Raw genomic sequence first — 47,908 nt, forward strand, 5'->3', positions numbered from 1 at the left:
AAAGAACAAAACATTTCGGATACTTGAAGCACCACAAACCTTACGGTTTTCAGTGGTACTCCGTATCCGACCTCACTTTCATCCCACACCTGAAGGAATGGGCTTTCCCGTTCGGAAAATCTGTAAAGCTTATCACAATGGTTGCCGGGAGAATAAAAGCCAGTACCGGACTGTACGATGCGTGCCACCTTTTCAATTACTTTAAGTGAATCGGGCCCCCTATCAGTTAAATCACCCACAAAGGATAGTTTTCTTCCATTGGGGTGAACGGGAACACCCTCCTTCTCTATATATCCCAGCTTCTTTATAAGCTCATTTAATTCTCTAAAGCAGCCGTGCACATCTCCGATTACATCGATTTTTACCATCTTCTTCACTCCCGATTAATTTCCAGCGATTATCACAAACTATACCCAAAAGAAGTCCAACTATTCAATAGAGGAGAGTCAGAAAGGTTATGGGTGGAAGAAAAAAAGGGAATGCGGTATTCTAATCACTATGTGATTATGCTATTTTCAAAGTGATTGGAATTAAGAAGGGAGGGAGCTGCGGATGGCTGAACTGAAAAAAATGGACGAGCTTGAAGAAAAGCTTCTGCTGACAGCACTAAGAGAGGATCAGATGGATTCTTTCAGGGATTTGTTTTTTAACCGTCATTCCTATGATCAGGGAAAATGGTTTGTGAAACTTGAACCTGAAGACCGGGCTCTCCTGTACCGATATCTCTCGCCTGAAGAAATGGCTGCGATATTTGAGAACCTGGATGCAGATGAGGAAGAAGTTGAGACGTATCTTTCTGAAATGGATTCCACTTATGCAGCCCACATGCTTGCTCAAATGTATGCCGATGATGCTGTTGATGTTTTAAATGAATTGGATCAGGGCCAGGTAGCGGGATATTTGACACTTATGGAGGAGGAAGCCGCAAAAGAAATACGCGAATTGCTTCACTATAAGGAATTTACCGCCGGAAGCATCATGACGACTGAATTCGTTGCGATCCATGCCCATCAAACCGTGAAATCCGCTATGCAAATATTGAAAACGGAAGCTCCTAATGCTGAAACAATCTATTATACCTTTGTAATAGATGAAGACCGGCGCTTAGCTGGTGTCGTCTCACTTCGGGATTTGATTATTGCTGATGATGACACGATGATTTCTGAAATTATGAATGAACGGGTTTATTCGGTTTTAGTTTCGGTGGATCAGGAGGAAGCGGCCAGAAAGATCAGAGATTATAATTTTCTGGCGCTGCCCGTTGTGGATATTCATGATCGGCTGCTTGGTATCATTACGATTGACGATATTGTTGATGTAATCGATGAAGAAGCTTCGGATGATTACTCGAAGCTTGCCGGGATTTCCGATGCAGATTCTTCTGATAAAGGCCCATTCTCAGCTGCCAAAAAGAGACTTCCATGGCTCATCATCTTGCTGTTTCTCGGCATGCTGACAGCAAGCCTTATTGGCAGGTTTGAAAAGACTCTGGATCAGGTTGCCATATTGTCCGTTTTCATTCCTCTCATTGCTGGGATGGCGGGAAATACGGGTACTCAGGCTCTGGCAGTCGCCATCAGACGGATTGCTATTGGGGAAGATGATAAGGAGACATCCTTGAAAATTTTAAGCAGGGAGGCAGGCACCGGGCTGATCGCAGGGACGATTTGCGGAATCTTAGTTACAGGCATTGTATTTGCATGGAAAGGGGACCTCCTGTTAGGGTTGCTTGTCGGGACCGCCATTCTTTGCTCGCTCATTGTAGCAGCAGTCGCCGGGGCTATGGTGCCTCTTATCATGCACCGTTTTAAAATTGATCCGGCCGTGGCGTCAGGCCCATTTATTACAACGATTAACGATATTATCAGTATTCTTATCTATCTTGGGCTGGCTTCCCTATTTATTCAAAATCTTCATTCTTAGACAGGAGGGCGAACATGGAACACGGAGCTTCCGTAACATCATTGGTTATTGTCGTAATTGTTGCCTTTATGACCCCAATTCTCATGCACCGCTTCAAATTGAATTTTTTGCCGGTAGTGGTAGCAGAAATTCTGATGGGTCTCGTCATTGGTAAAAGCGGCTTTGACATTGTAGAACAGGACACATGGCTTCAGACACTTTCTACCCTGGGGTTCATTTTCCTGATGTTCCTCAGCGGACTCGAAATAGACTTTAGCGCGTTTACAAGTGGAAAGAGGAAGGAAAAGCTTCCAAACGGAAAGCCGGTTCCAAATACGTTCCTGGCTTCAAGTATTGTTTTTGCCGGGATATTTATCTTGTCTATCGCGATGTCCCTAGTTTTTGCCTGGACAGGATTAATCAAAAACGCCTTTTTAATGACATTAATTATATCGACCATCTCCTTAGGGGTCGTGGTCCCTGTATTAAAGGAAGCCAATATCATGAAAAGCAACATCGGCCAGATTATCCTGCTCGTTGCCGTCATAGCGGATTTAGTCACCATGATTCTGCTTGCCGTATTTGCCTCTATTTACGGAGAAGGAGGGGGAAGCATCTGGCTGCTGCTCATTCTGTTTGCAGCAGGAGTCGTTCTTTACTTTGTCGGAAACCGGTTCAAAAACCGCACGTTTATTGAATCGATGTCAAAAGGAACCGTTCAAATCGGGACGAGAGCCATTTTTGCGCTGATCATCATATTGGTAGGAATTTCCGAAACGATCGGTGCAGAAAACATTTTAGGAGCGTTCCTTGCCGGAGTGCTCGTTTCCCTTCTTTCACCCAACAAAGAAATGGTACAGAAGCTTGATTCGTTTGGGTACGGCTTTTTAATTCCTATCTTTTTTGTCATGATCGGGGTTGAGCTGGACATTTGGAAACTTTTTGGGGATCCTAAAATCTTTGCGCTGATTCCTCTATTGCTCATTGCTTTGTTTGCATCAAAGCTGATTCCGATTTTATACTTGCGGAAATGGTATGATATGAGAACGGTCCTTTCAGGAGGATTCCTCTTAACAGCTACTCTGTCACTGGTTATTGCCGCAACTACCATTGGGCAAAAGGCTAATGTGATCGATGAACAGATGTCAGGGGCATTGATTCTGGTGGCGGTCATTTCAAGCATCATATCGCCTATCGGTTTCAAAAAGCTTTTTCCTAAGCAAAAACTAAAAGAGCAAAAGCTGAAAGTAGCTCTTATCGGGGCCAACCAAATGACCCTGCCGGTTACAAGGGAGCTTAATCCTGATTATTATCAGACGGTCGTTTATCATACGGTGCAGGATAAAATGGACGAACAGATGGCCAAATCCCTGTTTGAGATTAAAGATTTGAATGATTATTCTCTGGATACTCTGATGAAGTGTGATGTTTTTGATGCTGATATTCTGGTTGTTGCCACAGGAGACGAGGAAAGAAACGCCGATATCGCCATTGCTGCAAAAGGGCAGGAAGTTCCGCGGGTCATTGCAAGCATTGCTTCCGCAGAACTGGGAGAGAAGCTCAAAGAACATGGAGTGGATATTTTTTCTGTGCTGCTGTCTACAAAAGTACTGCTTCAGGCTTTGATTGAATCTCCTGACATTGTAAGAATTCTTGCTAACAAAGAAACAGGACTGTATCAGATTACAATGAACAATATCAAGTATTCTGGAGTTACCCTCAGAGCGTTTCCTTTTACAGGAGATATCATCTTTGTCCGGATTTTCAGGGGGAAAGATTCAATTGTGCCGCATGGAGACACCCAGCTTCAGGAAGGGGACCGGCTGCTCGTCACAGGGTCGTTTGAGTACGTAAGAGAATTAAGAAGAGAGCTGCAATAGCAGTTTTTAAGACAGGCATCAATGGCGCCTGTCTTTTTTTCTTGGCAGGTGCTATACTTGTAACCAGGTACTAATAACATGTATAAAACAGGAGGCACACTCAATGAACTTTTCTTTAAAAGGCCGGAATATTGTAGTGATGGGAGTTGCCAATAAACGAAGCATCGCCTGGGGAATCGCGCGCTCTCTTCATAATGCAGGCGCAAGGATTATTTTTACATATGCAGGAGAGCGCTTTGAAAAACCTGTAAAGGACCTTGCTGAGACACTGGAACGCGATGACTCTCTTTTTTATCCATGTGATATTACAAATGATGAGCAAATTAAACAATGCTTTACGGAGATTAAGCAGGAAGTCAGTGTCCTTCACGGAATTGCCCACTGTATTGCGTTTGCCAATAAAGAAGACCTTGCAGGCGATTATATGGCGACAACACGGGAAGGCTTCCTTCTTGCGCATAACATCAGCTCTTATTCCCTAACGGCGGTAGCCAAAGAAGCAAAAGGTTTAATGACTGAAGGCGGAAGTATCGTAACACTTACCTACCTTGGCGGAGAGCGCGTTGTTAAGAACTACAATGTGATGGGTGTAGCGAAAGCTTCCCTGGATGCAAGCGTTAAATATCTTGCTGAAGATCTCGGGAAAGACAACATTCGTGTGAATTCCATTTCAGCTGGTCCAATACGGACTCTTTCTGCAAAAGGAATCAGCGACTTCAACTCCATTCTTAAGGAAATTGAAGAAAAAGCACCCCTTCGCCGTACTACAACTCCAGAAGAAGTCGGCGACACAGCTCTGTTCCTTTTCAGTGACCTGTCCCGGGGAATGACTGGAGAGAATCTGCACGTAGATTCAGGGTATCATATTATCGGCGGATAAAATGAAAAGCTTGAGGCTTCTGTCCTCAAGCTTTTTCTTTATACCCGGCTGGAATAATAGGCAGCAGATATCCCATAGCTTATCAAATGAAGCACGCAGAGGGCAGTAAAAATAAAGAAAGGGAGGGAAATGCCTTCAAATAAGATAATCAATGTCCAGCCAGCAATGATAACAGTAAGCGTTACATTCCAGGAAAAGGCTTTGGCGCTTATACAAGAAATGGATACCGTTCATCATTGCCGCGATGCTTATTTCTCATCTTTATCCCGAATACATAGCCAGCCCTTCCGCAAAGCAATCCAAAAAACAGTCCTGCCAATGCCACCCAATTTTCCGCAAATGCTTCAGCCAATATTCTCATCCCCTTCAAAAATAAATAAATCCTCTATCCTGCATGCAAAGACCTGAGCTAGCTTATGTGCAAGAACTAAGGATGGTTTATACTTGCCTTTTTCCAGCGAAATAACGGTTTGCCTTGAGACATTTACCAGGACTGAGAGCTCCTCCTGCGTCATGCTGATCTCATTTCTTTTCTCACGGATAAGTGTTTTCAACTGAAACCTCCATTTGTGATGTAAAGTTTGCTGTACGTAAACTATACTTTACATCAGGGGTGTAGTCAAGTGCGCTTTACTTTTTTCTTAAACAAAGATTCTTTATAATAGAGGACAGTTATTTGAAATAAGAAAGGCAGAGTGCATCATGCAACCTTTTAATAAATCCAACCTGAAGAAATACCATGAAAAATATGCGAACAGAGGCCGTATTCTGCTTAAATGCGCTGATCGTCCGGGCATTGTTGCAGCCGTTTCAAAATTCCTCTTTGAGCATCATGCGAACATTATTGAATCAAGCCAGTATTCATCCAATCCGGAGGGCGGCACATTTTTTCTCCGAATCGAATTTGAATGCCCTGAGCTTGCAGCGAAACTCTCAGCAATGAATGAATCGTTTGAGCCGATTGCAGATGAATTTCACCTTGAGTGGAAAATTGTCCGCGTCACCGATCTGAAAAAAACCGCCATTTTTGTTTCAAAGGAACCTCATTGCCTCCTGGAAATCATCTGGGCATGGCAAAGCGGTGACATTACCGCGGATCTGTCACTCGTTATCAGCAACCATGACGATTGCCGGGAGATTGTGGAAGCACTTGGAATTCCGTTCTACCACATCCCGGCCACAAAGGAAATCAGGAAAGAAGCAGAAGCAAAGCAAATGCACCTGCTTGATGAATACAATGTGGAACTGATCATATTGGCCCGCTACATGCAAATCCTGACCGAGGACTTTGTAGCCGCTAATCCTAACCGGATCATCAATATTCATCACTCGTTTCTCCCGGCCTTTATTGGTGCCCGGCCTTATGAACGAGCCTACGAGCGCGGTGTAAAATTGATTGGGGCAACCTCTCATTATGTAACGAATGAGCTGGATGAAGGTCCGATTATTGAACAGGATATCGAACGCGTTTCCCATCATGACCATGTTGATGAATTAAAACGGATTGGCCGCTCTATTGAACGGAGCGTTCTCGCCCGTGCAGTTAAATGGCATCTGGAAGACCGCATTTTAGTCGAAGGAAACAAAACCGTCGTCTTTTCCTGATTTCTTCGGGTCATGAATTCCGTAAAAAGCGAATAAACTGTCTTGAACAGTCTATGACCTGGGGGTGGAAAGAATTGTCCGAAAAAAATCAAAAGCAGGCTAAACAGCCGCTCATGTATATTGTCCAGCCTGAAAACATTGCAGCCGAAGCAAATATGCAGCAAGTCGCCGTAAGGAAAAAGATATCAGTCAAGCAAAAGCAAATGAGTGAACCGAAAATTGAAGAAATCGATACACTGGAAGAAACACAAGCTGAAAACAATCAAATTCCAGATCAGCTTGTCCAGGAACAAAGCGAATCCCCAATAGAAACTGAAGCACCTGTCTATGAACGGAAAACGAGAAAGTCGTTAAACCAGATGAGCGTGCCAGAAAAAATCAACTTTTTTGCCACATTACCAAGCAACATCCCGAGAACGCTCTGCCAGGTAGAGCTCTCAGACCAGACATACAGAGGGATTATTCTTGGTGAAACAGACGGAATCGTTCATATAAGAACAAGCGCAAGTTCTCAGCCAGTCAATATTAAAGCAGAAGATATCCAGGCGATCCAGCCAATCGGATTTTAAAAAGAGCTGAATCGGGGACACCCGAGTTCAGCTCTTTTTTTTAATAATCAGCTGTTATGTGTGCGGTTAATGAGTCTTGGATTTTGACACCAGATGGAGCAGAAGCAGTTCAAGTCCACTTCAATGCAGGAATCTGTTTTCTCCAATCGAAAAACATCACATGGACTGTCTTTATGAAAATCCAAAACATGTGCTTTTGCATCAAACGCAATCAGTAAACGAAGTGTAGCACAGCATTTTTCCACATGCTCTACACGAAAGAAGATGGTATTAAAGCAATCTCCCGCAGTGAGTCCCCCTACATTCCCAAAAGCTGTGAATGGAGTTCCCATTTTCGTATATAGAATGAATGGAATCGTATCTCCCAACGTATTAACAGGGGAAAGAAGGTTGCTGTAACAGCTGGTAGAACACTGCTCCTCCACTGCATTCTGCAGATCGCTGATGTTTTCAACCGCGTCGCAAACACACCCGAAGTCTTTAGAACGAGTCATTATTATCCCTCCCGAATAAGGATTATTGTCTATACTAGGATAGGCAGGTACAAGACTAAAGGTGCTAGGGCAAGTGCCTATTCAGTTAAATTTATTTATAGCCGGCAGCCAGGGAAGAGAGGCAATCATCCGGCAGGAATGAACGGGGTTTGGAAGAATGCACTCAAGGGCAGGAAATACAGCTCATAGAATGCGGTGAAATTGGGAAGAGGGTAAGTGAAATGGGGGCTTAAAACGGACAGATCATCGGTGCAGGGCGGCAGGCTGAAGTGGAGGGCTGGAAATGGGCAGATCAGCGGGGGCAGGGAGGCAGGCTGGAGTGGAGGGCTGGAAATGGGCAGATCAGCGGGGGCAGGGAGGCAGGCTGGAGTGGAGGGCTGGAAATGGGCAGATCAATGGGGGGAGGCAGGCTGACGAAACTTAGGGGGAAGCGGAGAAGGTGAGGAACGGGAGCTGAGTTGATTTTGCCGTTTGAAAGGGCAATGAAAGCCGGACTGTTCAGAAAGGCGCAGGGAGGAAAGGAGCGGGGGCAAAATTGAGGAAGTGGCACTTTTTTGAGGCTGCAAGGGGAAGGAATTGCAAGTGCGGACTGGACGGATAAGCGGGAGAAGGGGCAATAATGGGGAGTTTGCTCAGGCTGCATGTGCCAGTCGATTTACGTTCCGTGTTTCGGATTACTTAAAACCCCAAGTTACCTCACGACTCAATCTTTATAAATTTGATATTCCCAGCAAAAAGGTGATGCTCAGAGCAGCTTGTTCGTTTCGTTCGGTTTTTAGAAAATATTTGCATGCTCGCTCTCTTACTCAAGGAGCCATGATTTTTTACTGAATACCTCCGTTTTAGCTGCCAAATCCGCCGTCATATGCTATAAATCTTTGGAATGGAATCAGAAGGCAATGGTGAATGGCGCCGATTGCCCGGAAAATAGCTCTGAAGACTTTTAGATTGCCTGCCAAAACGACAATATCCGGAGAAAATCAAATATATCGGCTATTATTTTCATATATCGGCTATTTTTACAATATATCGACTGAAAAAACATTATATCGACCAAAATAAAAATATATCGGCGATAAAATCAATATATCGATTATTCGAGGTGATTTGACAAATTTTGCTTTAGCCATATTATCCTTTACAAGCAGACCTGTTAACAGCCGGTCATCCCCATCAAAGAGCCGCCCATGTAAAAGGAACCGCCCCCCAGTAAGAGCCGCCCATGTAAAAGGAACCGCCCCCCATTAAGAGCCGCCCATGTAAAGGGGAACCGCCCCCCATTAAGAGCCCCTCATGTAAAAGGAAACCACCCCCAGTAAGAACCGCCAATGTAAAGGGGGAACCATCCCCATTAAAGAGCCTCCCATGTAAATGTACCGCCCCCACCAGCAACCCACCCTCCGCAGCCGGAATCCATTTCAGCGTAACGCTTCTCCACCTGCACCGCCATTTCCCCTTCATAACGCAAAAAAAAAAATAGACTACCATTTAGGCAGTCTACTAAGGTGTTATCCATGGTGGTGCTTTTTCTTGTTCATCGGGGATACACGGTTTACAAGCTCTGGGGATAGACATTGGATTGCGCAGAAGCAATCCAGATCTACTTCGATGCAAAAGTCGGATTTTTCAAGTCCAAAGAAGTCTTCTGCGCACGGGTCACAAACGCTGATTGTGTCGCCGTCTACATTCACTGGTTTAAGCAGGGAAAGGGTAGCGCAGCAATCTCTTAGGCTTTCAACGCGGAAGAAGATTGTTTCAAAGCAAGTAGCGTCATCCATAAATCCGCCTACATTTCCGAATGCTGAGAATAGTTTTCCTTTTTTATCAAATAACAAGAACGGAATTGTATCACGGCCAGGCATAGCTGATGGGCTTAGCAGGTTGCTGTAGCAGCTGGTAGGGCAGCTTTCCTCGACAGCCTCTTGTTCTGCCAGGATGTTTTCGACCGCTTTGCATACACAGCTATCGAAGTCGTATTTTCCATGGGATTTTCCGCAGCTCATGTTTTCATCTCCTTAATAATTGGTTGATTGACATTAGTCTTTAACAACATATGTGGGGACCTATCCGTTGGTGTGGGTGAACGTCACGAGTATTTGGATGGATGCGGAAAAAGAAGGAAAAAGAAAAAGCAGGCGGGGAGCCTGCTTTTTTTTAGGGGGAGAATTAGAAGATGTCGATGGATACGACAAGAGCAAGAAGGATCTGGATAAGCAATTGCAAGGATACAGCGATGTCTGTGTCTGTTGTTTTTACATTTACGTTGCGGGAGTTTTCGATAACCAATTTTTGTGCGCTTGCTTGAGTGATTGTCGCTTTTTGCAAGAGATCTTGTGTAACCATTTCAGCACGGGCGCTGTCAGCGATTGTTAGATTGATGACTAGGGCGATGGCCACTTGAAGTGCTGCTTGAAGGGATACACCGATTTGTGTTTCAGTTGTTGTAACCTCGATATCACAAGAGTCTTTGATGATGATGGTTTCAGAAGAAAGCTGGTTCGTGTTGCTTACTTGATCGAAGTTCTGATCTACCTCTCCGTTATTATCGCACATTGTGCCAAGTCTGTTGCTGCATTCTGTAGGGTGGGAGCAGCTTCTGTCGTTGGCAACCCAAGAGTAATTTGACATGTTCATTTTCCTCCTTTCATTGTAATACTATTAAATGTTTGGATATCTGCTTTTGTTTAGACAAACATCCTGAGGCAATAACCCATTTTTTGATTACTCGTTGTTTTTCTTGTTTTTAAGCATGTCTCGTAGTGTTGTGTTTTTTGGTGCTTCTGCTTTAGGAGCTTCTTCGTCTTCTTTTTTCTTGGCTTGAGCTTCGATGAATTCGTCTACTTTCGCTTGCAGGTCGAGTACAACGGCTTTAATTTTCTGTTTTTGGTCTTCTGTAAGCTGTTTTTTTGTATCGTCCGTAATGTTGTTTTTGTTAAATACATCGGAAACAAACAGCTGCATGAGGGTTGAAGAAATGTCGTTCAGGTTTTTGCTTGACATGGTAGTCACTCCTTTTGATTATAGTTAAGAAAGGGTTACAGAATGTCGATCTGCAGCAACAGAGCCAGCAGGATTTGAATGAGCAGCTGCAGGGATATCGAGACGTCTGTATCAGTAGCTTTAACCGTTACATTCTCAGAGCCGATAATGATGATGCGCTGTTTCTTTCGTTGCTGAAGGACGGCGCTGGTTAAAATATGCTGGGTCACTTGTTCTGCTCGTGAACTGTCTGCAATCGTCAAATTGATTACAAGGGCGATGGCCGCCTGGATTGCAGCTTGTATGGAAAGAGCGAGCTGAGTGTCGGTGGTTTCGACCGTAATTTCGTTTGAGTCTTTAATGTAGATGCCTTCGTCCGTTTGCTGAAACAGAGAGATTGTCTGCTCTGTATCCTGACTCACTGGTTCATCCATGACTGACCGATCATTAGACAAATGATTCACTCCTTTCCCATATATACATAGTTAATGCAGCTCTGATATGTTTGGACTGATGAAAACATACAGTTTTCAGGTGATTTTTTTCATATCTGTTTACTCCGTTCATATTGTAATAGAGGAACGGAAGGTGAAGAAGATGTTTGAAAACTGGTTAACATTTTGTTTATTTGCGTTAGCTGTTTTTCGTCTGACAAGGCTGATCGTTTTTGACAAAATCATGGAATGGCTGCGAAGGCCATTTCATGAAGAATACACTGTGGATGGCGTAATTTATATTGAAATGAAAGGAAAAGGGCTAAGAAGGTGGATTGGGGAACTTCTAAGCTGCTATTGGTGTACCGGGGTGTGGTGTTCAGGGTTCCTTTATGGAAGCTGGCTCTTGTGGCCGGAAGGGACAGAGCCGCTGGTTTGTATATTGGCGCTTGCCGGATTTGCCGGAATGATTGAGTCTGCTATATCAAGATTGCTGGATTAGGTTGATGACTCAGTACAAATTCTTTTCATCAATCATAAAATACCTTATCACCGAACAAGGAAGGTGCTCTGGCAATGAAGCAACCATATTTGAATTCCAATCCTCAGCCTGCTGTACCTGTGCAGCAGGTTTCTAAGCCTGTAAAGAAAAAAGGCTGCGGCTGCGGGAAAAAAAGATAAGTGAAAAAGGGCAGGTGTAAACCTGCTCAGCCTGCAGAGAACCCGATGGTTTTTCTGCAGGCTTTTTTGTAGTTGGATTAACATACAAATATAAGGTAATTTTTTTCATAGGAAAAGTAATTATATTGGAAATACGGACAATAAAATGAAAGAACGGACAATAAATCTGAAATACGGACAATAAAACGAAAGTACGGACAATAAATCTGGAATATGGACAATAAAACAAATTCCGTACCGGAACTGGACCAAGGTCTGTGAGGTTTAACGCCACAGTGCAGCCTTCAGTCTCAAAAACCGGCCGACCGGGAAACAATGCCTCTGTACGATCTAGCGGATTTTGTCGAAAAGTAATTATATTGGAAATACGGACAATAAAATGAAAGTACGGACAATAAATCTGGAATACGGACAATAAAACGAAAGTACGGACAATAAATCCGGAATACGGACAATAAAAAATTTCCGTACCGCAACGGATCCCAAAATCCGGACCGGTTTAACGTATAATTTCGGCTTTCAGCCTAAAAAAGGCAGACCAGTATACAATGTGACTGCACAACTTAGCTAATTAGGGCCAATATTTCTTATTCTGAAACGGTTCGGTAAGCACCCGCATTTTGTATGCCTCTCAGCCGGCAGCAGACTGGCTTCAGACGCTCATTGGATGCTTCCGGTTCAGTATCCGGTTCTCCCTGCATGCACTCTCCACTCTGCGGTGGATTGGATCTTTTTTGTGCCCAGTAATTTGCTCTCCATATTCTATATAAAGAGGCGGTGAAGAATATTGGCGAAAAAAAAGCTCAGTAAAGAATTTGAAACGTTTATGGGCGATCGGATGAAGGGGCATGATTCGGTAATGAAAAAAAGCGACTCCTGGCTGAAGGGGAAAGATAAAGAGCTGAATAAGCTTGATGCAGCAGCTGATGGATTTGAGGCAGAAATGGAGAGAGCCGCTCAGGATATGGAGAAATGGATTGTTAAGAAATCCGGGCGAAAATAAAACAGGGGACAAATGTACGAATGTCCATACCCTTTTCAGACAATCTACATATGTTGTAGAGAAGAAGGAAAGGGAGGTGCTTGGCTAATGTCTTATGGATGTTATGGATATGGTGGCGGCTACGGCGGTGGCGGTTACTACGGTTCTACTTTCGTTCTAATCGTAGTATTGTTCATTCTTTTGATCATCGTTGGTGCTTCTTTCTACAACTAATAAACTTGCAGTCTCCTTCAAAGATGTGCAAACAGGAAAGTACGGGTTTAGAGCCCGTACTTTCTCCGTTTAGAAACACATGCACCATTTTTTGGGCACCTTCATAGGATAAATCAACAGTAAGGAGGCAGAAAAAATGGATAATAAATTCTTTAAAAATATTGAAAAGAAAACTGGCGTTAACATGAATGAAATTCTTAATCTTGCCAACTCCCTGCAAAACGCAAACTTCCGTGATGAAAATACAGTTCGCGGTGTTATCCGGAAAGTCGCTCAAATTGCAAACAAAAAAGTGCCAAAAGAAACCGAAGACAAAATCGTCAATTCCATTGTGAACGGAAAAGAAAAACTGGATTTTAATACGATCTCTAAAATGATTAATAAGAAATAAAGAGAAGCCTTTCGTCCAATTTGGATGAAAGGCTTTCCTGATTTAATTGAGCTCCTGCTCCTGAATCATGTCCGGGGACGCTTTCATCTTAGGTCCGCTGAAAACGTTTGGCCATTTAATATCGAGACGTGCCCGTTCGTAGACCGAGGTGCTGATGATTTCTGCTACATCCTGCAGCTTGTCCTTGCTGATTTTATCAATGGAATCCTGCGGAGAGTGATACCAAGGCTCAGTTGGATTATGAATGAAGAGAGCTGCCGGAATTCCTGCTTCCGCAAACGGCACATGGTCACTTCGGCCGCCTTGGCCGAATGGAGTTGGCTCTCCATTCAGCTTTTTGCTCTTATCCTGGGCAAGCTCTGTCACTAGATTTGCTTTTCCGTCCAGGGTGAGCATGACAAGATCTCCTGCATCCTTGCTTCCAACCATGTCCAGGTTAAAGTTTGCGATGGTCCTGCTGATTTCCTCATCTGAGAGGCTTTCCACGTAGTGATAGGAACCGATAAGTCCGACTTCCTCGGCTCCAAAGGTAACGAACCGAAGCTCCGTGTCCGTTGGCACATGCTGATAAATACGTGCCATTTCAAGAGTCATCGCTGTACCTGAAGCGTCATCATTGGCACCGGGAGCTCCTTCAACTGAATCATGATGGGCACCGATGACGATTACATCACTTTTTTTATTTTTTGATACAACCGGCTTTTTTGTCGCGATGACGTTATGGGAGGTGCGGGTCTCTACTTTTCCGCCTTCCACATGTAAATGGGCCGTTCCGGCATCGCCGCTGCTGATTTTGGCTGCAAGCGCCTCGCCCTCTGCTTTAGTCAGCGTAACGGCGGGTACATATTTTTCGTTTGCTGCCCCTAGTGTGCCGCTTAATGCACCAGTGGTATTGTTGTAAATGATGACCCCGGATGCTCCTTTTTCTGCAGCATTTAACACTTTCTCGGCAAAACTGATTTCGCCGCGTTTAATCATAGCGATTTTACCTGTTAAATCCAAGGTTTGAAGCTCATCTTTTTTCCCAAGGCCTGCAAGAACAAGCTCCCCTGATACTTTGCCGCCGACTGTGTATGTAAATGAACCGGGCTTAAAGCTTTCCGATCCTACGGTAAGCTCAATTTTTGTTGGCGCGTCATACCCCTCAAAAGTAAATGGCTGAACCTTGGTTTTGTACCCGTACGATTCAAATTTCTTCTTTACATACTGTACAGCTCTCCATTCAGATTCGGTCCCTGCAACACGAGGTGTTTTAGAAAGCTCTGCAATCGTGCTGTACATGTTCTCTGCATTAATCTTTTTTAAGATTTTTTTCTCGGTTACATTCAGCTCGAATGCCTGCTCTGCAGGTTTAGCATAAGCCGTTTGCGCACCTGCGGCCCCTAGGATGAGAGAAGCGGCCAGGACAGAAGCAAAAATTGGTTTCTTCATTATAAACCCCCTAAAAATGATAGTCTTACAGTTTCATTTTATATTGTTTCGGCAAGCGAAATAAGTGACATAATGACCGAACAATAGTAGTCTGAATTTTCTATTTTTTGATGCGTTTTGTAGATAATGGGAGTTTAAGAAGGGGACTTTGGAAGCACTTTGGAAATAATTGTTTAAATATGTAAGGGGTGAGGGGAAACAAATACCAGACTCATCGAGGGTAGGAGGGAAGCAGACGGATGCAGCAGGGGCAGGTCTCCTGCGCGGGGAAGCAGAACATATGGTACCCACTGTTACGATAAGCAGGGAGCGGTTTCAGCCTGCAGCATGCAATAACTGTCAGCATCCTTTATCTGTTCGTTTTTTTACGCTGTTTTCGTAAGGTGTTTTTGATTTGTTAAGAAAATATAATATATCATATGTTAAAATATAGAAAATAGAATTGACATTAGTTAAGAGACTTTCTTAACGATAGGGGGGTTATGAGATGGGTATAGCTTTACTTGTACTTGATATTCAAAAGGGATTTATTGGTGATGAAGCTCGGATGCCAGTAGCAAAACATCAAATCGAACCAATGTTGGAAAAAGTTAATAGAATTGTTGAAAAAGCTGACAGTCAAGGTGTCCCTGTTGTGTATATAGGTAATGAATATGAACCTAAACAGTTTATTGTGAATTTTTTAACCAAAAATTCAGCATTAAAAGGAAGTGAAGGTGCTGAATTAGATGATAGATTGCTAATGGTGAATAATTTATATTTTCCAAAAAACAAAAGGAGTGCATTGAGTAATTCAGAACTTGTTTCATATTTAATGACTAATGAGATTAAGCATATTGTTATTGTAGGTTTATTTGCAGAGGGTTGTGTAGCCTCAACAGCACTTGACTCAATTCGTAGGAATTTCACTGTAACAGTAGTAAGAGATGCAGTTGCAAGTTCGAATGATATAAAAAGAGAGAAGTCATTAATGTTTCTAAATAATAGTGGAATTGCCGTTATGGACTCAACAAAATTAATAGAGTTGTTCCATAAATAACAGGGCTATCTTGTATTTCGGATTTAAAAAGTATTTTATGCACTTCTAAACATATCCACTGTAATGTAATTTGATTTTTGGCAAGCACCAAACAAAAGTTGTCTGCGTTCTTTGTGAGCAACTTTTTTACTTTGGTCAAGGTATCGGAACCAAAATAAATAGTTATCCAAATAATTTGTTGCAACACCTTGAAATCTCTCCATAAACTGCTTTAATCGTTTGTGATAAGCATTAACGTGTTGGATATGAAAGATAGATTTCTTCACATAAATTCCTTTTCTCATATTTACCATTTCGTGTTGTAAGCCCTTATCCTTAGCAAACCTTTTGTAGTTTGTAGCTGTATCACTACATAGCAAAGCAGAGGTGTCGATATATACACCTAACACCTTGTCTATATCCGTCGATTTGATACGCCCTTTTCCTGCCATTTGAGAAATAACTTGTCCATTTCGGTCTTGAGCAACGAGAACGCAGATTTGCTCCTTTGAAATGCCTCTTTTCGTAGCCACACCACCACGCTTACTAGGTTTTCTATGAGTAATAGATTTTTTCCCTTTATCACTTTCCAGAAAAATGTTTCATCCCTCTCTACAATCCCTTTTAAGGTTTGATTTCCTAATGAACGGATAGCTTTTAGAATTTTATGTCGCCAATAAAAAGCCGTAGAAATATGAATTTCCAAGGCTTCTGAAATTTTGGGTAGAGTATAACCCTCAATCATCATTTCAAAGTGTTTGAGCCACTTATGAGGGTATCGAGATCCTGATAATGGAGTATTTGTCATATCGTTAAAGGTCTTACCGCAATCCTTGCAAAGATAACGTTGTCTTGCACGATATTTACCATTCTTCTTGACTGATAGACTACCACAGTGAAGACACGCCAGACCGCCAGAAAAACGAGTTTCACGAATGTCTTTGAGCATCTTCGCAATATCTTCCCGTTCTTCTGGAAACAAGTCTTGTTTCATTGCTTCAAATAGGGCTAATTGCTCTGATTTTGATGAGTCACTAATATTACGATAAACGTGTCTCCACATATCCGAACACCTCCATAAATGGCAATATATCAGCCTATTTATAGTATGGTCAAATAGCAACAATCTATGTGAAAACAGCCTTTTTTTAAAAGCAAGGCTCTGTTAATGTTGTTGTTGATTTTCCTTTTGAACCAGTGGGCAGTTTAACTAAAGAATCAGGTATTCTTAGAAGGGAGTTGAAGTAGTACTCTGGTAAAAAAAGTGCGGGAATTAAAAATGTAAAACAATTTGAGGAGGAAATTAAAATGAGAATAGAGAGTGAGAGAATTTATTTAAGGCCTCTTTGCGAGTTAGATGCACCTATGATATTAGAAAACACAATGGATAAAGAAATACGTTATATGACTGGAACGAAATCTAATTTTTCACTGGATCAAATTAAGAACCATATTGAAAATGTTAATAATGATTCAAGTCGCTATGATTTCGCTATTTGTTTAAAAGGTACTGACGAAATGATTGGGGATTTATCGATTTTAGAAATAGATGAGGAGAACAAAAAAGCAGGATTCAGAATATCGATGGCTTCTATTTCATTAACAGGTAAAGGATATGGTACTGAAGCTATAAACATTGTTCTAAGAATTGTTTTTGAACAACTCCAATTAAATCGTTTACAGTTAGAAGTATTTAGCCATAATTTGCGTGGAATTAGAGCGTATGAAAAGGCAGGGTTTGTAAAAGAAGGCGTCTTACGTCAATCCTTATACTATAATGATTCGTACTCAGATGAAATTGTTATGTCATTACTTAAATGTGATTTTAAAAGTATGCTATTGTAATAATCCAAGATACAAATGCTAGGTTGATAGCTTTTAATACATAAATAAGGGATCAATCGGTTAGAAGATTGTGAAGTAATATACTTAAACTAACGGTTGCTTTAGGTGAAGAAGACGCCAACAACAAAAATTCATAAATGAGTTCATTTCGGATGAAATATCAACATTAACGTATAACAGAGCCAAAAGCAATAAGGCAAATAAAATGAGCAAAGTGAGAACACTTTGCCCAGGCTTCTCCATCTGCTATATATGTTTGGCGATGGCATATAAAAGATAAATAACAAGAGTTACGGCGAGAGCGATCTTCGAAGCATCCTTAATCCGCTTGTCTGGAAAAGTGATATTCACTAAATAAAAGAAACCAGCGGCCCAAACTCCAGCCTGAAAGAAAGTAAATAAAATATTATAAAGTACAGATAAAAAATCCATCTTCACAACTCCTTTCCGTCTTGTGTTCTATATGTATTTCTAAAATCCGAAATAATGCTTTTCCTATCGGGCAGACGAGCCTGAAATTTTACCGGGCAATCCTGATGGTGGATTCAGCTAATAGAATTGAGGGAAAATTGAGGGGTTCTATTCATGAAATCACTATTCAAGGGGAAGGAGATTGAAGAATGTTCTACTGGCCGTTCTGATTATGCTGCTGCTTTTTCATTCGTTCTTTCCATTTATGGAGTGGTTGATTCTTGCTGCCGTTTTGCCTTCCTACGCTTTGTTGACTGCATTCACTTCGAAAAAATGACTTCTTATGCATACAGGATTGTGGTGATTTTTAGTGCAGGGATATTAAGTATTTGCATGATGAATTTTTTTCTCCCTGAAAATATCCTTTTTTCCCAGCTATTATTGTATTTATCGCTATGATTGTCAGGAGAGTGGCTCTTATCACTTTTGGGGGATACGACTAAAAGAATGAAAGAGGATGGTTGGTGAGGGACCAATGAAATACCCGGTTTCCGCTGCCGGCCGCCATTTTGCTTTGAAAATAGTAAACCCCCTGCCTTGCATGATGAACTGCAATGCGGGGGTTTCTTCTAAGACAGGTGGTCACCCTGCTTCCTATTGTTCAATTGCCTGAAAAAATCGTGATGGGGCACTTTTTTTTCCGCGCCGCGTTTGAGGAGCAGATAAATAGAGCTCGTATTGGGCGCGGGTCATCGCCACATAAAGCAGCCTGCGCTCTTCTTCAAATGCTGCAAATTCCCCGTTACGTGCAGACTCAAGAGAGAAATCGTGAGGGATGCTGCCGTCCACTGCACCGAGGACATAGACGTATGGAAATTCAAGGCCTTTTGATCGGTGAATCGTCATTAACCGGACACCGTTCGCCTGATTTCGGCCATTTCTTTTAAGATCAGCAGAGAGGGCGGTCATATGATCCGCATGCTCCAGCAGTTCTTTTATCGTGCTGAACTTTTTGGCTGCAACTTTTAAATCCTGAAGGTCATCGGAACCTTTCTCGATTTTGTTCCCTTCATTGCCCCGTTTTTTAATGGTGTCTGCAAGCCCCATTTTTTTCTCGATAACTAGGAGTGCATCAAGTGGCGCCATTGTACGGATCCGCTGAAAATATGGAAGGATGTCCTTGATTTTCTTTTGCTGGAAAGGCTTTATGTCCTTGATATGAACAAGAGCTTCAAGCAGTGTACAATCATTCATTATGGATAATGCTTTTACATCCTGCAAAACCTGGGATTTCAGGAATAGGGCAAAGACGAGGTCTTTCATTGCTTGACCATCATCCGGATTGACCGCCAATCTTAAATAAGCCAGCGGGGTCCGAACCATTTTCCTCTCGTAAAAAGAGCCGGTTTCCTGGTCAATTGCATAGGGAATGCTGGACTCGCTCAGCCGCTCAAATATCGCCCGGCCGCCGGTATGGGTGCGGTAGAGGATGGCAAAATCCTCAGGTCTGCGTCCATTGAGCATTTTCTCCTTCAGATCGTTGACGATGAGGGTTGCTTCCTCCTCTTCATCATAAGGGTAAAAGAACAGCGGTTTGACTCCATTTGTGAAGGTGGCATCCATTCTCTTTTTGTGGCGCTCTCGGTTTTTAGCAATCATTTTGTTGGCTGTTGCGACAATTTCATGGCTTGACCTGTAGTTGGAAGCAAGGTGAATAACCTTCGCTCCCGGAAAATCTTTTGTGAATTGAAGCAGAAAGGCGGGATTGCTTCCACGGAATGCATAGATAGACTGATCATCGTCTCCTACTGCAAAAACGGATTGCCGGCGCTCTGATAATAGTTGAATCATTTCATATTGGACTTGATTGATGTCCTGAAATTCATCAATGAGGATCGAAGCAAATCGTTTTTGATACATTTCACGAATCTCATCGTTGTGTTCCAGCAGCAGCAGGCACTGCAGCAGCATATCATCAAAATCAAACTGGCCATTGGCCTCTTTAAACTCTTCATATCTTTTATATAGAAAGGAAGCTTTTTCCTCCCATTTGTCTGCGCATTTAATGTCAGCAGGTGAAAGCCGGGAGTTTTTCCAAAGTCCTATCTGCTGAAGCGCCTGATCAAAAGGGAACTCTGTTTCATCAAGCTTCAGCTCTCGGCCGGCTTGCTTGACGTATTGCTCGCGCTGCCATTCCTTTAAAAGATGTTTAGAATCCCAGCGGCTCCTGTCGTGGTGAGTAAGAATACGGTAAAAGATGCCATGGAAGGTCCCTGTCACCATGCGGTTCACCTGCTGAGGCGAAAGACCATACAGCGAGGACATCCGCTCTTTCATTTCCTTCGCGGCCTTCACAGTAAATGTGATCAGCATAATAGAGGCCGGGTCGGCTCCTTTCTCCTGGATTAAATAAGCAGCCCTTGAGGTCAAAACCCTGGTCTTCCCGCTGCCGGCTCCTGCCAGTACGAGGGTAGAGGCTGCTTCAGAAGTGACCGCTGCATGCTGTGCCTGATTAAGCGTAACGTCATCAAAAAGCGTAATAAGCGGATCTTCCTTTTGAGTGAACGGAGCAATCAATCCTGGAAAATCAGGGTTTCTCCAAACCGTGGAAGCATCTGAATCGGATACCGGCTTGTTCTTAGGCATCCGAAACCCTCCAGATGACGTTTCCTGGTGATCTGGTTTTAGAGGTTTCGAAGGAATATATGCGTTTACACAGGCCTCTGAACCGGATTGATCTGTATGGATGAATTCAGGAGGAGAAGAGATCCTGAACTGCAGGATAACCGGACGTCCGCAAACAGGGCATGTCAGGAGACCGGCTTTACTTAAGTTATAAAGCTTTTGAAAATCCTCTCTGGGATACGAAGGGAGTTCTATCAATCTATCAGAAAATTTCGCAAAAAACATTTGGTTTCCTCCCATAAAATCACTTTAGGGCACGTATATTATATGTAAAATAGACAACAACCATCTTAACAGATGGCTAAAAAAAGAAAAAGGTAATGAAGGCGTTTTTTATTAAAATATTGGGGTATGTTTATATAAAGGAGAGTGGGAGAATGAGCTGGGTCGCGCCTATTCAAAATGATCAGTACATACAGTATGCCAATCGCTCTGTGCCTGTAAAAAATGATTATGCTGCACTTAACCGTGTTCAAAAAATCCATCTTCAACGCGATAAAATGGAGGAAGAACGCAAGTTTGAGGAAAACCGGTTTTCAAGATTATTTGAACGCGCCAAACGGTCTTCTGAACGGACATTGCCTTCTGAACCCGGAAAAGGACTTTCATTTGATATCAGGATATAAACAGCTTCAGGTTAATAAAAGCTTCAGTTATGCTGACCGGTTAATATTTCGGCAGCAGAACCGCCTGATCATTGCCATATGAGGGGGAGACTGCTCTGAGCGCCAGGAGCAGTCTGTATAGACCGGATAAGGTCTTATTTTTTTTGGACAAACAGCCCATCTCCTTTGCGCCATTCAGCATAAAGGACATGCTTATAGGAGTGAATGTGCTGAACAGATAATTCTGTAGCAAGCCATTCTTCGGTAAGGCCTGCTTCTGCTAAATTATCCCGCTGAACAGACCCATCCAATATCAGGCTGTAAGGAAGAACAGGCTCAGTCCCATCCATGGAAAAGTCCGAACGGACCGGCATTTCATATTGATGTTTTTTTAAAATGCTTACACTGCCATCCGTTTCAAGAATGGCAAATTCAATCTCTCTCATAGAAAAAGTGCCTTTTGACCGGATCAAATGCTGCAGCTGATTTAAGTCAAGCTTCTCTTTCTTTAACTGATCCTTCAATATGTTTCCGTTCCGTATTACAATGGTTGGACTTCCTTCCATGAGAATCCGGGCTTTGTTGGACTTTTGGGTAAACCACTCTATTATGAAGATCAAAATTCCCCAAATGGCAATGGCAAAGAGGATATCTGCTATCCCGATATCTTCGTCATAAACGGCATTGCCCACCAATTCCCCGAGGACGAGAGCAGAAATAAAATCAAAGGTAGTAATTTGTGTGATCTGTGTTTTCCCAAGGAGCCTTGACATGACAAACAATCCGAAAAATCCCACAACCAGTTCAACTGCTATTTTAAACATATCCATGACAATCACCCTTAGTAGCTTGCACAGCTAACCGGACTTTCACTCAAATAAAAACCGGCAGCGGATTTCCGCTGTCGGTTATGTACGTTTTTTAATCATCGTTACATGTGGAATGCCGGCATCCATGAATGTACCTGAGCGTATTTCATAGCCGAGTCTTTCATAAAATGGTACCGCCTGGGTCTGCGCATTCAGCTTAAATTTTTCAATATTAGGCGCTGCGACGGTTTCAAGCTCTTTCATGATTATTTTACCGGCACCTCTCCCGCGATGGGAGGGAAGGATGCAGATGCGCTCAAGTTTCCCATAGCCATCCAACTCCCTTATTCTTCCGGTTCCGACTGGCTGGCTTTCATCGTAAAGCACTACATGAACAGCTGCTTCCTCATGCTCGTCTACTTCTTCTTCTGCCGGCACTTTTTGCTCTTCTACAAATACCTTCATGCGGATAGAAAAGGCATCCTGCATTTCTTTTTCTGTCTGAACGACTTTAGCGTGCATCAAAGATCTCCTTTTTCAAGGATAAACGTCTCGTATACCGTCCAGGCTCCGTTTTCAAGCTGATAAAGAAGATGGAAGCGGTCAATCATTTCAATATGATGATTCTCCTGCATTTTAAGCTGTCCAAGTACATCTGCCATTTCTGCATCCGATAGTTTTTGGCCAATGGTGATATGAGGAACAAATGAATATTCGGGCTCCTCTTCCAAAGCACCGGTATAAAGCTCATTATGAAGGGCTATCAGATTGTCATTCGGTTCCGCTTTTAAGTAAATAACATTATTAACGGGAGAAAAGGAGCTGATTTTTTGAACTTCCAGCTGAACAGGGCTGAATTTTTTAGCGATAGCCCGAAGTTCTTTGGAAATTTCTTTTATATTCTCATCCGATGCTTCAAACGGAGTGCGCAGGGTCAAATGCGGCGGAATGAGCGCATAATGAGGGTCATAGCGTTTTCGGTAAGAATTCGCCAGATCTTGAAGTTTTTTTGCCGGGAATAAGACAATTCCGTATTTCATTCAGGTTCCCTCCATTAGTTGAATAGTAAATTAGAACATGGCCTTCAGCGCATCAGGAAGCAAAGGCTGCCAATGAGTCCATGTGTGGTCTCCATCAAATTCTTCATATGTGTAAGGAAATCCTTTTTTTTCGATCGCTTTTTGCAATTCACGATTCGGTTCGATAAAATTCTGCACCTCTCCGGCAGTGGTTTTTACTTCAGTTTCTCTTATGCCGACCTGATGGTAAATCGTCATTTCCGGTCCTGATGTAAAGGACGAAACGGCCTCAAGCACCTGTGCATCAACATAAGGAGACTGCATAATGATTTTGCCAAAAATGCTCGGATAATCGAGAGCTGTCATGAATCCGATCGTAGCTGCAAGCGAATCACCGATCAGGGCACGGCCCTGACCCACCTGATAGGTCGGAAATTCCCGGTCCAGAAAGGGAACCAGTTCATGAGCGAGAAAACGCTTGTAGGCAGCAAACTTCGCCCCTTCAGGATGGTATTTCTCTCTCCGGTCCTTAACGTTTTTATAAGGAATTCCCACGATAATTAAATTTTCAGCGTTTCCGGTTTCCAGAAGTGATTCATATTGGCGGGCAATCCGCCCAAGCCTGAAGTAATCCTGACCGTCCTGGGCAATCAGGACGCTGTATTTATAGAGCGGTGAAAAGCTTTTGGGCAGGTAGGTGAGTACTGTCAGCTCTTCATCTAATGCCTCTGAAAAAAAAGAAGATTCTTTAACGATTCCAGTTTGCTTCTCCACTTGTAAGTCCTCCAGATGAATGTAATACAAGCTAAAAATTCACTTTTGAATTCGCTTCCACTTATTTTATCACGATTCTGGAAAAAATGCTGTTTTCAAAAGAGCAGAAAAGAATGAATGAAAAGCTTGAAAAAATCATAGATATACGGTAAGGTTATAAAAAATTCATATATTTCCGACGATTTATTCTTATCCAGAGAGGTGGAGGGACTGGCCCTGCGAAACCTCAGCAACCGGTAGACACGCGAACGTGACTGCGTACCAAGGTGCTAAATCCAGCAAGCAACTCGGAGCTTGGGAGATAAGAGGAAGAAATGTTTAAGCGACAAGCCTTCTTCTTATTTCAGGAGAAGGCTTTTTTGTATTCTTTTATTAAAAGAAATGAGGGGATAATATGACAAAACATACAGAAACGATCCTGGCTCAAATAGGCAACCGCAGTGAACAGGCGACAGGCGCCGTCAATCCTCCGATTTACTTAACGACAGCCTATCGCCATGCAGGAATTGGAGAGTCGACGGGCTTTGATTACATACGGACGGGCAACCCGACGAGAGCAATCGCTGAGCATGCTGTTGCGGAGCTTGAAGGAGCAGATCAGGGCTTTGCTTTCAGCTCCGGGATGGGGGCGATTCAGACGATTATGGCTTTGTTTAAAACAGGTGATGATTTAATCGTTTCGTCGGACATCTATGGCGGAACGTACCGGCTTTTTGAGCAGGAATGGCGCAAATATGGATTAACGTTTCAATATGATTCATTTACAAACCTGGAGCATACTGAAGCGAGAATCCTCCCAAATACAAAAGCGATTTTTCTAGAAACGCCAACGAATCCGCTTATGCAGGAAGCGGATATAGCAGCGGTCGCACAAATGGCAAAAAAGCATGGACTGCTGCTGATTGTCGATAACACTTTTTATACACCGGTCATCCAGCAGCCGCTGAAAAGCGGAGCAGATATTGTCATTCACAGCGCAACCAAGTACTTGGGAGGGCATAACGACCTGCTCGCCGGAATTGTGGCAGCGAAAGGCGAAGAGCTCTGCAGGGAGCTTGCGTCCCACCATAATGCAATCGGAGCCGTTTTATCCCCTTTTGATTCCTGGCTCCTGATCAGGGGGTTGAAAACGCTGGCATTAAGAATGAGGCAGCACGAGCTCAATGCTGCAGAAGTGGCGAAATTTTTAGAGGAAAGCCCAGAGGTAACGGATGTCCTTTATCCGGGAAGAGGGGGCATGCTTTCCTTTCGAATCGCTAAAGAGGAGTGGATCAACCCCTTTTTGAAAAATTTGAACATCATCACGTTTGCAGAGAGTCTTGGCGGGGTTGAAAGTTTGATGACGTATCCGGCTACCCAGACGCATATGGATATACCAGAAGAAATACGTACGGCAAACGGTGTCTGTAACCGGCTTCTGCGCTTCTCGGTGGGAATAGAGCACGCAGAAGATATCAAAGCGGATTTGAAGCAGGCATTCGAGGCTGTTAAGGAGGCGGAAAAAATTGAGCAATACTGATTGGTCAATGCAAACGAAGCTGCTGCACAACAGCCATAAAACAGATAAGGAAACGGGAGGAGTCAGCGTTCCCGTTCACCTGTCCTCCACTTTTCATCAGACTGATTTTGATCAGTTCGGGAAATATGATTATGCACGTTCAGGCAACCCGACAAGGGAAGTGCTCGAGAGGGCAATTGCTGATTTGGAAGGCGGTGCAAGAGGATTTGCTTTTTCCTCCGGAATGAGTGCGATCTCGACTGCCTTTCTTTTATTATCAAAAGGGGATCATGTTCTGGTGACTGAAGATGTATACGGAGGCACGTACCGGATGGTAACGGAGGTCCTGAGCAGATTTGGCATTGAATATACATTCGTGGACATGACGGATCTTCACAACGTTGCATCCAAAATCCGTCCAAATACAAAAGTGATCTATTTGGAAACCCCTTCTAATCCGCTTTTAAAAATTACAGATATCCAAGGGATGGTAAAACTTGCAAAAGCGAATGGGTGTCTTACTTTCCTGGACAATACGTTTTTAACCCCTGCACTGCAGCGTCCTCTTCAATTGGGGGTAGACGTTGTCCTTCACAGCGCAACAAAGTTTTTAGCCGGGCACAGTGATGTAGTAGCCGGACTTGCCGCAGTCAAAGATGAAGAATTGGGAAATCAGCTTTACAAGCTGCAGAATTCATTCGGGGCAATTTTAGGTGCACAGGATTCCTGGCTGGTGCTAAGAGGGCTCAAAACCCTTCATGTCAGGCTAAAACAGTCAACCGAATCCGCCCATAAGCTTGCTGCGTTTCTTTCTAAGCACCCTGCAGTAGAGGAAGTATATTATCCAGGCTTATCCTATCATCCGGGCTGGTCGGTGCAGCGTTATCAGGCAGAAGGGCCGGGAGCGGTGCTATCGTTCAAGTTATCGGATGAGGACGCGGTTAGAAAGCTCGTTCATCATGTGCAGCTCCCGGTGTTTGCAGTGAGTCTCGGAGCGGTGGAAACCATCCTCTCCTACCCGGCTAAGATGTCTCATGCGGCTATGCCCAGAGAAGAACGCTATGCAAGAGGAATTACAGACGGCCTGCTGAGAGTCAGTGTAGGCCTGGAAAAAGCAGAGGATTTAATCATGGACTTTAAGGCAGCCCTTGACCAGCTTCCAAAGACGAAGCCGCTGCAGTATGCAAGGTTATAAGTGAGGTTTTTAAGCATCAAATTCAGAAGGGTCTGCTGTAAAAACAATAGCTTGAGAGGGAGGGGATTGGCATAAAGTCGATCCCCTAACTGCTCAGGATCAAAAATAACTGGCTTGGACCAACACCCCAAAAACAAAGAGTGATACGGCAAAAAGCACAACGGCCATTGGGATCCTTTTGCTTTTGTACTCTCTAAGTCCCATCACAATTAAAAGCAGACCCATTAGGAGCATGGAAAGATCCAAAAGGGCAAAATCATCAGATAAGAAAATATATACACTTAGAACCAGGATAAGGAGCGACAGGAGCACCTGGAACATTTTTAATATAGCGGTTCAATCCCTTCTTTTTTTGATGAAATTATCCGATATACACTTGAAACGATGAAAGGATGATAAAGGCAGAAGCACAGAGCTGGATATACCCCAATACTTTTTTCTCCTGATTGATGTCTTCGAATGCCCTTGTAAGGAGAAAGGCTCCCAAAGAGAAAATCATCATCCCTTGAAAAGCAAAATTCTGCGATAGAAGATTATACGCAGCAAGCAGGAGTGTCAGAGCAAAGAAAAACCACTTAAGGATACTGAACACGATTTTATCCCTCCATATTTTTCTAAATTATAGCATGTGAGGGCTTTCCTGCTTAAAGATCCGTTAGCTGGAAGAGGATTTGAAGTCAAAAAAAGTGCCGTTTCTTTTATGAGAAATCGGCACTTTGTGAAGTTTGCACGTTATCGTGATGCTTTTGGGGGCTGGCATACATCGCACTTACGCTGGTTGTTGTTCTTGAATTTGGTAAAGGTTTTTTCAAATTGGCTGCCGCATGCACATTGGAATAGCAGCTTTTGAGAGAAACCATGATATTCCGCAGTCAGAAGCTTGCTTTCAGAATTTTTCCTTACAAATTCGCTGATTGTGCCAATCGTCCATCGTTTGTTCATTCGCATACACCTCTATAATTATTCGAAATGCGAAGATTTTTCTTTGCATCCGTTTGTTTAACATTGAGTGGTTTAGTATAACACGGTGTATGTCTGAATGAAATAGGGAACCATTTGAATTTAGTTTGCCCCTTCTTCTGCAGCATACATTGCTTTTGTGGCCGCAGAGGGCGGCTTCATCACTGCTGCCAGAAGAAGAATGGAAAGAAGAATCATTGCGGCGGCTCCCGAGACGATCACAGCCCTAAGCGGAAACCAGTCCCCGGAAATTCCGATCCCAAGAACACAAACGATTTGAAAAAGGGAAATTAACAATCCAAGTGCACTCCCCACTCGTCCCATTATGTCCGATGGCACGTGGTTTTGATAAAATGTCCAGATTCCGGTGTTTGCAAAAGCCATAGAAAAAGCAAGAATGAAAAAACCTGCGGCAGCCCATAAAAAGGAGGAGGAAAGGGAGTAGATGAAATAGCCTCCCGCAATCAGCATGCCACCCCAGCCAATCAATGCTGATGGCTGCAATCTGTTCACAGCTAATCTATTGATAACGGATCCCGTAAGCAATCCTATACCTGAGATGCTTACAAGCATGCCATAGGCGCTTTCGGAAAGCCCTAATATTTCCTGAGAAAATACGGCTTCCTGAGAGTCGAGAGCGGCTGCCATCATCATGAGTCCGCTGTACAGGAGATAAACAGCCATCACACTGCGCGCTGATTTCATATACCTCATCACCATTCTCCAGTCACTGGCCAAAACAGCTAACGAGAAATTTTTCCCTGGAGGATGTGCCTTCATTTCCAAGCTTGGCAAGAAAAAAAGCAGCAAACCCGATAGGGAAAACGATAAAGCGTTCGCAGCAAAGGCAAGCTCCGGCTTTCCAGCCATAAACAGCAGTCCCGCAAGAGCCGGACCCAATATGAAAGAACCGGACCAGGCAAGACTTTTGTAAGAGTTAAACACTTGCCTGCTTTCAGAAGGGATCAGCTTAACCGCGTAAGCAGACGCTGCCGGATCATAAAACGCATCCGCCATACAAATCACAAATACGAGCGCATAAATAACCGGAAGGGAAGGCGTGGTTAAAAGAAGCAGGACCAGAATCGCCCTGGCAAAGTCAAGTCCGATCATCAGATTTCTTTGAGAATAGCGGTCTATCAGGCTTCCAGCCCAAAACGAGGTCATCATGCCGGCTAGCGGACGAATGATGTACAGCCCGGCAACCGCTGCAGCCGAATCGGTCATTTGATAGACCAGCAAATTTAAAGGAATAAAATAAATCCAGTCACCAAGATTAGAGATTCCGGTGGAGCTTAAGAGAATGGCTGCTTTTCTGTTCATCAGAATCCCCCTAAATCGATATTTTATCCACTTTATACCAAGAGACCTGTGGAGGCAAGGGAAATTGTGAAATTTTAAGGAAAGAAAAAGGGAGAAAGAGCCGATGGGATCCATCAGCTCTTTCTCCTGTTCTTAATCACCCAGAATTCAGGAGGCCACAGGCATGCATTAAAAAGAAAAGGACCTCCGCAAAGAAGTCCGTTTCATTCTATGAGAGTTCCATAAAGTCGATGACGTCTCCGCCATCAAATCCTGCAGCCAATATGACTCCATCCGGAAATAGACCGGCATTGAGCTTAACATATTCCTTCACATAACTAATCACCAAAACTGTGCCAAGGAATAAGCCGGCAGGCAAATGATCCTCTAAAATCTGATAAATCGGTGCAAATACCGGGAGATATTGTTCCACAGATAACGGGGCGTAATCCTTTGAAAAAGCCCAGTCGCCTTCTTCATCCCATTCCTCTGCACCCGTTATGTAAAAGCTTATTGTATCGTCTGTCTCATACAATGCAAAGTGCATTGCCTCGATTTCAGCCGGAGGCTTTTTCTGTTGAAGCAGCTCTGTAAGCCATGTTTCAAACTCACGGTAGCTTGATTCGTAATGTTTTTTCATTTCCTGTATGTGCTCTTTTATGCCAAGCTTCCCTGCGCGATCTAAAGTCCATTGCTTTCCGTCATCCAGTCCGTGAACCTGTTCGATCGCATCATAAATGGCATCCGTAAAGGCTTCCGTCTTTGCCATGATTGATTCACTCCCTCTTTATTTCAGCAGCCTTCTGGTCCGCAGGCATTCCCTGGATTCGCTGCGCCGCCAGCCTGTTCTTCGATAGCCTGTTCGATCGCTTCCTTAGAATGAAGTCCCTGAAGCCTTTGATTTCCGATAATGAAAGTAGGTACCGCTTGGATCTCAGCTGATCGCGCATGATTCAGCGCTTCCTTGTGGTCTTGAACATACGTCCCGCCTGTAATTGCATCCTGAAATGCTGCCTCGTTTAACCCAAGCTCACGAGCGATCCCGGTCAGAATATTCATATCTCCAATATTTAAGCCTTCCTGCCAATAGGCCTTATATACTGCATCTACATAAGCGAGTCCCTCTCCGTGCTCCTTGGCAAACTGGTAGCCTTGATGGGCAAGATGTGTATGCGGAACCGGGTCCAGCTCCATCGGCAGCTCCATCTCAACACCAAAGCGCTTAGCTAGAGGCTGTACCGACTGCTGATAAGCCTGCTGAATGTAATCGCTTTTTGGAGACATCGCTTCCATTGGATATGGACGGAGCTCAAAAGGCATAAACTCCACTTCTGCATCCTTTCCCTCCACAGCCTGCTTGAGCGGGGTATCGCCTATAAAACAGAAAGGGCATACAAAATCAGAAAACACCTGAATTTTAACCGTCATTATTGATTCCTCCTCCCAATTGATAGACCTATTGTAGCAAAAGCAGCGAAGAAACACGATTTAAATGAATAACTTGTTGACAGACAAACGGAGTGGAAATATAATAGAGAAAGTCAGCTGAAAGAGGCTGTCATTACATATTGCGATTCCTTAGCTCAGCTGGGAGAGCGCTACCTTGACAGGGTAGAGGTCGCTGGTTCGAACCCAGTAGGAATCATACGTTGAAAGAGTTGCCTTTTGTGGCAGCTCTTTTTTTATGCAGCTAAACTTAATTCGGCCAATCCATCTATTGAAAAATCAAAGTATACGAAGATCTTCACCGTAATAAGCGTTCAATAAGTAGACAAAACCCTGCTATTTTCTCAATTTTAAATAAATAGGCAAATTTCGTTTATTTTTGTAAAAAAGTGGAGTAGTATTCAGTGTGTACCTACGATACTAAAGGAGGAACAACATGAAAAACAAATTTACAGCATTTATTGCTTCCGGGATGTTGCTTTCAGGATTGGCTCTTCCTTGGTCCGCAAGTGCAAATGAAGTCCAAAAGCCTGTTCAGCCGGCGGTTAAAGGTGTTTATTCAGATGAATGGGTGGATGCCGGGATTGAGAGAAGAAGTACGAAGTTTGAAAAATACTCAGCGGGCGCAGTCATTCAAACGCTTGGATTTGCTTTGAGTGTTCCTACAGCCAGCGTGAGCAACTATTTAGCCGGTCTCGTCAATATGGTCGTCTTAGGTGAATACAAAGTCGTTTACTTAAAGGATCATAAGTCTTTCAGAATGGCAGGGGCGACGCTTCAGGTAAAGCATGAGATTGAAGTGTACTCAGACAGCCACTATCAAAATAAAATCGGCGAGTATGAAATGATCACGAATGATACGGGCGGACCTAAATAAATGAACGGGAAGAGACTGGAGTGAACTCCAGTCTCTTGTTCTATTAAATGGAAATGAAAGAGAAAAGTAATCTTGGATGTAGATGCAAAATGAGCAGGATGATTGAGCGGATTGGGAGAGAATATTTTCGGTCTTTTTAGTCATTATTTTAAGCAAGTTTTGTTGCCTGGAAGCCGCTTTGGGTGTGCAAGCCACCCGTAATGGTCCTGAGTTGAGCAATTACATGGTTTCAGTTGGCTTTTTGGCTGGCCAAGGGGGCAATTGAATCATATCGACCGAGATTGTATTTTATCGACCTAATTTCGGCCGATATCGGCCGAAATTATTTTTTATCGGCCGAAATTTTATTAAATCGACCGTACTTAACCACATATCGACTATTCGTCAAATTTCGCGGCGGCCAGGAAAGCCCGGCCTTATTTTCTCCTCAGAAACGAAAAAGAGCATCGGAACCGATGCTCTTTTTCCTATTGATTATGAAAGACGGCATTTGAGATGAGTCTGAACAAATAATCTGTATGGTTTCTAAAGCCAGCTTCTATTCCTATTAGAGTGACCTGCTTATCTTTTTCGTGCACAATAACCGGCTGACCTTTAGCTGCTGAACGGTCTTTCCAGTGGCCGGCCGTGAAAAAGCTGTCTTCATTGGCAAAGGAGGCGGCAATGGTTGTATTTTCAGTGCTGGAAAACCAAACTGGCCCATATACGAAGCCCTCATCATTCTTGCTGTAGCCAGCTGAGAGAGGCGTTGAATGATAATCCACTTTCACAATTCCATTGCTGCTGGAGAAGCCTTTGTTGATTTCCACTGCTGTCAGCCCTGCGGATTTGGCAGCCTCTGCCCCTCCTGCTCCAATCGCAATAAAATGACCGCCTTGCTCCACAAATTGCTTGATTTCTTTATTGAATTTTTTCAGCTCCTCTTCACTTGATAACCCGAATTCTTTATTTGCTTCGCTTAAATTAAAGGAAGTAAGGCTGCTGCTTCCGCTGTATATAAAGGTGTCAAAGTCGTTCAATCCTTGCTTGGCTGCGTCCCTGGGATGAATTTCCGTTACATGGAACCCGAGACGTTCCAGAGCAAGTTTTGTACCTGAATGGGATTGAGCCTTTCCGATTCCGCCATCTTTTAAAATGGCAACTTTATGTTCTTTTACCGGCTCTGCATCTTCAGGAACTGGTTTTGAGCGTAAGGTTAATCCGGAATTCCGTACAGCCTTCCTGAGAACTTTTCCTTTTCCGTCCGCGTAAAAATTCCCATCGGGATCTTTATTAACAGCAATTCCTTGTTTTATGAGTGAATTGACTAGATGGACTGGATGAACAGATGTATTCGGAATAAAGTAGGGACCACTGCCAATCAATTTTCCGCGTGCACTTTTTTCACTCACTTCCTGTGTTTGAACAGATAATTCCTCTTCACTTTTAATCGCATCAAAGCCCCAAAGCTCAGACAGGTTCCAGGCTGCGATATCATACATTGCATCAATATCGTCAGTGATGTCCTCTCCTTCCCATAGGAAAGCGTTGGCAAGACCGGCCTTTGCCTGGTTAAGATCAACAATGTAGGTTCCTTTTTCGTAGCGCTTGCCCTTTGCACGAAACGGTTTTACAGCCTGCTCAACTTCCACATCGTTCTTCATTAGATGCTGCACAGCCTTTAGAACAGCGGTGTTGTCCGTTTTATTTTCCGGGATAATGTAGCTTTCAGGATAGAAGCCTTTTTCATTGTTTGGGTGTTCCCCTTTAACCCCGCGGTCAAAAACTTCCAGCTGGTCATGGAGCATCGCCTGCTTATTTTTCAAAGCAAATTGTAAAGCACCGGTTACGGCATCAACCTGCCATTTCACACCGTCCCAGTCATTTGCCGGTGCTTCCAGTGTATAGCCGAGACCGCCATGGAGCATGGCATAGGCCGGAGTATAAATGGGCGGATACACATCCCAGCCTGATTTTGAATCTCTAAGTGGAATATGAGTTCCCTCCATTGTTTTGTATAGGTCCGTTTTATACCCGGCTTTGCTTCTGACTAGGTTGGATTCCATCGCTTCAGCCTGCTGATTCATCCATTTATAAAGCAAATCATATTCATAATTCGGATTATGAGGCGGTGTACCCGGAAGAATCAGTCCGGGGTGCTTTTCTTCACCGCGCTGTCTTACGTAGCCGTGAAGGTCCAGAAGAACGAGGGGGTTAAGCTCCGCAATTTGCTTGACCACTGCCTTCGTTTCGGGCTGGGATTGGGTAATGAAATCCCGGTTTAAATCAATTCCGTTTCCATTAAAACGGGTAGCGTCCACCCGCCCATCCGGATTGGCATCGACATTGATAACGAGTGTAAAGTTCTTCAGGATGTCTTTTGTTTCCCGGTCATTTTTAAATCCGAATCGTTTAATCAAGCGGAGGGCTGCATCTGTACCGACAAATTCAGTTCCATGGATCGAGGCATGGATCAGAATAGGAGGCTTGATATCCGGGTTCGCTTTCAGGTAGCGCTGTGCTTTCTCGGGATTCTCATTCATCAGTTTCCGTAATCCTTTATATTTCAGCTGACCATGCTTCGATTTAGTATCTGAAATGGTAACGGTGTAGAGGTTTTTCCCGGAAGAAGATTTCCCTGTAATGTCCAATTGGATGCGGCTGCTTTGTTTTTGGAAAGCCTTTAATTTCCCTTCGAGAGCGTCATACGTTGTGTAGTCGTATTTCTCTGAATTGAAAAGGCTGTGTTTTCTTTCTGCCTCCTCAGCCAATGCCGCTGAAGGCAGCAGGCTTCCAATCAAACTCACACTTAGCAATAATGATAAAAAAGGTTTTTTGATCATTTCTGTCCTCCTAAACTTTTTTCAACATAAAAAGCCCCTTTCCAGAAAAGAAAGAGGCTTTGCACACAAAGGAATCCTCTCTCTTATCTGTCAGCTGAATGCTGCAAGAATTAGCACCGTGTTGACGATCATCAACCGGTTGCCGGGCTTCATAGGGCTTGTCCCTCCGCCTGCTCTTGATAAAAGAGTGTTCATATTGAATTAGTTCGAATTATAAAGGTTTCTAGGAAAGGGTCAATACATTTAGGCCAAAATGGTCCTTATGGTTTACAAGGAAATGGTAAAATAGGAAATATGCCCGTAAGAGGGCAGCAGTCAGAAGATTTGTTTTCCTCTGTCGCGAATTCATACGGGCAGCAGAATAGTCATTCGAAAAAAGCCAAAAAAGGAGAGCATGATCTTGAGCGAAGTATCGATTGAAAAAGCAGCTTTAGCAGATTCAGAGATTCTAACCAGCCTGATGAAGGAGACCTTTGACGCGGAGGCCCGAAGATGGCTTGCGGACAGTGACCCTTTCAGAGATTTCAATATCCAGCCACCGGGTTACCGATCGATTCACATGACGGAGTATAGCATTCAGGAACTCTCGTATTATAAAATACTTCATCAGGATAAAATTGCCGGCGGGCTTATCTTAACCATCTCCGGGAACATCTATGGCAGAATTGACCGTATTTTTGTAAGCCCTTCCTTACAGGGGAAAGGCATCGGTTCAAAGGCCCTTCAACTATTGGAAAAGGAGTTTCCACAGGTCACTTCATGGGAGCTGGAAACATCGAGCAGACAGCTGAATAATCATTATTTTTATGAAAAAGCAGGGTTTCAGAAAGTATATGAATCGGAAGACGAGTTTTGCTATGAAAAGCGAATGGACTCTGAAGATCCTTCAGTAAGAGTCCGTAATCAGGACTTGTCCGGCAAGCATTATGAAGATTGCAGAATGGCTGGAAGCAAGTATTATAAGGTGGATTTAGCGAGCAGTTCAATTGGCAACAGCAACGTTATGAATACTCATTTCAGCAATTGCAACATGAGTGGTACAAAATTCCAAAATATAAATTTCAGAAGCAGCCTGCTGGCGGATTTGAATCTCTCAGGCAGCCGGTTCGATCACGTTACGATGGGCGGAGTCCAGTTTAAAGATACGAGCCTTGATGGGAACGAGACACCGCTGACATTTGAAAGGTGTGATTTAGCAGGGGTCCGGATGGCAGGCTGCAGCTTAAAAGGTGCAGAGATTGACCAGTGTGATGTGTCTGATATGAAAATTAACGGGATTTCGGTTCAGGCTCTGTTCGAAGCATATGAAAGAACTGTGAATTCAGGACGATAAACCAAGCCCTATGCGCTTAAGGGCGGAGTGGCCAGTACCGGCTTTGAAATAACTCCCCTGATGGAGTTGAAACCGCTGAACCTGACGTCTCTGATCCCTGATTACAGGGGTCAGAAGCTGTCACCCTTTGATGTGGTGGTGGTCCGCACTGCCTGCTTATCATCCCCGCTCCCCAAAAATGTTTCACGGAACCGTAACGCTTTCTTCGATAAAGACCGATTCTTCAGCCAGATCAGTGCACAATCCGACCGGATTTCCCCGTTGCTTATCGAGACCGCCTTTAAGCCGCTGTCCGGAAAGGAGTGAAGGGTGGATTCTGGCAGAATGGCCGCACCGACACCTTCACGGACAAGCGATAATAGCATGGCAGCATCAGGACATTGGCAGACAATTCGGGGTTCCAGCCCGAGCTGCTGAAATTTGTTCAGGACCAGCTCATATAAACCAATTCCGCTAACACGGTGGAGGAGCATAAGCGGGAGTCCTGCCAGGTCTTCCATAGCAGCGGTTCCGTTCATTTTCCAATGCCCGGGAACAATGGCAACGAAGGGATCTTTGGAAAGAGGGAGAAAGTCAAAATCGTCCAGGTCAAGCGGCAGGCGGACCAGGGCTAATTCGATGGTCCGGCTGCGTAGATCCTCTGCCAGCCTGAAGGAATCTCCTTCGTGAAGGCGGAAAGAAACATTTGGAAAATGCGTGCGAAAAGAGCGGATTCGTTCAGGAATGAAGGAAAAACATGTTTTAACGCACCCGATGGAAAGCAGTCCGGTCAGACCGGCGCCCGCTTCCTTCACTTCAGAAACAGCAGCATCCATTTGAAGCAGCAGCGATTGGGCGCGGTCATAGAGGATGGAGCCGGCATCTGTCAGCTCCATTTTTTGCCGTTTCGTTCCAGCAGCAGAACGCCAAGCTCTTCTTCAAGGGTTTTAAGCTGATAGCTTAACGGAGGCTGGGCCATGTGCAGTTTCTTGGCAGCGCGGGTGACCTGGCCTTCTTCGGCAATGGTGCAAAAATAACGAAGCTGCTTAACGTCCAATCTCCTCATCCCTTCCATACTTTTTTTGTATAGGATTGCTGGAATTTCGGTATTTTTTCTATATCGTAGCACATGATAGAGTAGAATTGTAAGCGTTTCCATATAAAGTGAAAATTTATGGGTCCGGCTGATCGATCATACAAAAAGGAGAGAGTGCTTTGACTGGATATGAGGAGATTAAAAAGAGATTACGAGGTTCAATCGCTCCTGTTATTACCCCATTCCATAAGGATGGGTCGATTGATCTTACAGCGCTTAAGGATTTAATCCATTGGCATATTGAGAGCGGGAGCCACGGGATTTCGGTTACAGGGACAACGGGCGAACCAAGCTCCCTGACGGCTGAGGAAAGGGTCCGGGTAATGGGAGCTGCAGCAGAAGCAGTAAACGGCCGTGTTCCGTTTGTGCCCGGGACCGGATCCGTCAATCATGAAGAAACCCTTTATTTAACGAAAAAAGCACAGGAACTTGGGGCGGATGCAGCGATGGTTATTGTTCCTTATTATAATAAGCCCTCCCAGCATGCCCTTTATAAACATTTCAAAGCAGTGGCAGAGTCCGTTGAGATTCCCATCATCATTTACAACATTCCTGGCCGAACAGCTGTAAACCTGGAAGTGAAAACGCTGGCCCGTTTAGCGAAAGAAGTTCCGGGCATCATCGGTGTAAAAGAATCCAACAAGGATTTTGAGCATGTGAACCGGGTGCTGCTTGAATGCGGAAGAGATTTTCTGCTTTATTCAGGCATCGAGCTTCTTTGCTACCCGATGCTCGCTATTGGCGGGGCGGGTTACATTAGTGCTACGGCCAACATTGAGCCGCGAAAAGTGGCTGAAGTGTATAATGCCTGGAGTGAAGGGGATTTGAACCGCGCTTTAAGCCTCCATTATGAGCTAATGCCGCTGAACGATGTTTTATTCAAAGATACCAATCCGGCACCGCTCAAGGCAGCGCTTGGAATGATGGATAAAATTACGCCGGTTCTCCGCCTTCCGATGGATTTGCCGTCACAGGAGCTTCAGGATGAAATTCGCAGTGTTCTTAAAAAATACGTTGACCTGCCTGAAGGGGCAAAAGCTCAGTAGAGAAAGGAGGGAAAAGCAGGATGACCATTCAGTCCAAACCAAATGCAGCCGGAGCTGAGCACAAACAGCTCCAGCATGTGAAGCATTACATCAATGGGAAATTCATCAAATCAGAACAGACATTTGAGAACGTTAATCCATATACGAACCAGATCATTAACCATATTGCAGAAGGCAGAAAGCAGGAAATGGATTTAGCTGTTTCGTCCGCTAAGCGAGCTTTTGAAGAGGGGCCGTGGGGCTTTTTGAAGCTGGAAAAGAGGATGGCGTACATGGAGCACATCGCAGCATTAATAGAGGAAGAAATCGAGGAACTTTCCTATCTTGAATCTTTGGATACGGGTCTCCCGATCTCCCAAACTAGAAAAATGGCCTCGCGTGCTGCTGAAAATTTCCGGTTTTACTCAAGAATGGTTCAGACGAAGCTGCATGGGGAGGCCTATACAGCAGATGACCAGTTTCTCAATTATACAGTTTACAAGCCGCTGGGGCCTATTGGGTTAATCACCCCATGGAATGCGCCGTTTATGCTGGAAACATGGAAGATTGCCCCGGCGCTTGCCACTGGAAACACGGTTATTCTTAAACCGGCAGAGCTTTCTCCCCTGACTGCTGGCAAGCTTTCGGAGATCATTCATAAGGCAGAGCTGCCGCCAGGAGTATTTAACGTTGTTCACGGTTTTGGTGAAACCGCTGGCGCAGCGCTTGTGTCCCATCCGGATGTGAAGGCGATTTCCTTTACGGGTGAGACAAAAACAGGCTCTATCATTATTAAAAATGCAGCAGATACACTAAAGAAAACCTCGATGGAGCTTGGAGGAAAGTCTCCGCTGATTGTGTTTGAAGATGCGGATACCGACCGTGCGCTTGATGCAGCAGTGTGGGGGATTTTTTCATTTAATGGTGAGCGGTGTACAGCCAATTCACGCCTGCTCCTGCACAAGGACGTAAAGAGTTCATTCGTAGAGAAGCTAAAAGAACGAATAGAGAACATCGTTATGGGGGATCCCCTGAATTCTGATACTCAGCTTGGTCCTCTTATCGGAGTAGACCACTGCAGGAAAGTGAAGCGCTATATTGAACTGGCGGAAAAGGAAGGCTGTGACGTCGTTCAAGGCACGGTGCCGGAAAATCTAATGGATGGAAACTTTGTTCCGCCAACACTGCTGCTTAATGCGATGAATGAGATGAGAGTATGCCAGGAGGAAATTTTCGGACCGGTCATGTCGGTCATTGAATTTGAAACCGAGGAAGAAGCAATCCGGCTTGCAAACAGCGTGCCCTATGGCCTCGCCGGATACGTGTGGACAAATGATCTGAAACGGGGACATCGCGTGGCACAGGCTGTAGAAGCAGGAATGCTGTGGATTAATTCGCATAATGTACGTGACCTGCGGATTCCTTTTGGAGGCATGAAAGCAAGCGGGATCGGCAGGGAAGGCGGGCATTATGCTATTTTTGAATTTTATTGTGAGCCAAAGGTTATTCATACAGCGCTCGGGAATCATCACATTCCTCAGTTCGGAAAAAGAAAGGAGCTGTAATCAATGCCGGCTAAAACAGGAAAAGAATATATCGACCGCGTTGACAGTGCCCAGGCAGAAATCTGGATTCATGGAGCGAAAGCCGAGGGAAAGATATCGGAGCATCCTGCATTTAAAGGGGTGATGAAATCTCAGGCCGAGCTGTATGATATGCAGCATGATCCCAATAAAAATGAGTTTATGACTTATGTGTCACCGAAGACAGGAGAGAGGGTCGGGACTTCATTTATGCAGCCCTCAACAAAAGAGGAGCTGTCGGCAAGACGGAGGATGATGCAGGAGTGGGCGAGATATCACGGAGGCATGATGGGGCGCTCACCGGATTATATTAACGCTGGACTAATGGCTTATGGCGCGGCGGCTGAAATGTTCGGAGTACAGGATCCTCTTTATGCGAAAAACATGCTGAATTATTATGAATACGCAAGAGAGAACGATCTTTCGCTGACCCACACGCTTATTCAGCCGCAGGTTAACCGGGGTGTCAGTGCCTCCCGGCTGTCCGATCCGTTTACCGCTGCGAGAATAAAAGAAAAAAAACCGGATGGGGTCTTGATTAAAGGAGCAAGGCTTTTAGCAACTCAAGGCGGCATAACAGATGAAATCATGGTCTTCCCTTCCACCCTGCTAAAGCAGTCGGAGGAAGAAAACCCGTATGCGTATGCCTTCTGCATTCCGAATAACACACCGGGTCTTAAATTTATCTGCCGGGAATCCTTCGATTACGGAAAATCAGATTTTGATCACCCGCTCGGGTCCCGTTTTGAAGAAATGGATACGATTGTTGTCTTTGATGATGTCCTTGTGCCATGGGAACGTGTTTTTTCTCTGGGAGATGTAGCGGTGTGCAACCAAGCATACACAGAAAGCAGCGCTGTTGTTCATATGACACATCAGGTAGCAGCTAAAAATATTGCGAAAACAGAATTTATCCTCGGTATCCTGCAGCTTATGGCAGAAACGATCAACATCGGACAATATCAGCACATCCAGGAGAAGATTTCTGAGGTCATTATTGCACTTGAAACATTAAAGGCTTACTTGACAGCTTCTGAAGCCAATGCAAAGCTTGACCGCTGGGGAACGATGACCCCGGACTTTGCCCCTCTTAACGCTGCCCGGAACTACTTTCCGAAAATGTATCCGCGCTTTACTGAAATCATGCAGCTTATGGGAGCAAGCGGTTTAATGGCCATTCCATCAGAGGCAGATTTTTCTTCAGAGATCCGCCCTGATTTGGATCAATACCTTCAGTCTGCAACCGGGGATGCATACAGCCGCGTAAAGCTTTACCGCCTTGCCTGGGATGTATGCATGAGTTCCTTCGGGTCAAGACAAACCCTGTATGAACGGTTCTTTTTCGGCGATCCGGTGCGGATGGCGAGCGCACTTTACAGCGGATACGAAAAGCAGGAGCATGTAGACCGGGTTAAAGCCTTTTTGGACCGATCTGCTGAACTTATTAAGAATAACTAGAAGAGGGGGGAGGGAAATGACCGATTTTCATATTATCCGTCTGGCCCGCTCGGTGCTGAACGTGAAGGACTTGGAGCGTTCCAGGGAGTTTTACGTCAAAGCATTAGGGTTTGCGGAAACTGAACACACAGGTGAAGCCATCTATTTAAGAGGAATGGAAGAGCATACCCACCATAGTCTGGTTTTGAAAAAATCGGAAAAACACGGAGTGCATGCCCTTGGCTACAAGGTCAGATCAGAAGAGGATCTAGACCGGATTCAGTCCCTTTTTCAGGGTAAGGGACTGAAAACGAAGTGGCTTGAGAGGGGAACTCAGCATGCACTTGGAAGGGCGCTTCACGTCCATGATCTTTCCGGAATGCCTATTGAGTTTTTTTGCGAAATGGACGCCGCTGAGCGAATGCTTCAGCGCTATGATTTATACAGGGGTGCAAGAGTACAGCGCATTGACCATGCGAATTGCTCAGTTCCTGATGTGGAGGCTGCGTCCGGGTTTTATAGAAATGAGCTTGGCTTTTCCTGCTCGGAGTATACCGCCACAGAGGACGGGAGAATCTGGGCAGCCTGGCTTCACCGGAAGCAAACGGTACATGATCAGGCCTTTATGAATGGCGAAGGACCGCGGCTTCATCATATTGGCTTTTGGCTTCCGGATCCAATGGCGATCATTCACTGCTGTGACGTCCTGGCCTCTATGGGGTATGCCGGGAGCATTGAGCGGGGGCCCGGGCGGCACGGTTTATCCAATGCTTTCTTCCTGTATTTGCGTGATCCGGACGGATACCGCATTGAACTTTACAGCGGCGACTATTTAACAAGCGATCCGGATTTCAAACCCATTCGGTGGGATCTGAATGACCCGAGACGGCAGACCTTCTGGGGAACAAAAGCACCGGACAGCTGGTTTAATGAAACATCTCCGTTTCTGGATATAGAAACAGGCGAACCGATCCCGGTATCGGAGCCGGCATTAAAACAGCATAAGCCGGAATTTATGATATAGGAGGGGAGGATAAATGATCAAAGCAGCGATGATGAAAATCCCTGGCTCTTCGTTTTTGCAAGAAGTAAAGGTAAACGATCATGGAGATGTATTTCTGTATGGAAAGGCTGCCGTCACGGACAGGCGCCCGCTGGAATGCCCGATTATCGGAACGGTTTACGGTACGCTCTTAAACTTCAGCGGGGAACTGGAAGCACTGGGGGAGTCTATTTACAAGGCGCCTTACGAACAACCGCCAAAAGCTCCTGTTTTGTATATCAAGCCGGCTAATACCCTTACTGGGAACCTTTGTCCGGTTCCAATCCCAGAAGGTGAACGAGAGCTGCAGACTGGCGGTGCACTGGGCATCGTTATCGGGAGAACAGCTTCCAGAGTGAACGAAGAGGAAGCGCTTGAGTATGTAAAGGGGTATACGGTGGTTAACGATCTGACTATCCCCCATTCAAGTGTGCACCGGCCGGCTATTGTACAAAAATGCCGGGACAGCTTTTGTCCGGCCGGTCCATGGATTATCATGCGCCAGGAGGTGCCGGATCCCGGGGCACTCTCCATTCAAGTTTATGTGAATGAGGAATTGAAGCAGGAAACGGCAATGTCTGGGTTAATCCGTCCTGTTCAGAGCCTGATTGCTGAAGTAACCGAATTTATGACCTTACTTGAAGGTGATGTCCTTCTGGCTGGCGTCCCGGGAAATCCGCCGAGGGTAAAGGAGGGGGATGTTGTGAAAATCAGCATAACCGGCGTAGGAACACTGGAAAACCGTTTCATAAAAGAGGGAGAGCTATGAAAAGAGCGAGAGTAGCGTATGGGGGAAGCATTCACGAGGCTACAGAGAAAAATGGACAAATTATCCTGGGCAGCGGAATGACCGTCAAGGAAGAGGATGTCGTCTGGCTCCCCCCGCTGGAACCGGGCACGATTTTTGCCCTTGGATTGAATTATGCCGATCACGCTAAAGAACTTGCTTTTAAAGCCCCATCAGAGCCGTTGATCTTTCTAAAAGGCCCGAATACCTTAATCGGCCACAGAGGTTTAACAAAACGGCCTGCAAATGCCTCTTATATGCATTATGAATGCGAGCTTGCTGCCGTGATAGGCAAACAGGCGAGGAGAGTTAAGCAAAAGGATGCCTATGATTATGTTAAAGGCTATACAATAGCGAATGATTATGCCGTAAGGGACTACTTGGAAAACTATTACCGCCCCAATTTAAAAGTAAAAAACAGGGATGGCTGCACACCGATTGGCCCGTGGCTGACAGATGCGGAGGACATCCCTGATCCCATGAACCTGACACTGCGCACATTTATCAATGGTAACCTGACTCAGGAGGGAAGCACACGTCATATGGTTTTTACCATTCCCTATTTGATTGAATACTTGAGCGGGTTCATGACCTTGAATGAAAATGACATCATCCTTACCGGAACGCCGGAGGGGCTTGCCAATACTGCCGAAGGAGACGTCGTTATTGCAGAAATCGAGGGATTAGGAAGGCTTGTGAATACCATCGTTTCGGATGGAGAGGGAGGTTTGTGATGCCTCATATTATCGTAGAATATACGAGTAATATAAAGGATTCCGCAAGAATACAAGAACTGCTTAAGAAAATCAATGCCATTTTTTTAAGCAGAAGCGATCTTTTCCCAAAAGGCGGCATCCGTTCAAGAGCAATGGAAATCAGGCATTACTGGATAGCCGATGGCAAAGAAGATGACGCATTTGTCCATATCAGCCTCAAATTGGGGGCCGGAAGAGAGGAAGAAGATAAGCTGGCTGTCTGCGAAGCTTTATTCGGCATGGCTAAACAGCATTTCGCGGAGCTTTTTTCCAGCCGGTATCTCGCTTTGTCGATGGAGGTTAGTGAATTCAGTGAATCAGGAACATATAAATATAACAATATTCATAAGCGCTTTCAATAAAATCGTCTTCTGTCTAAGCACTTGCAGAACATGGATAATAGAAAAAACCGGGAATTCGCTTTCCCGGTTTTTATTACGCAGTATTTTCATTGTATCAAGCTGCTTACTTTACCAGTCTGACAAGCATATGGGCTAAGGCATGCTGCTCTTCCTTGTCTCCCACTTTCCATAGCTCTTTTAACAGATTTTCCTCTGAATTGCGGGGTTCCTCATGCTTGGCTAAATAGTCTGCAACTTTTTCCGCAGCTTTTGCCAGCTGCTCCTCATTCATCCCCAGTTTCTCACCCTTGCTTACTTTATCTGATAGATAGCTTTTAAACTGTTCAAAGTCCTGTAGAATACGATCCCTTTTTTCGGAGTCCATTTGATCAACTTTCTCATCCACATTGTTCACATTTGTGTTAGCCATTTCAAAATCCTCCTTTAATTGGTATAACTTACAATACCCCCTTGGATAAGTTGTAAACGCTGTAACTCTTAACTATACGTTTTGCTGAAGGTATGAATCAGCGAAACCCCGGCGGTCCTCCTTCATCCGCCGGTAAGCTCTCTTAATCCAAGGGCAATTCATTGATTTGGCCATCGGAATAAGGTATTATTATTTGTACATATTGTGGAAGGGTGACTAATTGCCATGAACAGCTAATCCTATTTAAAGAAGTTCCTATAGAGGGCGAAAACTTTTCTGAATGGGATAGGTGTGACCATAGATCTTAAGTGGAATGATACAGCTTCGAATGGCGGGGTCTGTACTCTTTTTGCTTTTGCGTGGCCTGCTATCTGGAGCTTGATAGCGGTTTTTTTATGTTCTTTACGGCCGTCATACTTTTAATACTGCATCAGAAAGAGAGGATTCATTATGACAGGTAATCAGCGAAAGCAGCTCATTATTTTGATGATTAACATGTTTATTGCGATTGGAAGTTTTGGGATCATCATTCCCATTCTGCCGGCCTATTTAAAATCAATTGACCAGGGAGGCATGGCGGCTGGTCTGATGATTGCTATTTTTGCAGGCGCGCAGCTTCTTTTCTCGCCGATCGCGGGCCGCTGGGCGGATCAGTACGGACGAAGAAAGATGATTGTGTATGGTCTTGCCGGCTTGACGCTTTCCATGTTTATTTTTTATGCGACCGACTCCATTTGGTTTCTTTACGCTTCTCGCGTTATTGGCGGAATTGGGGCAGCTCTATTAATTCCGGCTATTTTTGCCTACATTGCAGATATTACAACCATTGAGCAGCGGGCAAAAGGAAACAGCTATATTTCAGCATCTATGTCTTTGGGTATTGTGATCGGTCCCGGAGTCGGCGGATTCCTGGCAGAACTGGGACTGAAAATGCCTTTCCTTATTTCTGCCCTCGTTTCCCTGGTGGCTGTTTTATTCTCTGTCCTGGTATTAAAGGAAAGTGAGTCTATCCAGGCTCCTGAAGAAAATCATGTAAGCCCTGATACAGAGTCTATGCTAAGAAAGCTTGCTCTGTCTGTCAGGAAGCCATATTTCGTTCCGTTGGTCATCACTCTCATTATGAGCTTTGGCCTGATGGCCTATGAATCCGTACTCGGCCTTTTTGTAGACGATCAATTCGGGGCATCTCCGCAGGATATTGCATTCATGGTCACATCCACCGGGATTGTCAGTGTGGTTGTCCAGCTGTTTATTGTGAATTGGATTGTGGAGAAGTTCGGTGAAGGCACTGTTCTGAATCTATTCATAGCGCTGGCCGCTGCAGGATTTTTATTTTCTCTGTTTGCGGACGACTACATTCTGTTCTTCGGCATAACCCTAATTATTTTCCTGGCAACTTCTATCCTCAGACCTGTTTTAAATACACTGATTTCGAAAATGGCCGGGAATGAACAGGGATTTGCAATGGGCCTGAATAATTCATACATGAGTATTGGAAATGTACTGGGACCTACGTTTGCAGGCCTTTTATATGACGTCCAGATTTTATATCCTTTTATGCTTGGATTTGTACTCCTTATCTTTACACTGTTTATTACCATTGGCTGGCAGAGACAGACCCGCAAGAAATCTGCGCTGGTAAAATCTTAATTGGATCGTAACGAAATGTATCTATCACCCAAGAATACAGCCCGTGTTCTTGGGTTCTTTTATGCAAAAATTCCTCATAGCGATTCGTACAACTACGAGAAGCTACCGGATTATTCAGCCGGCAGCTCATCCAATTGTGACTGCTGTATCTTTTTGTTATGAATGATTGCCCTCAAATTTCTCGTTATATCGAGAATAAATTCCATTTCTTCTTTCGTGATTTTTATTCCATCTATATAAAGGGTAACCTTCTTTAATAGATCAGGGGAATCTAGGTTCATCTCTTGTATTTTGGCATTACCCCTATCTGTTTCCCATTGTTCTTCGTCATCTACAAAATAATTCAAGTCTTTAGAATAGACGGATGCTATTTTTGAAAGAAGGGTAAGTGAAGGCTGATTGATGCCTCGTTCAATCTTGGAAAGATTACTGGGATCATAATTGACTTTGTCAGCCAGATCTTTAAGGGTGTGCCCATTTTTTTTCCTGAGCTCTTTAATTTTTTTCATTACGGGATCCCTGCCTTATAAGTAATGATTTTTTCTCAGAAAACGGATGATACGCACCTTGTCGGCTGAAGCAGATCCTGGACAATGGTGATTGGGCAGCTCACTTCAAGGAACAATTAACCAAAATATATTCAGGAAAAAAAGGGAAAAACACAGAATGGTGTAATTAACCAAAATTCTGAGTCATACTATAGCTTTAGCGTTCATTTTTGGAAATCCATGCAAATTTAATTAACAAAGGCAATGAGATGAGAATGTGCTGCCTTTCATAAAAGAACCACCAGCCACTGAAAACATGTTACATGCTTCTGGGTTTTCTGAAGATTTGTCTAACCGAAGCATGTTCATGGAGAAAAAATGGCTGGGCATTTTTGGTGTGGATAGGGTAAAGCTGCTTAATACATCTAGTTTCAGCTGTTGATTGAGAGGAAAGTTTGAGGCTTCTGCGTAAACAGCGCCCGCTACGGAAATCAACAGACAAGTACTGCGGAGCTCTCGAGATTATATTTAACTCATTATTAAAATTCATGCTGCTTCACCTTTTTGCGCTTGTTCTTTAAAATGGGCTTTCAGGTGTTTCTTTTTGTCAGTATTCCTTTGCATTTAATGGACTATCCATCAATTTGTTACAGGCACTTCCTATAGGTAGACGTTTGGAGAAGAACTCCAAACGTCTTTTTTAGATCTAACCATTAAAGCTGGAGCCTGGAAAGTGCCCGGCCGGTTTTCTTCTTCTTCTACTAAGGGTAAAGAATGAAAATACATAATGATCCATTTGAGGTTAGGATTCGTTATTTAACTATAGGTTCTGAACCTTAAGCGAAGAAGGAGTGCAAAAAATTATGAGAACAATCCATATCGGTATGGAAAAAATGGATATGCCTCAAATTGGGGAAACAAAACGTGAACTTTTTCATTCAGTTAAAACGGTGGATTTGGCTGTGTCTATAAAAAACACCTCCACGGAGCTATTCGATCTAATCCTCGTATCAGAGGATATATGGAAGGACGGCCCAGATGAGGTTTTGCCGAAGCTAAAGAATGAACTTTTAAATGATTATGGAGTTCTTTTGCCGATACTGGATGCAGAGGTGTCGAGTAAAGTTGATTTGCTCTATCATGCAGGTGCGGAGGATTACATGGTGCTGCCTGTAACGAAGACAAAAATATTATTCAGTTTGGGCGTTAAGGCGAATCAGGCGGCTGAAAGTAAAAGAGTGGCTGAATTGATGAAGGAGATAATGGACCTTCAGCAGGCCAATGAGCAGCTTAAAAGCATTGCGGATTTAGATGCATTAACCGGGATCTATAACCGCCGTTACTTTCATTCCTACCTTTCATCTAAATGGAAAGAAGCAATCCATCCTCCTCAAAGAAAATTATCGGTCATTATGGCTGATATCGATTCATTTAAATCTTTTAATGATACGTATGGCCATATTAAGGGCGATGAGTGTATCAGGGAGGTGGCTAAAAGCCTGGAACAATCTGCAAGGAAGATGGGAGGGTTAGCAGCAAGATATGGAGGGGAAGAGTTTGTCATCATTCTAGAGGATCGGCCTGATAAAGATGTTGAGATTCTGGCAGAAGAAATCCGAAGCGCAGTTGAAAATATAAAAATTAAAATAGATGGCGGGCTGGAGCAGGGAGTGACGATCAGCCTGGGGGCAGCCAGCCTGTTTATTAAAGAGGGCAATTCCTACCTTGACTTAATGAACGAGGCAGACCGTAGACTATATGAGGCAAAAAGCTTTGGTGGAAATCGTGTCAAAACAGCAGAAGCCAGTTAAGTCAGTGAAAAAGGGATAAAAGTCCTTTTAGTTTCCTTATTCCGTCATTTGATGTCATTCTTTTCTGTTTTTTTAAGGGGAAACATTTCGGAAAGGGTTCAAAACTCCTCCTTAAGGGTAATATTTGCTAAAAGCTATGACCTGATGTGCTTACATTCTGCAGAATGCTAATCTTACAGATTTTCCGAACGGGAAAGCCCATTCCTTTAGGTGTGAGATGAAAGTGAGGTCGGATACGGAGTACCACTGAAAACCGTAAGGTTTGTGGTGCTTCAAGCATCCGAAATGTTTTGTTCTTTTTTTATTGTCGCATTGAATCAGTTTTTAAATAAAACTGATACAATAAACCTATGAATGAATATAGAAGAACAAGTACAACCGTATCATTGCTCAACTATCATTTTGTCTTTTGTCCTCGGTATC

Annotated in this window: 53 protein-coding genes, 1 tRNA gene, 2 pseudogenes and 2 riboswitches; of the genes and pseudogenes, 29 read left to right on the plus strand and 27 right to left on the minus strand. The window is 44.1% G+C overall.

Annotated features, from left to right (window positions below):
- A partial coding sequence (locus ACQCV8_RS18895) for a metallophosphoesterase (protein WP_426847015.1) occupies positions 1–368 on the minus strand: 368 nt, incomplete at its 3' end.
- A 184-nt stretch (positions 369–552) separates the two neighbouring features.
- On the opposite strand from ACQCV8_RS18895, the gene mgtE reads away from it, so the two are divergent.
- The 3 genes from mgtE (at position 553) to fabI (ending at position 4,662) form a co-directional block, all read left to right on the plus strand.
- Positions 553–1,923, plus strand: coding sequence for a magnesium transporter (mgtE, locus tag ACQCV8_RS18900; protein ID WP_426847016.1), 1,371 nt, complete (start codon positions 553–555; stop codon positions 1,921–1,923).
- A gap of 14 nt (positions 1,924–1,937) precedes the next feature.
- Positions 1,938–3,782: a monovalent cation:proton antiporter family protein gene (locus ACQCV8_RS18905; RefSeq protein WP_426847017.1), complete on the plus strand. Its 1,845-nt coding sequence runs from the start codon at positions 1,938–1,940 to the stop codon at positions 3,780–3,782.
- A 103-nt stretch (positions 3,783–3,885) separates the two neighbouring features.
- Complete coding sequence (fabI, locus tag ACQCV8_RS18910) at positions 3,886–4,662, plus strand: enoyl-ACP reductase FabI (protein ID WP_426847018.1); 777 nt, start codon at positions 3,886–3,888, stop codon at positions 4,660–4,662.
- A 208-nt stretch (positions 4,663–4,870) separates the two neighbouring features.
- Here fabI and ACQCV8_RS18915 read toward each other — a convergent pair whose 3' ends face one another.
- On the minus strand, positions 4,871–5,014 hold the full coding sequence (locus ACQCV8_RS18915) for a hypothetical protein (protein ID WP_426847019.1): 144 nt from the start codon (positions 5,012–5,014) through the stop codon (positions 4,871–4,873).
- Positions 5,007–5,216, minus strand: coding sequence for a helix-turn-helix transcriptional regulator (locus ACQCV8_RS18920; protein ID WP_426847020.1), 210 nt, complete (start codon positions 5,214–5,216; stop codon positions 5,007–5,009). Before ACQCV8_RS18920 ends, ACQCV8_RS18915 begins: the two co-directional genes overlap by 8 nt.
- 148 nt (positions 5,217–5,364) lie before the next feature.
- Between ACQCV8_RS18920 and purU the strand changes: the two genes are divergently transcribed.
- On the plus strand, positions 5,365–6,267 hold the full coding sequence (purU, locus tag ACQCV8_RS18925; RefSeq protein ID WP_426847021.1) for a formyltetrahydrofolate deformylase: 903 nt from the start codon (positions 5,365–5,367) through the stop codon (positions 6,265–6,267).
- 74 nt (positions 6,268–6,341) lie between these two features.
- Positions 6,342–6,836: a CotO family spore coat protein gene (locus tag ACQCV8_RS18930; RefSeq protein ID WP_426847022.1), complete on the plus strand. Its 495-nt coding sequence runs from the start codon at positions 6,342–6,344 to the stop codon at positions 6,834–6,836.
- Between the two features lie 47 nt (positions 6,837–6,883).
- On the opposite strand, the gene ACQCV8_RS18935 is transcribed toward ACQCV8_RS18930, so the two are convergent.
- Positions 6,884–7,330, minus strand: a complete 447-nt coding sequence (locus tag ACQCV8_RS18935) for a CotY/CotZ family spore coat protein (protein ID WP_426847023.1) — start codon at positions 7,328–7,330, stop codon at positions 6,884–6,886.
- A gap of 283 nt (positions 7,331–7,613) precedes the next feature.
- Between ACQCV8_RS18935 and ACQCV8_RS18940 the strand changes: the two genes are divergently transcribed.
- Positions 7,614–7,754 (plus strand): hypothetical protein, encoded by a 141-nt coding sequence (locus ACQCV8_RS18940; protein WP_426847024.1) that lies wholly within the window; start codon positions 7,614–7,616, stop codon positions 7,752–7,754.
- Between the two features lie 1,084 nt (positions 7,755–8,838).
- Here the strand turns inward: ACQCV8_RS18940 and ACQCV8_RS18945 are convergent.
- From ACQCV8_RS18945 to ACQCV8_RS18960, 4 genes are all read right to left on the minus strand, one after another.
- Positions 8,839–9,333 carry a CotY/CotZ family spore coat protein gene (locus tag ACQCV8_RS18945; RefSeq protein WP_426847025.1) on the minus strand — a complete coding sequence of 165 codons (495 nt, stop codon included), beginning with the start codon at positions 9,331–9,333 and terminating at the stop codon, positions 8,839–8,841.
- Between the two features lie 163 nt (positions 9,334–9,496).
- Positions 9,497–9,958: a spore coat protein gene (locus ACQCV8_RS18950; RefSeq protein ID WP_426847026.1), complete on the minus strand. Its 462-nt coding sequence runs from the start codon at positions 9,956–9,958 to the stop codon at positions 9,497–9,499.
- Positions 9,959–10,051: 93 nt separating this feature from the next.
- Positions 10,052–10,330: a spore coat protein gene (locus tag ACQCV8_RS18955; RefSeq protein WP_426847027.1), complete on the minus strand. Its 279-nt coding sequence runs from the start codon at positions 10,328–10,330 to the stop codon at positions 10,052–10,054.
- A 35-nt stretch (positions 10,331–10,365) separates the two neighbouring features.
- On the minus strand, positions 10,366–10,764 hold the full coding sequence (locus ACQCV8_RS18960; protein WP_426847028.1) for a spore coat protein: 399 nt from the start codon (positions 10,762–10,764) through the stop codon (positions 10,366–10,368).
- 142 nt (positions 10,765–10,906) lie between these two features.
- Between ACQCV8_RS18960 and ACQCV8_RS18965 the strand changes: the two genes are divergently transcribed.
- The 4 genes from ACQCV8_RS18965 (at position 10,907) to ACQCV8_RS18980 (ending at position 13,031) form a co-directional block, all read left to right on the plus strand.
- Positions 10,907–11,245 (plus strand): DUF1360 domain-containing protein, encoded by a 339-nt coding sequence (locus ACQCV8_RS18965; RefSeq protein ID WP_426847029.1) that lies wholly within the window; start codon positions 10,907–10,909, stop codon positions 11,243–11,245.
- A gap of 966 nt (positions 11,246–12,211) precedes the next feature.
- Positions 12,212–12,427 carry a hypothetical protein gene (locus ACQCV8_RS18970; RefSeq protein WP_426847030.1) on the plus strand — a complete coding sequence of 72 codons (216 nt, stop codon included), beginning with the start codon at positions 12,212–12,214 and terminating at the stop codon, positions 12,425–12,427.
- 87 nt (positions 12,428–12,514) lie between these two features.
- Positions 12,515–12,640, plus strand: coding sequence for a YjcZ family sporulation protein (locus ACQCV8_RS18975; RefSeq protein WP_426847031.1), 126 nt, complete (start codon positions 12,515–12,517; stop codon positions 12,638–12,640).
- 136 nt (positions 12,641–12,776) lie between these two features.
- The gene (locus ACQCV8_RS18980; RefSeq protein ID WP_426847032.1) at positions 12,777–13,031 is read left to right on the plus strand and encodes a stage VI sporulation protein F; all 255 of its coding nucleotides are present in this window, start codon (positions 12,777–12,779) and stop codon (positions 13,029–13,031) included.
- 42 nt (positions 13,032–13,073) lie between these two features.
- On the opposite strand, the gene ACQCV8_RS18985 is transcribed toward ACQCV8_RS18980, so the two are convergent.
- Complete coding sequence (locus tag ACQCV8_RS18985) at positions 13,074–14,462, minus strand: M28 family peptidase (RefSeq protein ID WP_426847033.1); 1,389 nt, start codon at positions 14,460–14,462, stop codon at positions 13,074–13,076.
- 487 nt (positions 14,463–14,949) lie between these two features.
- Between ACQCV8_RS18985 and ACQCV8_RS18990 the strand changes: the two genes are divergently transcribed.
- Positions 14,950–15,501 carry a cysteine hydrolase family protein gene (locus ACQCV8_RS18990; protein ID WP_426847034.1) on the plus strand — a complete coding sequence of 184 codons (552 nt, stop codon included), beginning with the start codon at positions 14,950–14,952 and terminating at the stop codon, positions 15,499–15,501.
- 35 nt (positions 15,502–15,536) lie between these two features.
- Here ACQCV8_RS18990 and ACQCV8_RS18995 read toward each other — a convergent pair.
- A pseudogene (locus ACQCV8_RS18995) lies at positions 15,537–16,543 on the minus strand (IS1595 family transposase).
- 245 nt (positions 16,544–16,788) lie between these two features.
- Between ACQCV8_RS18995 and ACQCV8_RS19000 the strand changes: the two are divergent.
- The gene (locus ACQCV8_RS19000) at positions 16,789–17,325 is read left to right on the plus strand and encodes a GNAT family N-acetyltransferase (protein WP_426847035.1); all 537 of its coding nucleotides are present in this window, start codon (positions 16,789–16,791) and stop codon (positions 17,323–17,325) included.
- Positions 17,326–17,571: 246 nt separating this feature from the next.
- Here the strand turns inward: ACQCV8_RS19000 and ACQCV8_RS19005 are convergent, their stop codons facing one another.
- Positions 17,572–17,757: a hypothetical protein gene (locus ACQCV8_RS19005; protein ID WP_426847036.1), complete on the minus strand. Its 186-nt coding sequence runs from the start codon at positions 17,755–17,757 to the stop codon at positions 17,572–17,574.
- A gap of 153 nt (positions 17,758–17,910) precedes the next feature.
- Between ACQCV8_RS19005 and ACQCV8_RS19010 the strand changes: the two genes are divergently transcribed.
- Positions 17,911–18,195, plus strand: a complete 285-nt coding sequence (locus tag ACQCV8_RS19010) for a hypothetical protein (RefSeq protein ID WP_426847037.1) — start codon at positions 17,911–17,913, stop codon at positions 18,193–18,195.
- A 195-nt stretch (positions 18,196–18,390) separates the two neighbouring features.
- Here the strand turns inward: ACQCV8_RS19010 and ACQCV8_RS19015 are convergent, their stop codons facing one another.
- The gene (locus tag ACQCV8_RS19015) at positions 18,391–20,646 is read right to left on the minus strand and encodes an ATP-dependent helicase (protein WP_426847038.1); all 2,256 of its coding nucleotides are present in this window, start codon (positions 20,644–20,646) and stop codon (positions 18,391–18,393) included.
- A gap of 152 nt (positions 20,647–20,798) precedes the next feature.
- On the opposite strand from ACQCV8_RS19015, the gene ACQCV8_RS19020 reads away from it, so the two are divergent.
- Positions 20,799–21,047, plus strand: a complete 249-nt coding sequence (locus ACQCV8_RS19020) for a hypothetical protein (protein ID WP_426847039.1) — start codon at positions 20,799–20,801, stop codon at positions 21,045–21,047.
- A gap of 134 nt (positions 21,048–21,181) precedes the next feature.
- Here ACQCV8_RS19020 and ACQCV8_RS19025 read toward each other — a convergent pair whose 3' ends face one another.
- From ACQCV8_RS19025 to ACQCV8_RS19040, 4 genes are all read right to left on the minus strand, one after another.
- A complete protein-coding gene (locus ACQCV8_RS19025) occupies positions 21,182–21,856 on the minus strand; it encodes a DUF421 domain-containing protein (RefSeq protein WP_426847040.1) in 675 nt (224 codons plus the stop codon).
- Positions 21,857–21,934: 78 nt separating this feature from the next.
- Complete coding sequence (locus ACQCV8_RS19030; RefSeq protein ID WP_426847041.1) at positions 21,935–22,357, minus strand: GNAT family N-acetyltransferase; 423 nt, start codon at positions 22,355–22,357, stop codon at positions 21,935–21,937.
- The gene (locus tag ACQCV8_RS19035) at positions 22,357–22,875 is read right to left on the minus strand and encodes a YjcG family protein (RefSeq protein WP_426847042.1); all 519 of its coding nucleotides are present in this window, start codon (positions 22,873–22,875) and stop codon (positions 22,357–22,359) included. The genes ACQCV8_RS19030 and ACQCV8_RS19035 overlap by 1 nt, the downstream gene beginning before the upstream one ends.
- A gap of 30 nt (positions 22,876–22,905) precedes the next feature.
- Positions 22,906–23,628: an esterase family protein gene (locus ACQCV8_RS19040; protein ID WP_426847043.1), complete on the minus strand. Its 723-nt coding sequence runs from the start codon at positions 23,626–23,628 to the stop codon at positions 22,906–22,908.
- A gap of 186 nt (positions 23,629–23,814) precedes the next feature.
- Positions 23,815–23,936, plus strand: a riboswitch (SAM riboswitch).
- A gap of 86 nt (positions 23,937–24,022) precedes the next feature.
- On the opposite strand from ACQCV8_RS19040, the gene ACQCV8_RS19045 reads away from it, so the two are divergent.
- Together ACQCV8_RS19045 and metC are read left to right on the plus strand one after the other, a co-directional pair.
- A complete protein-coding gene (locus ACQCV8_RS19045; protein WP_426847044.1) occupies positions 24,023–25,147 on the plus strand; it encodes a methionine biosynthesis PLP-dependent protein in 1,125 nt (374 codons plus the stop codon).
- A 7-nt stretch (positions 25,148–25,154) separates the two neighbouring features.
- Positions 25,155–26,321 carry a cystathionine beta-lyase gene (gene metC, locus ACQCV8_RS19050; protein ID WP_426847066.1) on the plus strand — a complete coding sequence of 389 codons (1,167 nt, stop codon included), beginning with the start codon at positions 25,155–25,157 and terminating at the stop codon, positions 26,319–26,321.
- A gap of 99 nt (positions 26,322–26,420) precedes the next feature.
- On the opposite strand, the gene ACQCV8_RS19055 is transcribed toward metC, so the two are convergent.
- From ACQCV8_RS19055 to ACQCV8_RS19080, 6 genes are all read right to left on the minus strand, one after another.
- The gene (locus ACQCV8_RS19055) at positions 26,421–26,642 is read right to left on the minus strand and encodes a DUF3953 domain-containing protein (protein ID WP_426847045.1); all 222 of its coding nucleotides are present in this window, start codon (positions 26,640–26,642) and stop codon (positions 26,421–26,423) included.
- A gap of 40 nt (positions 26,643–26,682) precedes the next feature.
- The gene (locus ACQCV8_RS19060; RefSeq protein WP_426847046.1) at positions 26,683–26,913 is read right to left on the minus strand and encodes a hypothetical protein; all 231 of its coding nucleotides are present in this window, start codon (positions 26,911–26,913) and stop codon (positions 26,683–26,685) included.
- Between the two features lie 140 nt (positions 26,914–27,053).
- The gene (locus ACQCV8_RS19065; protein WP_426847047.1) at positions 27,054–27,263 is read right to left on the minus strand and encodes a hypothetical protein; all 210 of its coding nucleotides are present in this window, start codon (positions 27,261–27,263) and stop codon (positions 27,054–27,056) included.
- Between the two features lie 120 nt (positions 27,264–27,383).
- Positions 27,384–28,604, minus strand: a complete 1,221-nt coding sequence (locus ACQCV8_RS19070; RefSeq protein WP_426847048.1) for an MFS transporter — start codon at positions 28,602–28,604, stop codon at positions 27,384–27,386.
- Between the two features lie 208 nt (positions 28,605–28,812).
- Positions 28,813–29,352: a hypothetical protein gene (locus ACQCV8_RS19075; RefSeq protein ID WP_426847049.1), complete on the minus strand. Its 540-nt coding sequence runs from the start codon at positions 29,350–29,352 to the stop codon at positions 28,813–28,815.
- 23 nt (positions 29,353–29,375) lie between these two features.
- A complete protein-coding gene (locus ACQCV8_RS19080; RefSeq protein WP_426847050.1) occupies positions 29,376–30,011 on the minus strand; it encodes a DsbA family oxidoreductase in 636 nt (211 codons plus the stop codon).
- Positions 30,012–30,155: 144 nt separating this feature from the next.
- Here ACQCV8_RS19080 and ACQCV8_RS19085 point away from each other — a divergent pair.
- A tRNA-Val gene (locus ACQCV8_RS19085) sits at positions 30,156–30,228 on the plus strand.
- A 237-nt stretch (positions 30,229–30,465) separates the two neighbouring features.
- Entirely contained in the window at positions 30,466–30,906 is a 441-nt protein-coding gene (locus ACQCV8_RS19090; protein ID WP_426847051.1) for a hypothetical protein, read from the plus strand.
- 467 nt (positions 30,907–31,373) lie between these two features.
- Here the strand turns inward: ACQCV8_RS19090 and ACQCV8_RS19095 are convergent, their stop codons facing one another.
- Positions 31,374–33,728, minus strand: coding sequence for a M14 family zinc carboxypeptidase (locus tag ACQCV8_RS19095; RefSeq protein ID WP_426847052.1), 2,355 nt, complete (start codon positions 33,726–33,728; stop codon positions 31,374–31,376).
- A gap of 80 nt (positions 33,729–33,808) precedes the next feature.
- Positions 33,809–33,914, minus strand: a riboswitch (SAM riboswitch).
- A gap of 274 nt (positions 33,915–34,188) precedes the next feature.
- Between ACQCV8_RS19095 and ACQCV8_RS19100 the strand changes: the two genes are divergently transcribed.
- Positions 34,189–35,061: a GNAT family N-acetyltransferase gene (locus tag ACQCV8_RS19100; RefSeq protein ID WP_426847067.1), complete on the plus strand. Its 873-nt coding sequence runs from the start codon at positions 34,189–34,191 to the stop codon at positions 35,059–35,061.
- A gap of 110 nt (positions 35,062–35,171) precedes the next feature.
- Here ACQCV8_RS19100 and ACQCV8_RS19105 read toward each other — a convergent pair whose 3' ends face one another.
- Both ACQCV8_RS19105 and ACQCV8_RS19110 read right to left on the minus strand, forming a co-directional pair.
- Positions 35,172–35,936: a LysR substrate-binding domain-containing protein gene (locus ACQCV8_RS19105; RefSeq protein ID WP_426847053.1), complete on the minus strand. Its 765-nt coding sequence runs from the start codon at positions 35,934–35,936 to the stop codon at positions 35,172–35,174.
- Positions 35,927–36,097 (minus strand): LysR family transcriptional regulator, encoded by a 171-nt coding sequence (locus tag ACQCV8_RS19110; protein ID WP_426847054.1) that lies wholly within the window; start codon positions 36,095–36,097, stop codon positions 35,927–35,929. The genes ACQCV8_RS19105 and ACQCV8_RS19110 overlap by 10 nt, the downstream gene beginning before the upstream one ends.
- 158 nt (positions 36,098–36,255) lie before the next feature.
- Here ACQCV8_RS19110 and hpaI point away from each other — a divergent pair, with 158 nt between their 5' ends.
- From hpaI to ACQCV8_RS19145, 7 genes are read left to right on the plus strand one after another with little or no spacing between them, the layout of a single operon-like run.
- The gene (hpaI, locus tag ACQCV8_RS19115; protein ID WP_426847055.1) at positions 36,256–37,182 is read left to right on the plus strand and encodes a 2,4-dihydroxyhept-2-ene-1,7-dioic acid aldolase; all 927 of its coding nucleotides are present in this window, start codon (positions 36,256–36,258) and stop codon (positions 37,180–37,182) included.
- Positions 37,183–37,202: 20 nt separating this feature from the next.
- Entirely contained in the window at positions 37,203–38,726 is a 1,524-nt protein-coding gene (gene hpaE, locus ACQCV8_RS19120; protein ID WP_426847056.1) for a 5-carboxymethyl-2-hydroxymuconate semialdehyde dehydrogenase, read from the plus strand.
- A gap of 3 nt (positions 38,727–38,729) precedes the next feature.
- A complete protein-coding gene (hpaB, locus tag ACQCV8_RS19125; protein ID WP_426847057.1) occupies positions 38,730–40,202 on the plus strand; it encodes a 4-hydroxyphenylacetate 3-monooxygenase, oxygenase component in 1,473 nt (490 codons plus the stop codon).
- 16 nt (positions 40,203–40,218) lie between these two features.
- Positions 40,219–41,205, plus strand: coding sequence for a 3,4-dihydroxyphenylacetate 2,3-dioxygenase (gene hpaD, locus ACQCV8_RS19130; RefSeq protein WP_426847058.1), 987 nt, complete (start codon positions 40,219–40,221; stop codon positions 41,203–41,205).
- Positions 41,206–41,218: 13 nt separating this feature from the next.
- Positions 41,219–41,992 (plus strand): fumarylacetoacetate hydrolase family protein, encoded by a 774-nt coding sequence (locus ACQCV8_RS19135; protein WP_426847059.1) that lies wholly within the window; start codon positions 41,219–41,221, stop codon positions 41,990–41,992.
- Positions 41,989–42,744: a fumarylacetoacetate hydrolase family protein gene (locus ACQCV8_RS19140; protein WP_426847060.1), complete on the plus strand. Its 756-nt coding sequence runs from the start codon at positions 41,989–41,991 to the stop codon at positions 42,742–42,744. The genes ACQCV8_RS19135 and ACQCV8_RS19140 overlap by 4 nt, the downstream gene beginning before the upstream one ends.
- Positions 42,744–43,127, plus strand: a complete 384-nt coding sequence (locus ACQCV8_RS19145) for a 5-carboxymethyl-2-hydroxymuconate Delta-isomerase (protein ID WP_426847061.1) — start codon at positions 42,744–42,746, stop codon at positions 43,125–43,127. Before ACQCV8_RS19140 ends, ACQCV8_RS19145 begins: the two co-directional genes overlap by 1 nt.
- 103 nt (positions 43,128–43,230) lie before the next feature.
- Here ACQCV8_RS19145 and ACQCV8_RS19150 read toward each other — a convergent pair whose 3' ends face one another.
- Positions 43,231–43,536 carry a DUF3243 domain-containing protein gene (locus tag ACQCV8_RS19150; protein WP_426847062.1) on the minus strand — a complete coding sequence of 102 codons (306 nt, stop codon included), beginning with the start codon at positions 43,534–43,536 and terminating at the stop codon, positions 43,231–43,233.
- Positions 43,537–43,986: 450 nt separating this feature from the next.
- Here ACQCV8_RS19150 and ACQCV8_RS19155 point away from each other — a divergent pair, with 450 nt between their 5' ends.
- Positions 43,987–45,186 (plus strand): MFS transporter, encoded by a 1,200-nt coding sequence (locus tag ACQCV8_RS19155; RefSeq protein ID WP_426847063.1) that lies wholly within the window; start codon positions 43,987–43,989, stop codon positions 45,184–45,186.
- A 110-nt stretch (positions 45,187–45,296) separates the two neighbouring features.
- On the opposite strand, the gene ACQCV8_RS19160 is transcribed toward ACQCV8_RS19155, so the two are convergent.
- On the minus strand, positions 45,297–45,695 hold the full coding sequence (locus ACQCV8_RS19160; protein ID WP_426847064.1) for a helix-turn-helix domain-containing protein: 399 nt from the start codon (positions 45,693–45,695) through the stop codon (positions 45,297–45,299).
- 842 nt (positions 45,696–46,537) lie between these two features.
- Here ACQCV8_RS19160 and ACQCV8_RS19165 point away from each other — a divergent pair.
- Positions 46,538–47,485: a GGDEF domain-containing protein gene (locus tag ACQCV8_RS19165; protein WP_426847065.1), complete on the plus strand. Its 948-nt coding sequence runs from the start codon at positions 46,538–46,540 to the stop codon at positions 47,483–47,485.
- A 350-nt stretch (positions 47,486–47,835) separates the two neighbouring features.
- Positions 47,836–47,908: pseudogene (locus ACQCV8_RS19170) on the plus strand (IS200/IS605 family transposase); the annotation flags it as partial.

This window comes from Metabacillus sp. 84, assembly GCF_050107715.1.
GTDB lineage: Bacteria > Bacillota > Bacilli > Bacillales > Bacillaceae > Metabacillus_B.

Coding starts and splice junctions, on each gene's coding strand:
- ACQCV8_RS19035 (WP_426847042.1), bottom strand. CDS start 22,875: ATGAAATACGGAATTGTCTTATTCCCGGCAAAAAAACTTCAAGATCTG.
- ACQCV8_RS19145 (WP_426847061.1), top strand. CDS start 42,744: ATGCCTCATATTATCGTAGAATATACGAGTAATATAAAGGATTCCGCA.
- ACQCV8_RS19065 (WP_426847047.1), bottom strand. CDS start 27,263: ATGAACAAACGATGGACGATTGGCACAATCAGCGAATTTGTAAGGAAA.
- ACQCV8_RS18950 (WP_426847026.1), bottom strand. CDS start 9,958: ATGTCAAATTACTCTTGGGTTGCCAACGACAGAAGCTGCTCCCACCCT.
- ACQCV8_RS19020 (WP_426847039.1), top strand. CDS start 20,799: ATGAGCTGGGTCGCGCCTATTCAAAATGATCAGTACATACAGTATGCC.
- ACQCV8_RS18980 (WP_426847032.1), top strand. CDS start 12,777: ATGGATAATAAATTCTTTAAAAATATTGAAAAGAAAACTGGCGTTAAC.
- ACQCV8_RS19030 (WP_426847041.1), bottom strand. CDS start 22,357: ATGCACGCTAAAGTCGTTCAGACAGAAAAAGAAATGCAGGATGCCTTT.
- ACQCV8_RS18985 (WP_426847033.1), bottom strand. CDS start 14,462: ATGAAGAAACCAATTTTTGCTTCTGTCCTGGCCGCTTCTCTCATCCTA.
- ACQCV8_RS19055 (WP_426847045.1), bottom strand. CDS start 26,642: ATGTTCCAGGTGCTCCTGTCGCTCCTTATCCTGGTTCTAAGTGTATAT.
- ACQCV8_RS19025 (WP_426847040.1), bottom strand. CDS start 21,856: ATGGATATGTTTAAAATAGCAGTTGAACTGGTTGTGGGATTTTTCGGA.
- ACQCV8_RS19105 (WP_426847053.1), bottom strand. CDS start 35,936: ATGGAGCTGACAGATGCCGGCTCCATCCTCTATGACCGCGCCCAATCG.
- ACQCV8_RS19075 (WP_426847049.1), bottom strand. CDS start 29,352: ATGGCAAAGACGGAAGCCTTTACGGATGCCATTTATGATGCGATCGAA.
- hpaB (WP_426847057.1), top strand. CDS start 38,730: ATGCCGGCTAAAACAGGAAAAGAATATATCGACCGCGTTGACAGTGCC.
- ACQCV8_RS18945 (WP_426847025.1), bottom strand. CDS start 9,333: ATGAGCTGCGGAAAATCCCATGGAAAATACGACTTCGATAGCTGTGTA.
- mgtE (WP_426847016.1), top strand. CDS start 553: ATGGCTGAACTGAAAAAAATGGACGAGCTTGAAGAAAAGCTTCTGCTG.
- ACQCV8_RS19135 (WP_426847059.1), top strand. CDS start 41,219: ATGATCAAAGCAGCGATGATGAAAATCCCTGGCTCTTCGTTTTTGCAA.
- hpaD (WP_426847058.1), top strand. CDS start 40,219: ATGACCGATTTTCATATTATCCGTCTGGCCCGCTCGGTGCTGAACGTG.
- ACQCV8_RS19140 (WP_426847060.1), top strand. CDS start 41,989: ATGAAAAGAGCGAGAGTAGCGTATGGGGGAAGCATTCACGAGGCTACA.
- ACQCV8_RS19010 (WP_426847037.1), top strand. CDS start 17,911: ATGAAATCACTATTCAAGGGGAAGGAGATTGAAGAATGTTCTACTGGC.
- ACQCV8_RS19100 (WP_426847067.1), top strand. CDS start 34,189: ATGAAGGAGACCTTTGACGCGGAGGCCCGAAGATGGCTTGCGGACAGT.
- metC (WP_426847066.1), top strand. CDS start 25,155: ATGCAAACGAAGCTGCTGCACAACAGCCATAAAACAGATAAGGAAACG.
- ACQCV8_RS18990 (WP_426847034.1), top strand. CDS start 14,950: ATGGGTATAGCTTTACTTGTACTTGATATTCAAAAGGGATTTATTGGT.
- ACQCV8_RS18905 (WP_426847017.1), top strand. CDS start 1,938: ATGGAACACGGAGCTTCCGTAACATCATTGGTTATTGTCGTAATTGTT.
- ACQCV8_RS19005 (WP_426847036.1), bottom strand. CDS start 17,757: ATGGATTTTTTATCTGTACTTTATAATATTTTATTTACTTTCTTTCAG.
- ACQCV8_RS19160 (WP_426847064.1), bottom strand. CDS start 45,695: ATGAAAAAAATTAAAGAGCTCAGGAAAAAAAATGGGCACACCCTTAAA.
- ACQCV8_RS18965 (WP_426847029.1), top strand. CDS start 10,907: ATGTTTGAAAACTGGTTAACATTTTGTTTATTTGCGTTAGCTGTTTTT.
- ACQCV8_RS18975 (WP_426847031.1), top strand. CDS start 12,515: ATGTCTTATGGATGTTATGGATATGGTGGCGGCTACGGCGGTGGCGGT.
- ACQCV8_RS19090 (WP_426847051.1), top strand. CDS start 30,466: ATGAAAAACAAATTTACAGCATTTATTGCTTCCGGGATGTTGCTTTCA.
- ACQCV8_RS19000 (WP_426847035.1), top strand. CDS start 16,789: ATGAGAATAGAGAGTGAGAGAATTTATTTAAGGCCTCTTTGCGAGTTA.
- fabI (WP_426847018.1), top strand. CDS start 3,886: ATGAACTTTTCTTTAAAAGGCCGGAATATTGTAGTGATGGGAGTTGCC.
- ACQCV8_RS18935 (WP_426847023.1), bottom strand. CDS start 7,330: ATGACTCGTTCTAAAGACTTCGGGTGTGTTTGCGACGCGGTTGAAAAC.
- ACQCV8_RS19095 (WP_426847052.1), bottom strand. CDS start 33,728: ATGATCAAAAAACCTTTTTTATCATTATTGCTAAGTGTGAGTTTGATT.
- hpaE (WP_426847056.1), top strand. CDS start 37,203: ATGACCATTCAGTCCAAACCAAATGCAGCCGGAGCTGAGCACAAACAG.
- ACQCV8_RS19080 (WP_426847050.1), bottom strand. CDS start 30,011: ATGACGGTTAAAATTCAGGTGTTTTCTGATTTTGTATGCCCTTTCTGT.
- ACQCV8_RS18940 (WP_426847024.1), top strand. CDS start 7,614: ATGGGCAGATCAGCGGGGGCAGGGAGGCAGGCTGGAGTGGAGGGCTGG.
- ACQCV8_RS19070 (WP_426847048.1), bottom strand. CDS start 28,604: ATGAACAGAAAAGCAGCCATTCTCTTAAGCTCCACCGGAATCTCTAAT.
- ACQCV8_RS19150 (WP_426847062.1), bottom strand. CDS start 43,536: ATGGCTAACACAAATGTGAACAATGTGGATGAGAAAGTTGATCAAATG.
- ACQCV8_RS19155 (WP_426847063.1), top strand. CDS start 43,987: ATGACAGGTAATCAGCGAAAGCAGCTCATTATTTTGATGATTAACATG.
- ACQCV8_RS19015 (WP_426847038.1), bottom strand. CDS start 20,646: ATGTTTTTTGCGAAATTTTCTGATAGATTGATAGAACTCCCTTCGTAT.
- ACQCV8_RS19045 (WP_426847044.1), top strand. CDS start 24,023: ATGACAAAACATACAGAAACGATCCTGGCTCAAATAGGCAACCGCAGT.
- ACQCV8_RS18955 (WP_426847027.1), bottom strand. CDS start 10,330: ATGTCAAGCAAAAACCTGAACGACATTTCTTCAACCCTCATGCAGCTG.
- purU (WP_426847021.1), top strand. CDS start 5,365: ATGCAACCTTTTAATAAATCCAACCTGAAGAAATACCATGAAAAATAT.
- ACQCV8_RS19165 (WP_426847065.1), top strand. CDS start 46,538: ATGAGAACAATCCATATCGGTATGGAAAAAATGGATATGCCTCAAATT.